The sequence below is a fragment of the Lactobacillus xylocopicola genome, assembly GCF_033096005.1.
Lineage (GTDB): Bacteria > Bacillota > Bacilli > Lactobacillales > Lactobacillaceae > Lactobacillus > Lactobacillus xylocopicola.
Genome location: NZ_AP026803.1, coordinates 1 through 57,671 on the forward strand (window position 1 = coordinate 1; position 57,671 = coordinate 57,671).

Annotated in this window: 61 protein-coding genes and 1 tRNA gene (1 of these 62 running past the window's edge); 49 read left to right on the forward strand and 13 right to left on the reverse strand. The window is 40.6% G+C overall.

Annotation, left to right across the window (positions count from 1 at the left end):
* From dnaA to R8389_RS00065, 13 genes are all read left to right on the forward strand, one after another.
* Complete coding sequence (gene dnaA / locus R8389_RS00005; protein WP_317637474.1) at window positions 1–1,365, forward strand: chromosomal replication initiator protein DnaA; 1,365 nt, start codon at window positions 1–3, stop codon at window positions 1,363–1,365.
* Between the two features lie 169 nt (window positions 1,366–1,534).
* Window positions 1,535–2,665: a DNA polymerase III subunit beta gene (dnaN, locus tag R8389_RS00010; RefSeq protein ID WP_317637475.1), complete on the forward strand. Its 1,131-nt coding sequence runs from the start codon at window positions 1,535–1,537 to the stop codon at window positions 2,663–2,665.
* 206 nt (window positions 2,666–2,871) lie between these two features.
* Window positions 2,872–3,093 carry a S4 domain-containing protein YaaA gene (gene yaaA, locus R8389_RS00015; protein ID WP_317637476.1) on the forward strand — a complete coding sequence of 74 codons (222 nt, stop codon included), beginning with the start codon at window positions 2,872–2,874 and terminating at the stop codon, window positions 3,091–3,093.
* Window positions 3,094–3,099: 6 nt separating this feature from the next.
* Complete coding sequence (gene recF, locus R8389_RS00020; RefSeq protein WP_317637477.1) at window positions 3,100–4,236, forward strand: DNA replication/repair protein RecF; 1,137 nt, start codon at window positions 3,100–3,102, stop codon at window positions 4,234–4,236.
* The gene (gyrB, locus tag R8389_RS00025) at window positions 4,229–6,193 is read left to right on the forward strand and encodes a DNA topoisomerase (ATP-hydrolyzing) subunit B (RefSeq protein ID WP_317637478.1); all 1,965 of its coding nucleotides are present in this window, start codon (window positions 4,229–4,231) and stop codon (window positions 6,191–6,193) included. The genes recF and gyrB overlap by 8 nt, the downstream gene beginning before the upstream one ends.
* A 9-nt stretch (window positions 6,194–6,202) precedes the next feature.
* Window positions 6,203–8,704 (forward strand): DNA gyrase subunit A, encoded by a 2,502-nt coding sequence (gene gyrA / locus R8389_RS00030; RefSeq protein WP_317637479.1) that lies wholly within the window; start codon window positions 6,203–6,205, stop codon window positions 8,702–8,704.
* Window positions 8,705–8,908: 204 nt separating this feature from the next.
* Entirely contained in the window at window positions 8,909–9,205 is a 297-nt protein-coding gene (gene rpsF / locus R8389_RS00035; protein ID WP_317637480.1) for a 30S ribosomal protein S6, read from the forward strand.
* Between the two features lie 49 nt (window positions 9,206–9,254).
* Complete coding sequence (gene ssb, locus R8389_RS00040; protein ID WP_317637481.1) at window positions 9,255–9,767, forward strand: single-stranded DNA-binding protein; 513 nt, start codon at window positions 9,255–9,257, stop codon at window positions 9,765–9,767.
* 23 nt (window positions 9,768–9,790) lie between these two features.
* The gene (gene rpsR, locus R8389_RS00045) at window positions 9,791–10,033 is read left to right on the forward strand and encodes a 30S ribosomal protein S18 (RefSeq protein ID WP_317637482.1); all 243 of its coding nucleotides are present in this window, start codon (window positions 9,791–9,793) and stop codon (window positions 10,031–10,033) included.
* 268 nt (window positions 10,034–10,301) lie between these two features.
* Entirely contained in the window at window positions 10,302–12,323 is a 2,022-nt protein-coding gene (locus R8389_RS00050; protein WP_317637483.1) for a DHH family phosphoesterase, read from the forward strand.
* Between the two features lie 12 nt (window positions 12,324–12,335).
* Window positions 12,336–12,791, forward strand: coding sequence for a 50S ribosomal protein L9 (rplI, locus tag R8389_RS00055; protein WP_317637484.1), 456 nt, complete (start codon window positions 12,336–12,338; stop codon window positions 12,789–12,791).
* A 35-nt stretch (window positions 12,792–12,826) separates the two neighbouring features.
* Entirely contained in the window at window positions 12,827–14,209 is a 1,383-nt protein-coding gene (gene dnaB, locus R8389_RS00060) for a replicative DNA helicase (protein ID WP_317637485.1), read from the forward strand.
* A gap of 133 nt (window positions 14,210–14,342) precedes the next feature.
* Window positions 14,343–14,501: a CsbD family protein gene (locus tag R8389_RS00065; RefSeq protein ID WP_317637486.1), complete on the forward strand. Its 159-nt coding sequence runs from the start codon at window positions 14,343–14,345 to the stop codon at window positions 14,499–14,501.
* Window positions 14,502–14,575: 74 nt separating this feature from the next.
* Here R8389_RS00065 and R8389_RS00070 read toward each other — a convergent pair whose 3' ends face one another.
* A complete protein-coding gene (locus R8389_RS00070; protein WP_317637487.1) occupies window positions 14,576–15,775 on the reverse strand; it encodes an Mbeg1-like protein in 1,200 nt (399 codons plus the stop codon).
* Between the two features lie 123 nt (window positions 15,776–15,898).
* Complete coding sequence (locus tag R8389_RS00075; RefSeq protein ID WP_317638274.1) at window positions 15,899–16,600, reverse strand: MgtC/SapB family protein; 702 nt, start codon at window positions 16,598–16,600, stop codon at window positions 15,899–15,901.
* 165 nt (window positions 16,601–16,765) lie between these two features.
* Here R8389_RS00075 and R8389_RS00080 point away from each other — a divergent pair.
* From R8389_RS00080 to R8389_RS00165, 18 genes are all read left to right on the forward strand, one after another.
* A tRNA-Thr gene (locus tag R8389_RS00080) sits at window positions 16,766–16,838 on the forward strand.
* 498 nt (window positions 16,839–17,336) lie between these two features.
* Complete coding sequence (locus R8389_RS00085; protein WP_317637488.1) at window positions 17,337–18,209, forward strand: hypothetical protein; 873 nt, start codon at window positions 17,337–17,339, stop codon at window positions 18,207–18,209.
* Between the two features lie 406 nt (window positions 18,210–18,615).
* Window positions 18,616–19,542, forward strand: coding sequence for an ABC transporter ATP-binding protein (locus R8389_RS00090; RefSeq protein WP_317637489.1), 927 nt, complete (start codon window positions 18,616–18,618; stop codon window positions 19,540–19,542).
* A gap of 1 nt (window position 19,543) precedes the next feature.
* Window positions 19,544–20,299 carry an ABC-2 family transporter protein gene (locus tag R8389_RS00095; RefSeq protein WP_317637490.1) on the forward strand — a complete coding sequence of 252 codons (756 nt, stop codon included), beginning with the start codon at window positions 19,544–19,546 and terminating at the stop codon, window positions 20,297–20,299.
* The gene (locus tag R8389_RS00100) at window positions 20,296–21,072 is read left to right on the forward strand and encodes an ABC-2 family transporter protein (RefSeq protein WP_317637491.1); all 777 of its coding nucleotides are present in this window, start codon (window positions 20,296–20,298) and stop codon (window positions 21,070–21,072) included. Before R8389_RS00095 ends, R8389_RS00100 begins: the two co-directional genes overlap by 4 nt.
* 211 nt (window positions 21,073–21,283) lie before the next feature.
* On the forward strand, window positions 21,284–22,456 hold the full coding sequence (locus tag R8389_RS00105; protein ID WP_317637492.1) for a YcaO-like family protein: 1,173 nt from the start codon (window positions 21,284–21,286) through the stop codon (window positions 22,454–22,456).
* Window positions 22,457–22,933: 477 nt separating this feature from the next.
* The gene (locus R8389_RS00110) at window positions 22,934–24,721 is read left to right on the forward strand and encodes a hypothetical protein (protein ID WP_317637493.1); all 1,788 of its coding nucleotides are present in this window, start codon (window positions 22,934–22,936) and stop codon (window positions 24,719–24,721) included.
* Between the two features lie 311 nt (window positions 24,722–25,032).
* Window positions 25,033–25,689: an ATP-binding cassette domain-containing protein gene (locus R8389_RS00115; protein WP_317637494.1), complete on the forward strand. Its 657-nt coding sequence runs from the start codon at window positions 25,033–25,035 to the stop codon at window positions 25,687–25,689.
* A 206-nt stretch (window positions 25,690–25,895) separates the two neighbouring features.
* Window positions 25,896–26,558, forward strand: coding sequence for a hypothetical protein (locus R8389_RS00120; RefSeq protein WP_317637495.1), 663 nt, complete (start codon window positions 25,896–25,898; stop codon window positions 26,556–26,558).
* Between the two features lie 511 nt (window positions 26,559–27,069).
* Entirely contained in the window at window positions 27,070–27,426 is a 357-nt protein-coding gene (locus R8389_RS00125; protein WP_317637496.1) for a hypothetical protein, read from the forward strand.
* 268 nt (window positions 27,427–27,694) lie between these two features.
* On the forward strand, window positions 27,695–28,021 hold the full coding sequence (locus tag R8389_RS00130; protein WP_317637497.1) for a hypothetical protein: 327 nt from the start codon (window positions 27,695–27,697) through the stop codon (window positions 28,019–28,021).
* 286 nt (window positions 28,022–28,307) lie between these two features.
* Complete coding sequence (locus R8389_RS00135; RefSeq protein ID WP_317637499.1) at window positions 28,308–28,961, forward strand: hypothetical protein; 654 nt, start codon at window positions 28,308–28,310, stop codon at window positions 28,959–28,961.
* Window positions 28,962–29,695: 734 nt separating this feature from the next.
* Window positions 29,696–30,469 carry an alpha/beta fold hydrolase gene (locus R8389_RS00140; protein WP_317637500.1) on the forward strand — a complete coding sequence of 258 codons (774 nt, stop codon included), beginning with the start codon at window positions 29,696–29,698 and terminating at the stop codon, window positions 30,467–30,469.
* Window positions 30,470–30,724: 255 nt separating this feature from the next.
* Entirely contained in the window at window positions 30,725–32,020 is a 1,296-nt protein-coding gene (celB, locus tag R8389_RS00145; protein ID WP_317637501.1) for a PTS cellobiose transporter subunit IIC, read from the forward strand.
* A 29-nt stretch (window positions 32,021–32,049) separates the two neighbouring features.
* Window positions 32,050–32,763: a MurR/RpiR family transcriptional regulator gene (locus R8389_RS00150; RefSeq protein ID WP_317638275.1), complete on the forward strand. Its 714-nt coding sequence runs from the start codon at window positions 32,050–32,052 to the stop codon at window positions 32,761–32,763.
* A 271-nt stretch (window positions 32,764–33,034) separates the two neighbouring features.
* Window positions 33,035–33,217, forward strand: coding sequence for a helix-turn-helix transcriptional regulator (locus R8389_RS00155; protein ID WP_317638276.1), 183 nt, complete (start codon window positions 33,035–33,037; stop codon window positions 33,215–33,217).
* Window positions 33,204–33,665: a hypothetical protein gene (locus tag R8389_RS00160; RefSeq protein ID WP_317637502.1), complete on the forward strand. Its 462-nt coding sequence runs from the start codon at window positions 33,204–33,206 to the stop codon at window positions 33,663–33,665. Before R8389_RS00155 ends, R8389_RS00160 begins: the two co-directional genes overlap by 14 nt.
* Before the next feature lie 85 nt (window positions 33,666–33,750).
* Window positions 33,751–34,599, forward strand: coding sequence for a matrixin family metalloprotease (locus tag R8389_RS00165; protein WP_317637503.1), 849 nt, complete (start codon window positions 33,751–33,753; stop codon window positions 34,597–34,599).
* 114 nt (window positions 34,600–34,713) lie between these two features.
* On the opposite strand, the gene lepB is transcribed toward R8389_RS00165, so the two are convergent.
* Window positions 34,714–35,316, reverse strand: coding sequence for a signal peptidase I (gene lepB / locus R8389_RS00170; RefSeq protein ID WP_317637504.1), 603 nt, complete (start codon window positions 35,314–35,316; stop codon window positions 34,714–34,716).
* Window positions 35,317–35,468: 152 nt separating this feature from the next.
* On the opposite strand from lepB, the gene R8389_RS00175 reads away from it, so the two are divergent.
* The 6 genes from R8389_RS00175 (at window position 35,469) to R8389_RS00200 (ending at window position 38,379) form a co-directional block, all read left to right on the forward strand.
* Window positions 35,469–36,083 carry a Type 1 glutamine amidotransferase-like domain-containing protein gene (locus R8389_RS00175; protein WP_317637505.1) on the forward strand — a complete coding sequence of 205 codons (615 nt, stop codon included), beginning with the start codon at window positions 35,469–35,471 and terminating at the stop codon, window positions 36,081–36,083.
* A gap of 39 nt (window positions 36,084–36,122) precedes the next feature.
* Window positions 36,123–36,329 carry a DUF3923 family protein gene (locus R8389_RS00180; protein ID WP_317637506.1) on the forward strand — a complete coding sequence of 69 codons (207 nt, stop codon included), beginning with the start codon at window positions 36,123–36,125 and terminating at the stop codon, window positions 36,327–36,329.
* Window positions 36,330–36,481: 152 nt separating this feature from the next.
* Window positions 36,482–36,910 carry a MerR family transcriptional regulator gene (locus tag R8389_RS00185; protein ID WP_317637507.1) on the forward strand — a complete coding sequence of 143 codons (429 nt, stop codon included), beginning with the start codon at window positions 36,482–36,484 and terminating at the stop codon, window positions 36,908–36,910.
* Window positions 36,900–37,319, forward strand: coding sequence for a cupin domain-containing protein (locus R8389_RS00190; RefSeq protein WP_317637508.1), 420 nt, complete (start codon window positions 36,900–36,902; stop codon window positions 37,317–37,319). Before R8389_RS00185 ends, R8389_RS00190 begins: the two co-directional genes overlap by 11 nt.
* Complete coding sequence (locus R8389_RS00195) at window positions 37,319–37,633, forward strand: carboxymuconolactone decarboxylase family protein (RefSeq protein WP_317637509.1); 315 nt, start codon at window positions 37,319–37,321, stop codon at window positions 37,631–37,633. Before R8389_RS00190 ends, R8389_RS00195 begins: the two co-directional genes overlap by 1 nt.
* A 62-nt stretch (window positions 37,634–37,695) precedes the next feature.
* On the forward strand, window positions 37,696–38,379 hold the full coding sequence (locus R8389_RS00200; protein ID WP_317637510.1) for a dihydrofolate reductase family protein: 684 nt from the start codon (window positions 37,696–37,698) through the stop codon (window positions 38,377–38,379).
* A gap of 115 nt (window positions 38,380–38,494) precedes the next feature.
* Here the strand turns inward: R8389_RS00200 and R8389_RS00205 are convergent, their stop codons facing one another.
* A complete protein-coding gene (locus tag R8389_RS00205; protein ID WP_317637511.1) occupies window positions 38,495–38,824 on the reverse strand; it encodes an alpha-glucosidase C-terminal domain-containing protein in 330 nt (109 codons plus the stop codon).
* A gap of 94 nt (window positions 38,825–38,918) precedes the next feature.
* On the opposite strand from R8389_RS00205, the gene R8389_RS00210 reads away from it, so the two are divergent.
* The 6 genes from R8389_RS00210 to R8389_RS00235 all read left to right on the forward strand — a co-directional run bounded on the left by R8389_RS00210 (window position 38,919) and on the right by R8389_RS00235 (window position 45,375).
* Complete coding sequence (locus R8389_RS00210) at window positions 38,919–39,611, forward strand: aspartate/glutamate racemase family protein (protein WP_317637512.1); 693 nt, start codon at window positions 38,919–38,921, stop codon at window positions 39,609–39,611.
* Between the two features lie 113 nt (window positions 39,612–39,724).
* The gene (locus R8389_RS00215) at window positions 39,725–40,621 is read left to right on the forward strand and encodes an ABC transporter ATP-binding protein (protein ID WP_317637513.1); all 897 of its coding nucleotides are present in this window, start codon (window positions 39,725–39,727) and stop codon (window positions 40,619–40,621) included.
* A complete protein-coding gene (locus tag R8389_RS00220; protein WP_317638277.1) occupies window positions 40,614–41,855 on the forward strand; it encodes an ABC transporter permease in 1,242 nt (413 codons plus the stop codon). The genes R8389_RS00215 and R8389_RS00220 overlap by 8 nt, the downstream gene beginning before the upstream one ends.
* Before the next feature lie 1,027 nt (window positions 41,856–42,882).
* The gene (locus tag R8389_RS00225) at window positions 42,883–43,827 is read left to right on the forward strand and encodes an ABC transporter ATP-binding protein (protein ID WP_317637514.1); all 945 of its coding nucleotides are present in this window, start codon (window positions 42,883–42,885) and stop codon (window positions 43,825–43,827) included.
* Window positions 43,824–44,594, forward strand: a complete 771-nt coding sequence (locus R8389_RS00230; RefSeq protein ID WP_317637515.1) for an ABC-2 family transporter protein — start codon at window positions 43,824–43,826, stop codon at window positions 44,592–44,594. Before R8389_RS00225 ends, R8389_RS00230 begins: the two co-directional genes overlap by 4 nt.
* Window positions 44,595–44,598: 4 nt before the next feature.
* Window positions 44,599–45,375: an ABC transporter permease gene (locus R8389_RS00235; protein WP_317637516.1), complete on the forward strand. Its 777-nt coding sequence runs from the start codon at window positions 44,599–44,601 to the stop codon at window positions 45,373–45,375.
* A gap of 43 nt (window positions 45,376–45,418) precedes the next feature.
* On the opposite strand, the gene R8389_RS00240 is transcribed toward R8389_RS00235, so the two are convergent.
* The 3 genes from R8389_RS00240 to R8389_RS00250 all read right to left on the reverse strand — a co-directional run bounded on the left by R8389_RS00240 (window position 45,419) and on the right by R8389_RS00250 (window position 47,954).
* Window positions 45,419–46,102, reverse strand: a complete 684-nt coding sequence (locus R8389_RS00240; RefSeq protein ID WP_317637517.1) for a carboxymuconolactone decarboxylase family protein — start codon at window positions 46,100–46,102, stop codon at window positions 45,419–45,421.
* A gap of 43 nt (window positions 46,103–46,145) precedes the next feature.
* Window positions 46,146–47,036 carry a LysR family transcriptional regulator gene (locus tag R8389_RS00245; RefSeq protein WP_317637518.1) on the reverse strand — a complete coding sequence of 297 codons (891 nt, stop codon included), beginning with the start codon at window positions 47,034–47,036 and terminating at the stop codon, window positions 46,146–46,148.
* 177 nt (window positions 47,037–47,213) lie between these two features.
* Entirely contained in the window at window positions 47,214–47,954 is a 741-nt protein-coding gene (locus R8389_RS00250; protein WP_317637519.1) for an SDR family oxidoreductase, read from the reverse strand.
* A 79-nt stretch (window positions 47,955–48,033) separates the two neighbouring features.
* On the opposite strand from R8389_RS00250, the gene R8389_RS00255 reads away from it, so the two are divergent.
* On the forward strand, window positions 48,034–48,387 hold the full coding sequence (locus R8389_RS00255) for a MerR family transcriptional regulator (protein ID WP_317637520.1): 354 nt from the start codon (window positions 48,034–48,036) through the stop codon (window positions 48,385–48,387).
* Between the two features lie 3 nt (window positions 48,388–48,390).
* Here the strand turns inward: R8389_RS00255 and R8389_RS00260 are convergent, their stop codons facing one another.
* Both R8389_RS00260 and R8389_RS00265 read right to left on the reverse strand, forming a co-directional pair.
* Complete coding sequence (locus R8389_RS00260) at window positions 48,391–49,251, reverse strand: alpha/beta hydrolase (protein ID WP_317637521.1); 861 nt, start codon at window positions 49,249–49,251, stop codon at window positions 48,391–48,393.
* 119 nt (window positions 49,252–49,370) lie between these two features.
* Entirely contained in the window at window positions 49,371–49,886 is a 516-nt protein-coding gene (locus R8389_RS00265) for a cyclophilin-like fold protein (protein ID WP_317637522.1), read from the reverse strand.
* 216 nt (window positions 49,887–50,102) lie between these two features.
* Between R8389_RS00265 and R8389_RS00270 the strand changes: the two genes are divergently transcribed.
* From R8389_RS00270 to R8389_RS00285, 4 genes are read left to right on the forward strand one after another with little or no spacing between them, the layout of a single operon-like run.
* Window positions 50,103–50,696, forward strand: a complete 594-nt coding sequence (locus tag R8389_RS00270; protein ID WP_317637523.1) for a TetR/AcrR family transcriptional regulator — start codon at window positions 50,103–50,105, stop codon at window positions 50,694–50,696.
* 6 nt (window positions 50,697–50,702) lie between these two features.
* Window positions 50,703–51,413, forward strand: coding sequence for an ABC transporter ATP-binding protein (locus R8389_RS00275; protein WP_317637524.1), 711 nt, complete (start codon window positions 50,703–50,705; stop codon window positions 51,411–51,413).
* Between the two features lie 8 nt (window positions 51,414–51,421).
* Window positions 51,422–53,719 (forward strand): ABC transporter permease, encoded by a 2,298-nt coding sequence (locus R8389_RS00280; protein ID WP_317637525.1) that lies wholly within the window; start codon window positions 51,422–51,424, stop codon window positions 53,717–53,719.
* A 47-nt stretch (window positions 53,720–53,766) separates the two neighbouring features.
* The gene (locus R8389_RS00285; RefSeq protein WP_317637526.1) at window positions 53,767–54,144 is read left to right on the forward strand and encodes a MerR family transcriptional regulator; all 378 of its coding nucleotides are present in this window, start codon (window positions 53,767–53,769) and stop codon (window positions 54,142–54,144) included.
* Between the two features lie 59 nt (window positions 54,145–54,203).
* Here R8389_RS00285 and R8389_RS00290 read toward each other — a convergent pair whose 3' ends face one another.
* Window positions 54,204–54,578 (reverse strand): carboxymuconolactone decarboxylase family protein, encoded by a 375-nt coding sequence (locus R8389_RS00290; protein ID WP_317637527.1) that lies wholly within the window; start codon window positions 54,576–54,578, stop codon window positions 54,204–54,206.
* Between the two features lie 138 nt (window positions 54,579–54,716).
* Here R8389_RS00290 and R8389_RS00295 point away from each other — a divergent pair, with 138 nt between their 5' ends.
* Entirely contained in the window at window positions 54,717–55,460 is a 744-nt protein-coding gene (locus R8389_RS00295) for an alpha/beta hydrolase (RefSeq protein WP_317637528.1), read from the forward strand.
* Between the two features lie 128 nt (window positions 55,461–55,588).
* On the opposite strand, the gene R8389_RS00300 is transcribed toward R8389_RS00295, so the two are convergent.
* The 3 genes in view from R8389_RS00300 to R8389_RS00310 are tightly spaced (at most 21 nt apart) and all read right to left on the reverse strand, a layout consistent with a single transcriptional unit that may run on beyond the window.
* On the reverse strand, window positions 55,589–56,629 hold the full coding sequence (locus tag R8389_RS00300) for a zinc-dependent alcohol dehydrogenase family protein (RefSeq protein WP_317637529.1): 1,041 nt from the start codon (window positions 56,627–56,629) through the stop codon (window positions 55,589–55,591).
* Window positions 56,630–56,650: 21 nt separating this feature from the next.
* Window positions 56,651–57,472, reverse strand: coding sequence for an SDR family oxidoreductase (locus R8389_RS00305; protein ID WP_317637530.1), 822 nt, complete (start codon window positions 57,470–57,472; stop codon window positions 56,651–56,653).
* A gap of 15 nt (window positions 57,473–57,487) precedes the next feature.
* Window positions 57,488–57,671, reverse strand: partial view of an NAD(P)H-binding protein gene (locus R8389_RS00310; protein ID WP_317637531.1) — the final stretch only. The gene runs 461 nt beyond the window's last position; 184 of the gene's 645 nt are visible here — the last part of the coding sequence; the start codon falls outside the window, past its right edge; the stop codon is at window positions 57,488–57,490.

The following is a 57,671-nucleotide window of genomic DNA, read 5'->3' on the forward strand; positions in this document are numbered from 1 at the left end:
TTGTTTGATATCAATAAATTTTGGGAACACTTCAACCAGGAAATGCGTGAGCGTTTCAACGAAGTTGCATACAATGCCTGGTTCAAGAACACAAAACCAATTTCCTATGATAAGGGCACACACGAACTAAAAATCGCAGTCCAAAACCCCGTAACCAAGGGATATTGGGAGAAGAATCTGTCTTCGCAACTGATTCAATCCGCCTATGGCTACGATAACCTTGAGGTCATGCCCGTCTTCCAAATTGAAGGCGAGCAAAGTTCGGAGCGTCTAGTGACCCCTAAGCCGCAAACTGAAAGCCAGCCACAAACGCCCGAACAAATGCCCAATGTCTTTGTCCGTAACCTCAAGCTCAACGAAAAATATACTTTTGACAACTTCGTTCAGGGTGAAGGCAACAAGCTAGCCGCTGGCGCAGCCCTGGCCGTTGCTGACAGTCCGGGGAGTTTCTATAATCCGCTCTTTATCTTTGGGGGCGTGGGACTTGGTAAGACCCACTTAATGCAAGCTGTTGGCCACCAAATGCTGGCTGAACGTCCAGGCGCCAAGGTTGTTTACATTCAAAGTGAAACCTTTGTCAACGACTTTATCAATTCCATCAAAAATAAGACCCAGGACCAATTCCGCGAGAAGTATCGAACTTGTGACCTCCTGTTGGTAGATGATATTCAATTTTTTGCCAAAAAAGAGGGTATCCAGGAAGAGTTCTTCCATACTTTTGAGACGCTATACAACGATCAAAAGCAGATCGTCATGACCAGTGACCGGCTGCCAACCGAAATCCCGGACTTATCCGAACGGTTAGTCTCCCGCTTCACCTGGGGCTTACAGGTAGAGATCACACCGCCAGACCTTGAAACGCGGATCGCCATTCTCCGCAAGAAGGCCGAAGCCGAAAAACTAACCATTGACGACAGTACCTTGGACTACATCGCCTCCCAGGTGGACACCAACATTCGCGAACTGGAGGGGGCGTTGGTTAAGGTCCAAGCCCATGCCACTATCGAGCACGAAGACATCAACGTGAACTTGGCCCGCGAAGCCTTGGCAGACTTAAAACTAGTCCAAAAAAATCGGGGTTTACAAATATCGAAAATCCAAGAAGTAGTAGCCAATTACTTTCAGACTTCTACTTATGAATTAAAGGGCAAGAAACGGGTGCGCCAAATCGTCGTCCCCCGGCAGATAGCCATGTACCTGGCCCGCGAGTTGACAGACTCGAGCCTGCCTAAGATCGGTCAAGAGTTCGGCGGCAAGGACCACACGACGGTAATGCACGCCTATGATAAAATTAGTCGTGAGCTTAAAACAGATGCTGAAGTCAAAACCGCGGTCTTTGATTTGAAGCAGATGCTCGACCATTAAAAGTGGCTAATTTGTGGACAACTAGCAGACTTGTGCACATCTTCTTAACCGTCCCAATTACGTTATTTTCGGATCAGCTTGACTTTTCAACAGAAATCACAGGACCTACTACTAATACTAACTAATATATAATTAAATAAATAAACAAACCCTAACCAGGAGGTCAAAAATGAAATTTACCGTCAATCGAAATCTTTTTCTCGATAATCTAACCAACGTCATGCATGCTATTTCTGCCCGTGCCACTATTCCCATTCTTAGTGGAATCAAGCTTAACCTATCTGAAGATGAGTTACTGCTAACGGGGAGCGATACGGACATTTCAATCGAAATTCGCATTCCCGTTAGTGAAGACTTAACCGTTGCTTCAACCGGAGCAATTGTGCTACCAGCTCGTTTCTTCAGTGAAATTATTAGACGCTTGCCAGGTAAGGAATTCTCACTTGAAGTTAAAGACAGTTTTCAAACCCAGATTATTTCTGAAAATAGTGAATTTACCATCAACGGCTTGGATGCTAATACTTATCCCCGCTTACCGGAAATTCCTGATGAGTCCGCTTTTGTTATTTCTGGCAAGACCTTCCGCGATATCATCAATGAAACGCAATTCGCCGTGGCCACTCAAGAAAGTCGCCTAGTTTTGACGGGTGTTCACTTTACCTTTAGCCCGACCAAGATTAATGCCGTGGCCACTGACTCCCACCGCTTGTCAAGTCGTGCTTTGACCCTTGATAAGGGGCCCCAAGCCAAGACCGACTTAATTATTCCGGGCAAGAGCCTGCTTGAACTGGCCCGCATTATCGGTGAGACTGACCCTGAAATCAAGGTTTGTCCGGGCGACAACCAAGTATTGTTTGAGATTGGCAACATTCTCTTCTATTCGCGTCTACTAGAGGGCAGTTATCCTGACACGGATCGCCTGATTCCAACCGAAAAAACGACGACCGCTGTCTTTGACCTGGCTGAATTGTCCAGCGCATTGGACCGAGCAAGTTTATTAACCCATGCTGGGCGTAATAACGTGGTTGACCTAACTTTGGATACAGAGCAGCAGACTGCCAACTTATCTGGTGAGTCCGCTGAAATCGGGAATGTTGAAGAAAATGTTAGCTTTAAGAAGCTGGAGGGTAAGAATCTGAAGATCTCCTTCAATCCGGACTACCTGCGTGATGCCTTGCGGGCCTCGGTAACTGATTCAGTAATCATGGACTTCACTGAGCCACTGCGGCCATTCACGGTTAATCCAGATCAGGCGGAGATCGACTTTGTTCAGTTGATTACACCAGTGCGCACTTTTTAAGAGATTTTAGTTTGACTAAGCCATCATTCGATGGCTTTTTTTCTGGTCAACTTTTCTTATTCGAGCTCAAAAGGGGCGTATTTTATTCAAAAGGTCATTTGCGGTAAAGTGTTTATTTTTCTTAACGGCGGCTAGACGGCTTTATATTGGCTTTTAGTTGTCTTTTGCTCGTGAAACGAATATAATTAATATATGTGTTTAAAGTGATGAAGGTGAATATTATCAAAGAAGTTAGCGTAAAGGGTGAGTACATTACCCTGAGTCAATTCTTGAAGGAAGAGAGCATCATCTCCTCTGGTGGTCAGGCCAAGTGGTATCTGCAAGACAACCCAGTTCTGTTGAATGGAGTTGCAGAAAATCGGCGGGGTAAGAAGCTGCGACCGGGTGACCAAGTGAAAATTGACCAAGAAGTGTACGAATTTCGGTAATTCTCGATGTATCTCAAGCAGTTTAGTGCGCAGCATTATCGCAACCTGCAGCAGCTTGACGTTGAGTTTGATCCCAATGTCAATATTTTTATTGGGCAAAATGCTCAAGGCAAGACTAACCTGTTAGAAGCAATCTATTTCTTGGCGCTGACCCGCTCGCACCGTACGAGTAACGACAAGGAACTTTTGGCTTTTGGTCAGGATTATGCCAATATTACGGGACATGTCTATAAGAGTCAGGTTGACCTTTCCCTGCGCGTATTGCTCACTAAGAAAGGCAAAAAAGTCTGGGTGAACCGGATTGAACAAGCGAAGTTGTCCAAGTATGTGGGGCAGCTTAACGCTATTTTATTTTCTCCAGAAGACTTGGAACTGATCAAGGGCGCACCTAGCTTGCGGCGGCGTTTCATGGATCAGGAATTTGGTCAAATTAACGCTGAATACCTATATTTTGCGGGTAAGTATCGGCAAGTACTACAACAAAAGAATAATTATCTCAAGCAGTTGGCTAAGGGTGCTGCACGAGACCCACTGTTTTTAGATGTGTTGTCTGACCAGTTAGCTGGTGTAGCAGCAGAAGTCGTGGTACGTCGATTTAAGTTTTTAACTTACCTGAATCAGTATGCCCAAGATGCTTATGCCCACATTAGTCCTAGCGGTGAGAAGTTAACGGTCAAGTACCGACCATCGGTCAAAGAGGTTGACAAGCAGGATAGTGTTGAGGAAGTCTACCACAAGCTGCTAGCTAACTTTCGCAAAAATAAAGACAGTGAACTCTATAAGGGGACGACCCTAAATGGTCCCCACCGCGATGATATTGAGTTCGAACTGGATGGTCAGGATGCCCACTTATACGGGTCTCAGGGACAGCAGCGGACAATCGCATTGAGTATTAAGTTAGCAGAGATCAAGTTAGTACACCACCTGACCAAGGAATATCCCTTACTCTTACTGGATGATGTGATGAGTGAGCTGGATCATGACCGGCAGAGTGCCCTGCTTAACTACATTCACGGCAAAACCCAAACCTTCATCACGACGACCGACCTTGCCGGTATTTCCTGGGAAATAATCAAAAAACCAAAAGTGTACCGGATCAATTCGGGCAAGATCTATTTAGAAGAGGAGAAACTAAATGGCTGATAACAAGAATAATAACTCCGACCAAATCAAGCAGTATGAAAAAGAGGCAGATAAGTATAATGCCAGTCAAATTCAGGTCTTAGGAGGTCTTGAAGCGGTCCGCAAACGGCCGGGGATGTATATTGGTTCTACTAGTTCGCAAGGTTTGCACCACTTAGTGTGGGAAATAATCGATAACGGAATCGATGAAAGTCTGGCCGGTTTTGCCAGCAAGATTGAAGTGACAATCAATGAAGATGGTAGTGTAACTGTTCAGGATGACGGCCGCGGGATTCCGGTCGACATTCAAAAGAAGACTGGTCGTCCAGCCTTAGAGACGGTCTTCACGGTGCTGCACGCCGGTGGTAAGTTTGGTGGTGGGGGCTACAAGGTTTCCGGTGGTCTTCACGGTGTTGGGGCGTCAGTTGTTAACGCCTTGTCAACTAAGCTTGAAGTTATAACCATGCGTGATGGCAAGAAGTACCAGATTGATTTCACCCGTGGTCGGGTCAACCATGAAATGGCGATGACTGGATCAGTACCAGCAGGTGAGCATGGTACCATCGTGCACTTTTTCCCTGATGCAGATATCTTTACTGAGACCACGTCCTTTGATGACAAGATCCTCAAAACGCGAATTCGAGAGCTAGCCTTTTTGAACAAGGGACTTAAATTGACTTTCACGGACAAGCGTAAGGAAAGCGCTGAAACGGACGTTTATCACTTCGAAGGTGGAATTAAAGAGTACGTTTCTTTCTTAAACCATGGTACCGAAGTATTATTTGATGAACCAATTTACGTTGAAGGTAATGATAATGACATCAACGTTGAAGTCTCGCTGCAATACACTCAAGGCTATAAGACTACGCTGATGACCTTCGCTAACAATATCCACACCTATGAGGGGGGGATGCACGAAGCCGGCTTTAAGACGGCTTTGACCCGGGTGGTGAATGATTACGCCCATAAAACCAAGTTATTGAAAGACAGTGATGACAACCTGTCTGGTGAGGATATTCGTGAAGGAATGACCGCGGTTGTTTCAGTTAAGCACCCTAATCCGCAATTTGAGGGCCAGACTAAGACCAAACTTGGTAACTCTGATGCTCGTACCGCTGTTGATCGGGCCTTTTCAGAAACCTTTAGCCGCTTTTTACTAGAAAATCCGCAGGAAGGTCGCAAAATTGTTGAGAAGGCTCAACTAGCTGAAAGAGCACGGACTGCTGCTAAACGGGCGCGTGAAGTTACCCGGAAGAAGTCGGGCTTAGAAATTGCCAATCTACCTGGTAAATTAGCCGATAACACAAGTAACGATCCGAGCATTTCAGAATTGTTCATCGTTGAGGGGAACTCCGCCGGTGGTTCGGCCAAGCAGGGGCGGTCACGACTAACTCAAGCTATTCTGCCAATTCGAGGCAAAATTCTCAACGTTGAGAAGGCCTCAATGGACCGTATTTTGGCCAACGAAGAAATACGGTCCCTCTTTACGGCTTTGGGAACAGGCTTTGGAGCTGACTTTGACGTTTCTAAAGCCCGTTACCACAAGTTGATTATTATGACGGATGCCGATGTCGACGGTGCCCACATTCGCACGCTACTGTTAACCCTCTTTTACAACTACATGCGTCCCATGATTGAAAAGGGCTACGTCTATATCGCTCGTCCACCTCTATACCAGGTTCGTCAGGGTAAAGTTATTCGCTACTTGGATACTGACGAGGAGCTACATGACTACCTGGGAAGTCTGCAACCGAGTCCGAAGCCAACGGTTCAGCGTTACAAGGGTCTAGGTGAAATGGATGCAGACCAGCTATGGGAAACGACGATGAATCCTGAAAACAGGCGACTTGACCGGGTTGATCCGGAATTTGCCAAGAATGTGGATGAAGTCTTCGAGTTACTCATGGGGAATGAAGTAGCACCGCGACGTAATTTCATTGAAACTAATGCCAAATACGTTGAGAACTTGGATGCTTAGGAGGTCTAAATGGATAACGACAATCAAGGTCAAGATCATAGAATAAGAAATGTCGACCTGACGAACGTAATGAATAGCTCGTTTTTGGATTATGCCATGTCGGTTATCGTTGCGCGTGCTCTACCCGATGTGCGTGACGGCTTAAAGCCAGTTCAGCGGCGTATTCTCTATGGAATGAGCGAACTGGGTGTTACGCCGGACAAGCAATACAAGAAGTCAGCCAGAATTGTCGGTGAAGTCATGGGTAAATTCCACCCCCATGGTGACTCTTCGATATACTTGGCCATGGCCCATATGGCCCAAGACTTCAGCTATCGGTACATGTTAGTTGATGGTCATGGTAACTTTGGGTCAGTCGATGGTGACGAACCAGCCGCAATGCGTTATACCGAGGCGCGAATGAGCAAAATCGCGGTCGAGATGCTGCGTGACATTAATAAAAATACGATTGACTGGCAACGTAACTACGATGACTCTGAGAATGAGCCGGTTGTCTTACCGGCTAGAATACCTAATCTGCTAGTCAACGGGACCAGCGGAATTGCGGTCGGAATGACTACTAACATTCCGCCTCACAACCTCTCTGAAGTAATTAAAGGGATTCATATGCTGATGAATAACCCGGATATTACAACCAAGGAACTAATGAAGGCCATTCCCGGTCCTGATTTTCCCACCGGTGGTACGATTATGGGTCGGGGTGGCATCTACCGGGCCTATGAAACGGGCCGGGGCAACATTGTTGTGCGAGCTAACACCACCATTGAAACCGAAAAGAGTGGCCGAGAACGGATTGTCGTCACTGAGCTGCCTTACTTGGTAAATAAGGCTGAATTGGTGAAGAAGATTGCTGATTTGGCCAGGTCTAAAACAATTGATGGCATCACCGGGGTGCGGGATGAGTCTGACCAGACGGGAATGCGGATGACCATTGATATCCGCCGGGATGCTAGTGCCAGTGTGGTGTTGAATAACTTATTCAAACTAACGCAGATGCAGGCTAACTTTGGGATGAATATGGTGGCCATTGCGGATGGCGCACCGCACTTTTTGACCCTGAAGCAAATGCTGGAATATTACTTGGAACATCAAGAAGATGTGGTAACCCGTAGAACCAAGTTCGAACTCGCTAAGGCTGAGGCCCGGGCGCACATCTTAGAGGGGCTGAAGATAGCCCTAGACCATATTGACGAGATTGTTCATATTATCCGTCAGAGTGAGTCAAGTGACATTGCTAAGGCAGCCCTGATCAGTCGCTTTGGTCTGGATGACAAGCAGTCACAGGCTATCTTAGACATGAGGCTGGTACGGCTGACTGGCTTGGAACGGGACAAGGTAGAAGCTGAATACAAGGAACTGCAGGTCAAAATTGCTGATTACAAGGATATCTTGGCGCGCCATGAACGAATCAATGAGTTGATTTATGAGGAATTACTTGATATTCAAAAGCGTTTTGGTGACGAGCGCCGAACCAAGATTGGTGATGGCGAAGTGATTTCAATTGAAGATGAAGATCTGATTGAAAAGCAGGACGTGCTGCTGACCCTGACCCACAGTGGCTACATTAAGCGCATGCTGATTAATGAATTTAAGACACAGAACCGTGGCGGTAAAGGTATCAAGGGCATGGGGATTAAAGACGGCGACTTCATTGAGAAATTGCTTTATGCAAGTACGCATGACCTAGTCCTGTTCTTTACTAACAGGGGTAAAGTCTACTCCAAAAAAGCCTATGAAGTTCCTGAATTTGGACGCACGGCCAAGGGGCTACCGGTTGTCAACTTGTTACAACTTGAAAAAGGCGAAAAAATTCAGACGATTATTACAATTCCGCCAGATGCTGCTGAACATTACCTCTTCTTCATTACGAGGTTAGGAGTAGTTAAACGAACCAAGGTCAGTGACTTTGCCAATATCCGCAACAGCGGTCTAATTGCCCTCACTCTGCGTGACGGTGACGAGCTGACCAACGTCTTAACGACTGATGGTAGGCAAGATATCTTGATTGGTACCCACTTAGGATATGCGGTGCGCTTCAATGAAGAAGCGGTGCGCTCGATGGGTAGAACGGCTGCTGGGGTACGCGGCATCAACTTGCGGACCGACGATTATGTGGTCGGGTCCGGTGTCATCAAGGATACTGATGAAGTTTTGGTGGTTTCCGAGAACGGTTACGGTAAACGGACACCTGCGAGTGAATATCCGGTTAAGGGCCGCGGCGGCAAAGGCATCCAGACTGCCAAGGTGACGACCAAGAACGGACCGCTTGCCGGGGTAACCGTAATTGACGGAACTCAGGATATCATGGTTATCACCAATGATGGCATCATGATTCGCTTCAAGATTGACAGTGTTTCGCAGACTGGGCGAAGCACGATTGGGGTTCGTCTGATTAAAGTTGGCGATGACAGCAAGGCCGCAAGTTTAGCCGTTGTTCCGGTGGAAGAAGACCAGGAAGTGGCAGACGATAGCGCGGAGGTTAGTGAAACCTTAGACGATCCACAAGAATAAGTAATAGCTAAAAATTACTAAAAAATTATCAGACTTTTAACGTATTTACTGTTAGGAAGGAGAACTTCCCTCAGGATCACGTGAAGATAGTTTGGTAATTTTTTTGTTTGTGTGCTAGAATTAGAGATTGCGAGTAATAAACTTAATTACTCCTTGTTCTTGATTTTAGCAAGAACCATTTAGTCCAGAAGGAGGTGCACTAGTATGACAACTACTAAGTACGAAATAACTTATATTATCAAGCCTGACATTGATGAGGAATCAAAGAAGGCCTTGGTTGAAAACTATGATAAGGTTATTACCGATAACGGTGGTACGATGGTTGAATCAAAAGACTGGGAAAAGCGTCATTTCGCATACGAAATCAATAAATACCGTGAAGGAACATATCACGTTATGGTTTTCGATGCTGACAATGCTGAAGCAGTCAACGAATTTGATCGTTTGTCCAAGATTGATACTGCTGTTTTGCGTTCAATGATCGTTAAGATTGACGAATAATACAAAAACTTTATCGTTTTCGTGATTTAGGAAAGGAAGGACTTGAAGTATGATTAATCGAGTTGTACTTGTAGGCCGTCTAACACGTGATCCTGAATTGCGTACTACTGGGAGTGGGATCTCGGTTGCTACGTTTACGCTTGCCGTTGACCGTCAGTTTACTAACGCTCAAGGTGAGAGAGGTGCGGATTTTATCAGCTGTGTCATTTGGCGCAAGGCGGCAGAGAACTTCTGTAACTTTACGTCCAAAGGGTCGCTAGTTGGTATTGATGGCCGGATTCAAACCAGAACTTACGATAATAAAGACGGGCAGAGGGTATATGTAACTGAAGTTGTCGTTGATAACTTCTCATTGCTCGAATCACGTAAAGATCGTGAAGCTCGTGGTCAAAACGGTGGTTTTACACCTAATAATAATGGGAATTTTGGTAATCCAAATACCAACAATTCATCAAACATGGGAAATCCTAGTCAGAATAACAGTCAAGCAAGTGCCCCGCAAGATCCGTTTGCTGGATCGGGTGACACGATTGACATTTCTGATGATGATTTGCCCTTCTAACTTTTTAAGAAAGGACCGAGGATATGGCTCAACAAAGAAGAGGTGGCGGCGGAGGTCGTCGTCGTAAGGTTGACTACATTGCAGCTAACCATATTGATCACGTTGATTACAAGGACGTTGATCTGTTGAAACATTTTATCTCTGAAAGAGGTAAAATCTTACCACGTCGTGTCACTGGCACCAGCGCTAAAAATCAGCGTAAGGTAGCTAAGGCAATCGAAAGAGCTCGCATTATGGGCTTATTGCCATTTGTTACTGAAGACTAAGTAGACAATAAGTAAAACACTAGGCGATAAGTAGTCTGGTGTTTTTTTGTGCTGTAAAGTCCCTGAATGTATATGATGCTGAATTATACAGTTGGTAATTGAATTAACGTAACTATAGCCCCTCGCAAACAAAAGCAATTTTGAATAGTGCGGGCAGGAGCCCGCATTTGTTTATCATCTTAAGCTAATTCAAGGGGAGTTTCTTATCCGGTCAATACAAGGTATAATAAGAATGATGTATTCTACATTGGATTAGGAAGGATCTTACATGAAAGATTTTTTGCGTAAGCTTGAATTCCCTGCTTTTATCAAAGATTCACGGTTGACCGCTGCCATTATCATCATTTTGGCCTTGTCGCTCCTGGGCAGCATTGTTGCGTTGGTCATGAACCCATTATTTGGTTTAGCAATGGTGCTGATTTTTATTCTGACTGTTGTTTGTGTCGCATATGGTGCCTATATCTTAGCGGGTAATGCCAATAACTTTGCGGTTAGCCTGTCTTACCGGATTAAACGCAGTGAGCAAGAAGCGATGATTAAGATGCCTTTGGGCATTTTACTTTACGATCAGGACCGGCAGATCCAGTGGGTGAACCCCTACTTGCAGCTTTACCTGAAAGATGAGGACTTGATTGGACATACAATCAAGTCAGTTGATTCAGATCTCGACCAGTTGATTGATCAGACGCTAAAAGCTAAAACCGCTGAAAATCATACTGTGAACTGGGATAACCACGAGTTTGAGATGGTCATTCAAGATAATTTGGGTGTCCTCTACCTGCTTGATATCACACGCTACGCGCAGATTGAGCATAAGTACAATAATGAATTGTTGGCGATTGGTCAGGTTTTTATTGATAATTATGACGAACTGAGTGAGACGATGCGTGACCAAGAATTGACGGCTACAAGTTCGTACGTGCAGAATACCTTGAGTAATTATGCTAAGAGCTTTAATGCCTATCTTAAGCGGATTGACGAAGATCACTTTCTGCTGCTTTTGCATATGGAAGACTTGACCAAGATGGAAAAAGACAAGTTTTCAGTTTTGGATAAGATGCGGATGGAGACCAGCCGTAACAACACTCCGCTGACTCTATCAATTGGGATTGCCTTTGGCAGTAGTCAGATTACTGAGCTAGCAGACCAGGCTCAGTCTAACCTTGACCTGGCCTTGGGGCGAGGCGGTGACCAGGTCGTCTTGAGTCAGCCAGGTGAGTCAGCCCGTTTCTACGGTGGTAAGTCTAACCCAATGGAAAAAAGGACGCGTGTTCGAGCGCGGATGGTTTCACAAGCTATCAGTGAACTCTTCAAGGAGGCTGACCGTGTCTTTGTTGTTGGTCATGCCAGTCCTGACATGGATTCAGTCGGCAGTGGTATTGGCGTTGTCAAAATCGCTCGGCTCCACGGAGTTAAGGCTAACTTTGTCCTCGATGTCAATAAGACTAACTATGATGTTAGCCGACTGCTTACTAAGATGCGGGAGGCCGAGGACGATCAGGAAGTCTTTGTTGCGCCAAATGAGGCACTGGAAAGTGTGACAGATAAGTCAGTCTTGGTAATGGTCGATCATTCCAAGTATTCTATTACCTACTCTAAGGATCTGTATGATCGCTTGAAGAATCGGATTATCGTGATTGACCACCACCGCCGCGGTGAAGAATTCCCCGAAAATCCGATGTTGACTTATGTTGAACCGTACGCATCATCTGCCTGTGAGTTAGTTACTGAGATGGTCGAGTACCAGCAGCCCAATTCTGGCAAACGCGTTTTGACAGATATTGAAGCTACAGCCATGCTGGCGGGTATCACGGTCGATTCTAAGGAGTTTTCCTTGCGTACAGGAACGAGAACTTTTGATGCAGCCAGTTACTTGCGCTCAATTGGTGCTAGTTCGGTCGGTGTGAGTGAGTTACTTAAGGAAGACATTGATAGTTTTCTGGAACGAACCAAGCTAGTTTCTAGTTTGCAGATGATTAAGCCTAAGATGGCAGTCTTATGCGGAAACGACAAGCAGGTGGTTGATCCGATTATTACGGCGCAAGCGGCTGATACTGCTCTTGACTTAGAAAATGTTGAGGCCAGCTTTGCCATTACGCGCCGTGACAAAGAGACCATCAGTATTTCAGCTCGTTCGATGGGTGACATTAATGTTCAAGTAATTATGGAAAAGCTTGGCGGCGGTGGACATCTATCTAACGCGGCAACCCAAATTAAGGGTATTACAGTTAAAGAAGCACTTGAAAAGTTGCTCGTCGCGGTTGATACTTATGAACAAGAGAATGATTAAAGGAGAAGACCAATGAAAGTTATTTTTACTGAAGACGTTAGAGGTCGCGGCAAGCGCGGCGAAGTTAAAAATGTTCCCGATGGTTATGCCCAGAACTTTTTATTTAAACGTGGTCTGGCTAAGGCGGCGACTAAGGCCAATATGCATACTTTGGAACGCTTAGCAGCAAACGAAAAGGCGGCTTATGAGACTGAAAAGGCTGAAGCAGAAAAGGTCAAAGCAGAGCTCGACCGGGATGAGACGGTTGTGAACTTCAAGTCCAAGGCGGGTGAAGATGCTCGCTTGTTTGGTTCAATTTCAGGTAAAAGAATTGTCGAGGGGCTAGAAGAGCAGTTTGGAATTAAGGTCGACAAACGCAAATTGAGCCTGCCTGAGCCGATTAAGACCCTGGGCTACACAAATGTACCGGTTAAGTTATTTAAGGGCGTAGAAGCCAAAATTCGCGTTCACGTTACCGAACAGAATTAGCCCGCCGTTAGATTCTAAAAAAGTGGTCATAATTAATGGATAATATTGTCTCGCAACAAATACCGCATGATGATGAAGCGGAAAAAGCGGTTTTAGGTGCAATTTTTATTGATCCAGAGGTAATTGCGGATGCTAGTGCGGAAGTTCAAGCCGATGATTTCTATAAAAAAGCCAATCAGTTAATCTTCCAGGCAATGCTGAATTTGTCTGATCGCGGGGATGCAATCGATCCGTTGACTCTACAAGATGAGTTAACGAAGCAGAATCAAATGGATGATATTGGTGGTATTGCCTATGTGTCTGAGCTTGCTCTGGCCACGCCAACCGCGGCTCACGTTACTTACTACGCCAAAATCGTTCACCGAAAGGCGCTTTTGCGGCGGCTTATTTCGGCTAGCCAAAAAATTATTTCTAATGCAATGCAGGATTCCGATGAAGTGACTGACATTCTTGATGACGCCGAGAGCGAAATCATGAATGTTTCTTCGGAAAACAATGTGAATGGTTTTCGCGGAATAAAGGATATTGTTAACGCAACAATTGAAGAAATCAACAATATTCCGGAAGACGGCAACATGGTCACAGGCTTGCCCACGGGCTTTGTCGAACTCGACAAGATGACGACTGGTTTCCATGATGACGAGCTGATTATTGTGGCTGCGCGGCCCGGGGTTGGTAAAACGTCCTTTGCCATGAATATTGCCCAGTTTGTCGGCTTACATACTGATCAAGCGGTGGCGGTCTTTTCGCTGGAAATGAGCGGTGAACAGCTGGTTCAACGGATGCTTGCCTCAGAAGGGCTGATTAACTCCCAACACCTCAGGACGGGGCAGCTGGATGAAGAAGAGTGGAGCAAGCTGGTGATTGCTTCGGGGTCACTGGCGAACGCTGATGTCTACATTGATGACACGCCGGGGATTAAGATGAGTGAGATCAGGGCCCAGGCCCGCCGCTTAGCCAAAGAGAAGGGGAACTTAGGGTTAATTGTAATTGATTACCTGCAGTTAATTGAAGGACCACGCAGCGAGTCGCGCCAGCAAGAAGTCTCGGCGATTTCGCGGCAATTAAAAAAGTTGGCCAAGGAAATTCACGTTCCGGTAATTGCCCTGTCCCAGTTATCGCGGTCGGTTGAACAGCGGCAAGACAAGCGCCCAGTTCTGTCTGATATTCGTGAATCCGGTTCAATTGAGCAAGATGCCGACATCGTTTCATTTTTGTATCGCGATGATTATTATCGCGACGAAGATGAAGATGGCGGTGGCGAACACCAGGAAGTTGATGCTGAAGACGATAATGGTGAAGTTGAAGTAATTATTGAAAAGAACCGGTCGGGTAGCCGCGGAACCGTCAAGTTGATGTTCTCCAAGCCCTATAACCGCTTTTCCAACCTTGATTATCGTCATAGTCAGCCGGGTTAAAGGAAGCCAAAACAGCTCTGTCCCTTTATTGCTGATCATTTTATAAAAAAACAAGCGTTTTCAATGACATTATTTGCTAGTAGTTGTACTATCAAGGTGTACATAGATATGTTTTATGAAAGGACAGATTACTATGGTTGATAAAGGATTCAAAGACAAGGTAGCTGGTAAGGCTAAAGAAGTCAAGGGTAAAGTTCAACAAGCTGCCGGCGACATGAAAGATAAGGCGCAGGAAGCGACTGATAGCGTTAAAGATAAGGTCGATGACGTTAAAGACAACATGAAGAAATAATTGTGTAAATAAAAAGAGTCAGTGGGAAATAGTTTCCGCTGGCTCTTTTGTGTTACACATGAAACAAGTTAGACCTAGTGTAGCTTCTGCTGGATGTCTGGCGGTAGTTTCAAATTAGGGTGCGCCGGATCGTAGAATTCGTAAAAAACAGGTGCCTTGTTAGAATCGTTACTCTTGGGGTAAAGCGCATAATTGCTGGCCATCAGGGGGACGGTCAGGTTGTTCTTATACGAGTCCCAAATATTGCTAAAAATCTGCGCAATTAGTTTCCGTTCTTGCGGATCCAGTGACATGAAGACCCGGCTGAGGCGATAGGTCCCAACTAGCTTGTTCCTAGTCAACTGGTGCAATTGATCAATGTCAAAGTTTTCAAAGGCCTCAAATAAGTCGGAGAAAGTTTCCTCTCGTTTGTCTTTAGGGATAGAGTGGGTGAAGCTGATGAAGGCATGGCGAATTATCCTGCTTCCCGGTGAAAGTCCAGCTGCCAGCGTGAAACTATCCCGACCAACCGACCAGCGCCTTGGATCATGCTGGTTGCGCATTGCTACCGTACTTTTAACAACCAAGGTTTGTTCGGGATGGTCTAGCATGGCCCCAAAAATTGACCCTTGGGGGATGTATGTCCGCATTTTGGGCATGGCCTGCACAAAGCCCGGACTGGTATACACCTTGTGAAAGAAACCCGGACCGTCGAAGCTAATAGCCTTGATAACGCGAGCTTGAATTGCTGGCGTGGCGACACTAAGGGCATATTGGGCGAAGTTGCCGCCCTTAGAGTGACCAAGCAGGTAGATTCGTTTGTGGGGATAGCGCTGGGCGATGGTTGCGAGGTAATCAGCGGCCACATTTTGACCGTAAATTTCGGGCATGTAGTTCATGCGCATATCTTCCTGCCAGCCCGTCATGGAACCATCTGTTCCGCGAAAGACAACTGCAAGTGTGTCCGCGTTAATAACAAAAGTAGCAGCACAGAACTGTAAGGGATGAGGAACCGTTTCCAGTCGGTCAGTCCAATCAAGAATCTTAATAGAGCCAATTCTCGGACTTTCTGAAAGCAGAATTATTTCGGCTGCTGTTTCAGAATGCATTTGATGCTGAAAAGACGGTGATTTGCGCAACTGGTCTGCAACTTCGCCTAATGTGTGGTTAGCAACTGAATCGTCGGCTGGTAGGTAGACCAGGGAAGATAGGAGAGCTGCATCGACACTGTTGAATGGTTTTTCGGCAAACAAGAGGTCGCCGCGCCAACGTAAGTAGTCAAGTGAACCAGCCATTAATTTGCTCCTTTCAAATAAAAGTACTTATATTGTATATAATTATGTTGGTAAATAGCAAAAAATAAGCAAAAAAAAGCAATAGATTTATCCATTGCTTAATGATTAGTAAATATTTGCTTGTTATTTGCTAATACTAGAATAACTAATGCGCTTAATGTCGGGGTATTTGCGCAGCGCCATAATAATTTTGTTTTCGTCAATGTTGTTGTTGATGATGCCATCTACAAAGAAGATGATTCGCTTATCAGTAACGTTGAGTATCTTGACAGATACATTTTCAACGTGATTGGCCTCTAGTTCAGCTTCGATAGTATGCAAAATCTTGTGCTTGTTAACGGCCTCAATCTGAATGTTAAAGCGAATATGCATAATAATCTTGTCGATGAGACTATCATCGTGGAACAACATCTGGATGATGAATAGCAGAATAGTTGTGGCAATACCTAGCAGGTATAGGCCTGATCCGATCGCCATGCCAATAGCGGCTGTGGCCCAGATACCTGCAGCGGTGGTTAAGCCGGAAATTTGCTGCTTCTTAACCAAAATCGCTCCGGCACCAATAAATGAAATACCGGATACAATTTGCGCAGCAATTCGTGAAGGGTCTAAGGCCATATCAGACATTTTAAGTAAGTCAGCAAAACCATACTTTGAAACAATCATAAAGAGGGCAGAAGAAAATGCTACAACTATGTGGGTTCTAACCCCCGCGCTTTTTCGTTGAATTGCCCGTTCATAGCCAATCAGGGCGCCACACAGCGAAGCTACCAGGATTCGCAATAACCAAGAAAATTGATCAGCAACCGGCATTATATCGATCATCATATCACTCCATTTGAAAAAATCAGTTTGTACTATACTTGGAGAAATTATACTCTAAATACCTTATCAAGAATTAGTTATAACAAAAATTAAGGAAATGTCAAAAAGCACTTGCAAGAACACGGCTAATATGGTTTAATTAATATCGTTGTCAAGTTTGACAATGCTGACTTAGCTCAGTTGGCAGAGCACGTCACTAGTAATGATGAGGTCGGAGGTTCGAATCCTCTAGTCAGCATAAATTTTTATAAATTAGCTCTAAGAAGTCTATTATTGAGGTGTTATAAATACCTTGATAATAGACTTCTTTCTTGTTTTTAATTTTTAGTTGATACTTATGCAAAGTTGTTAATATTTAGCTTTTGCTACAAAAGTAGAATTTGGTAATTTTTGTGGGGTGTTTTAAATATAAAATTGCTAAGATTGGAGCGAAAATTTATCGGCAATTAAAGGCAATTAGTGTTAGTTATTGGACTACCAAAATTGCTTTACAAAGAGGTAATAATGATATATTTTGAAAATGCTAATAATCAAGAGTATCTTTTTTAGATTGCTAGACCTATACCAAGGCAGTATTTAAGGACATCATTAGCAGACGCTGTTGGAAAACCTGAACTCGCAGATTATAATAAATATCCAAATTGGGAGCAGGTAAAAATGACTAGAAATAAGTTGGGACAATCATTTTCAAGCGAAAAGTTGGTGTACTAATAACATGGTGATAAGCAACTTTTTATTGATTGCCTTTGCAATAATGTCATCTTTGTCCAGGGGGATAATCTCAGTAATTGATCGTTATCAGATGGGTTACCGCCATCAAAGTTCAATTAATGTGAATTTTTTGAATAATCTTTGCAGTACGGCATTAGTAACCATATTTTTAATTGGTTTGTTGAATAAATTCCCCACGCCCAAAATAACGGGAAACTATGTTGGCAAAATTATTATTTACGGTTTGCTTGCACAGCTAGTTGCGTATGGCTACAGCTATGTTTTTAAAAAAGTAACGATAATGCAATCCATTGTTTTAAGCAAAATGACCGACTTGTTTATTCCCTTAGCCATCTGTTTAACCATGGGTTACTTTAACAAGTCGTCATATTTGATCTCAATTATATCTACGATCATTGTAGTTTGTTACATTATTTTTAAGCAGAGACACAGTCAGATGAATGTAACAACTTTGTTAAAAACATTTATGGTTATTGGTCCCCTGTTGATTGTACAAGCAGCACTATCGCCATTATTAACTAAAGAGGTTATAAGGCTGGTTGATCTGGTATACTTCACGATTGCTACAATTTATATTCGTTGTATCATCACAATTATTACTTTTTGGGTTAAGCATCATAGTTTGCGCATTAAGGGTGTAAAAATTAACAAACAGCTCTTTGGGATTTATGGTGCGCGTGCAGTTTTGACAATACTGGCACAAGCGACTTATACCTTAGCAACATCATCGCCTAATTCGGGAATTGCGTGGATTTTTCTTAATATGACCAATTTATATAGTGTTATTTTTGGTAGTTTTGCATTAAAGGAAAAAATCCATGTTTCTGATGTGCTACTGATTATTTGTATTTTTGGGTTAGCGCTAATATCCAAATAATTAAATTATGACTTAAGCTATAGTGACCACAAAGGTGGCCGCAGAGTTTTGCTGATAAGCCTTAAAAGGGTTGTGACAAAAATAAGTGAAAATATCCTTTAAGCTTCTACTCGTACTAAGAAAACAATCGAAAGATTTTTAAGTCTGTGATCCAGGTTCAGAAGAATTTAGACGACAGGCTTTTTTGTTGCAGTTGTTGGAGCAGTATACCATCGGTAGAATGAGTTCCCCCTTGGGCAGGGGAATACTATCAAGATGTTTATGAAAACATATATCCATGTAAACAAAGATCGTAATGCAAAATGCCGGAGTTGATAATGAATAGCAAATAATAGTGAAATTGCTTGTAAAACCCTCTTCTACATTATATAATGATTAAAGTATTATAAAATAAGGAATTTTAAATGTGATAAATATAAAAGTAATTAGTTATAGCTATAAAACTTTTGAAAAAAATTCTGGATTACATGGAACAATAAAAGACTTTTTTCATCGTGAGAAAGTATATGTGTCTGCGTTAAAAAAAGTTAACCTGAACATAAAAGATGGTGAAGTTGTTGGCTTAATAGGTCCAAATGGTGCTGGTAAAACAACATTAGTTAAAGTTTTAACGGGAATTCTGTCTCCGACTAATGGTCAAGTAGTGATAGATGGGATATTCCCAGACAGCCATGACAAAAAAATGTTAGCAAATATTGGTGTGCTTTTTGGTCAAAAATCACAGCTTTCTTGGGATTTGCCTCCCATTGACACTCTTAATATGTTGGGAAGTATTTATAATATTGATGTTAATGATTTCGATGCAAGATTGTCGGAACTTTCAAATATGTTGAATGCCAAAGATATCTTACGTACGCCAACTAGAAATCTTTCTTTGGGACAACGAGTAAAGTGCGATTTAATATGTTCTTTAATACATAATCCTAAATATTTGTTTCTTGATGAGCCTACTTTGGGATTAGATCTAGTAACTCAAGAAAGTATATATAATTTTTTACGTAAATTAAATCAAGTTAATGGTACAACGATTATAATAACATCGCATAATATGCGTGATATTGAGGCTGTAACAAAAAGGCTGTTAATTTTGGCAAAAGGTAAAATTATTTTTGACGGTTCAATTAAATCATTACCAGTAAATGTTAATGAATATAAAAAATTTTGCGTTAGATTATATGATGGTAAAAAAGAACAAATTGAAGAAAATATATCTGCCGATAATTTAAGTAAGACATTGAAAAGTATAGATCCAAAACAAATAATTTCTATTTCACGTGAAGGTGTGTCAGTTGAGGAATTGATTTTGAAAATTTATAAAAATCAGGAATTTTGAGATGGTAAAAAAATACTTAGCAATTTTTTATTTAGGACTAAAAGATAGTTTAATTTACAGAAGTAATTATGTTATCAAGCTAATTATCCAGTTTGTCAATTTAATAGTTTCACTTTTAATGTGGTCATGGATAAGTAGGAAAAATAGTTTAATAGATTATAGGTCTTTAGCACAGTATCTGGTGGTTACTAATATAACAGTACTACTTTTTACTACACATCCCGCATTTCAGTTATCAAACTTAATAAAATCAGGAAAGATAGTTAATTTTATAACAAAACCAGTGTCTTTATTCTGGTATCTTTACTTCCATAATGTTGGCTATTCTACCCCATTATTTATTTTCTATTTTTTAATGATTTTATTTTTTAAAGTGCAATTTAAAACAATGCTATTGTTGTTATGTTATTTTGTTCTGGCATATTTAATGTTTTTTAGCATGATGATGCTGTTAGGAAGCTTGGGATTTTGGGTAATCAACATGTGGCCGTTAAGAGCAGGAATAAATGCAATTTATTCGTTATTAGGTGGATTATATTTTCCTTTATCATTGCTGGGGCAAAAAACTTATTCATGGATACATTTTAATCCTTTTTCTTTAGTTACGGATATTCCCGCTAGATTAATATCTGGCATGTTAGATACACATGTGGTTAATAACTTTTGCATGCTTGGTATTTGGACATTTATTTTTTTAATAGGATATTGTGTACTGCTTACAAAAGGATTGCACAAATATGATGGGGCAAGCGTATGAGAAAAAAGCACATTTTGCTTTCTATTTGGCGGCAGAGTATAGAGCAATTTTTAATTTACAGAACAACTAGTGTAATTACATTTGCTTTGGCACTAATATTTCTTTTAATTCAGTTGTACGTTGGAAATTTTTATTTTGAGGATATAAACAGTGTTGCAGGTTGGACAAAAAATCAATATTTTATACTGATCACATTTACGAACTCAGCAACATACCTATATAATATTTTTTTCATTGTTGGACATGAAAATTTCAGCGAGGCAATATTACAAGGAGATTTAGATTATTCCCTAATTAGACCGGTATCATCGTATTGGTATCTTGTGGGAACAAATATAGATATTCCAAGCATTTTTAATTTCTTTTTATCAGTTATACTTTTAGCTAAATATCTGCGTATAGAGCTGGTTGGTATAAATCAGGTTGTGTTAATAAGCGTAGAGCTTATTATGTCATCAATAACAATTTTCTTAATTAATCAGATTTGTATTTCAGTTACATTTTGGATTAATGGGTTAACTGCACTTTATGGTGCCGTGGAAGATATGATTAGCTTTGCAACACATCCAAGGCAAATATTTCCTAAGCTGGTGCAATATATTTTTACATTTTTAATACCTATATTATTAGTTACTAATATCCCTGTAGAGTTGGTTTTTGGGAGAGTAAGCTGGACATATTTACTCTACTTTTGGATTATAATTACCATTTTGTATGTAATTTCTATTTTAATGTGGAAATATGGTACCAAAAAATATAGTTCAGCAAATTAAATGAGGTGTTATTATGGGGAGCAAGAGAACAGAAATAAATCTTGGTCAGGCCTTTAGTAGTTGTTTAGATGACAATGAATTTAAATTCTTTAACTCGTTGTCGAAAAATAAAATTTTGAGTGCTAATTCTTCAAATTTGAAGAATACATTAACTTAAGGTCTTATTATTTAATCTGCGATCTTGTCGCAGATTTTTGATTTGGTGAAAAAAATGCAATTTGAAAGAGAATGTGAAAGCACAACAGCACATGAAAATATTAGTAATTTCTTTCATAATAGTGGTATGAAAGCAATATTTAAAAGCTTTTTTTCAATCGACATTGGTTTACAGATAGTGGAATGTAAATTGTTTAAAAATGATGTAGAAATATCAGTAGGTATGGGCAAAGGAAGTGGAAAAGAGCCTGTATTAGGATCAGAATTTGAAAGCTTAGAGCATTATTATTATAATCATCAACGACACGAAAAAAATGTAAGAAGTGTTATAGATATAATAGGACAAAATAATGGTCTGGCAAGTGATCCAGCATTAGAATTTGTAAAAGAATACTATGTTAACGTTGATAGTTTTAAAAGTATCAATAAAAATGAAAACCTTTTTTATCCTAGTTTTTTGAATGATACGAATTATGTAGAAACAGATTTGAAAGACAATCATAGTAGTAATTATAGTTCTGATAATGGTGTTGCGAGTGGCTCAAGTGTTGCGGAAGCAACAATGCATTCTATAAATGAGCTGATAGAACGAGATACAATTTCAAAATTTTTAATTAAATATGGGTTGAATCAGAATCAGGATGTTATTGCAAATTTGATTGACATAAATAGTCTACCTTCAAGATTAAGAAGGTTAGTTTTTTCTATAGAAAAAACTGTAAATGCGGAACTTGAACTAGTTAAAATAATTAATATATATAGTATACCAACGTATATGGCAGTTATAATTAATAAGCAAATATCTCCTATTAGCTTTTATGGCTCTGGGACATCTCTTAGTGAAGAATATGCTATTGAACGTGCAATTACCGAAGCTTTTCAACTGTTTTGTGTTTCTGGAAAAGAAGATAAGAATATATATTATAGAATAGAAAAGATTTGGAATAATATACCTATTATGAAAGATATGTTAACACTTAATTTTATAAATGAATTGAATAAAATCGAATGTAGTAAAACAAAAAAAATCGAATTGAGTTTGAATGATCTACTTAACAAGGAAGTGGAGATTTTATCGTCACATAGGGTAGATATATTTAGGAGAGTAATTTTAAACAATAAAAGTTTTTCTTTGGTGCAGTGCTTAATTCCAGAATTTGAAAGATTTAATTTAGTTTTAGAAGGTCAACTGGTTCTGCCAAGAATAGCAATAGATAATTCTAAATAGTATTCAACCACAATTTTTTGTTAAAGTTTAGGTATAAGACTACATGCTTCTAGTAATTCGAAAGATTTTTAAGCCTGTCGTCCAGGTTCAGGAGAACTTGGACGACAGGCTTTTTTGTTGTTTTCTCAAATTATGAAATTAATAGGGTTAAGTCCGAATTCATCGGCAATTATAAGTGACAAGTATCAAGTCCTTAAAATAAAAGCTATATTTTTTATTAACTAAAATAATAAAAAGTTTTAATTTTATGATAAATAAAATATAATAAAATTAAAGCTAAGAAGTACTTAAAACGTCAGAACTGTGAATGCATTAAGAAATAATCATGTATGGAAAAGTTATCTACCTTACTAGTAATTGCTGCGACAACTCTATCACTGACAGAAATCCAGCATTAGCTAGCTGTTGCTAAAGGCTATATATGAATTTCAAAGTTTGTATATAGCTTTGGTTTATTAAAATGAATATGGAGAAAATATGTTTAAACAGTTTTTAAAGTGGGTTTTGGTAATTACTTCAGCTGTTACAGTTTTTTTATGGTTGTTTTTTATGATTGATCGACACAATAATGTAATGAATCAAAGCAAAAATAATCTTGATAATTTCTATATTCAGTTAGGCTTACCTATAAAAGCTACAACTAATGCAAAATATAAAAAAATAGTTGATGATATAAGTGAAACAAGTAAACAACTAAATATTCCTTTTTTAAAAAGGACAAACTATAAGGGTGGAGGTCTCAAGACTAAAAAAGTTGATTATGCAAAATATATTGATGATACAGTTTTTGAAGTAAGTGATTTGAATTCAAGTGACTTGGCTAATATTTTTAAAATCAAGCTAAAAAATGGAAATGAATATTCAACCAAAAATTTGAAGGATAGTGTACCACTTATTAAATATGGCAATGCAGATTTCACCGTCAAAAAAATAAACGCACGTAAACTTCCTGAGATTAGAGAAGGACTATTTTATCTACAAACTTTGGATATTACTGCAGTTGAAAAATTTAGAAAACTACTTAGCAAAAAATTAAACAAGGATTTAGGTACTAAGTTATCAGAAAGGGATTTTAAGGTAGTAGAGGTCCCTAATGTTGATGAATCAAGTTCAATCGATTTTCGCCAGTTAGCGATTACTATGACCTTTTTTCAATTAATTGTAATTATGATTTACTGTCTATCTATTAGTAGAGAATTGGGGATTTATCGATTACTTGGATATACAATTGCCACTACGTTAAAGCAAATAGCAATGCCGTGGCTAATATTAGGTTCAGGAATAGGATTTACGCTCACCTTAATTCCAGAATTGGTCAATCGTCACTTTGAAATGCTTTGGCCCCTGTTTTCTTTGACTTGTATGATAATGATTATTTTTAGTTTAGTTATATTTGTAGTTGCAGTTCTATTGAAAGTACTGCCTACCAGCAGGTTATTAATAAAACGTACTTATGCAAAAATAGCATTTATACTTTTATATATCATGAAAGGAATACTGTTAACTTTTGTTTTAGCATCTGCCTTACCGTTGGGTAACTTGATGTATCAATATGTAACTATGAGTGTTAGTGATAAAAAATCTTCAGTTTATGACGATTATGCTACTTTTTTCCCATCTGTAATTGGATATAATCAAGATGATTTGGTTAATCCAGATAATACGCTTAAATTGCTAAATGGTGTTATTTATTCTCAGATAAGTAAAAATGACGGTATTTTAGTTGATACTACGGGAATAACAGGCCGCAATAGCGAAGGAAAACAACAATATCAACTTGTGACAATTAATGCAAATTACTTAAATTTTAATCCTATATATAAAAGTAATGGTGCAAGAGTTGAGGAGAAAGATGTTAATAGACAACCGAGTATTTTGTTATCTAATAAATATAAATCAAATTTAAAATTGCAAGCGCAAATAAATAAATATTTATCTAAAAGTTTCAGAATTAATAAAGCTAGAATAATCTACATTAATGATAGTCAATCGATTATTGATGAATCAGGTAAAAAAATAAAAAACTACGGATATATATATGTGAGATCATCTCATGCCTTTAATGGCTACGGTAATATATTTACTGGAGATGGTAAAGATCCGTTAAAGATAGCACTACACGGTAAGACCCCGGAAGAAGTTTACAATAATAAATATAAAACTTTATTTGAAAAATATAATTTAACGGATAATTTTCCGCAGCTAATCCGTGTAAGTGATGTGCAATTAAATTTACTCCAACAAGAAGAAGGTAATGCTCTCTAACATTATTTCAACTATAATCACCTTTATCTCATTTATAACTATTTCTGTGTCATTAATTTACTTATACTTTTTTGTTTTTGGGCGCTCCTATGCGATTAAACAAACTTTAGGTGCATCTATTTATAGAAGCAGTATGGGATTATGGCTATTATGGATAGTTCAAGTTGTATTGGCCATAATATTTACTTTTAGAGACGGACAATTTAATGTTTCAGGCTCTATATTGTTGACCCTTGCGATCTGTATTGATTTCCTAGTAAGTTTAGTTGGGGTAAAAGTATTTGCCAGAAATTCAATAAGAGGATTACTAAATGAATAATATAATTGAACTAAAAAAAGTAAATAAAAGTTATAAGGGTAAAAAAGTTTTATGTGATTTAAATTTAAAAATTGAAAGTAAAAAAATTACAACTATTTATGGAAGCAGTGGGTCTGGCAAATCGACTTTACTTAATATAATTGGCTTATTAGATAAACTTGATACAGGCCAAATGATGCTCTTTAATGAGCCTGCACCAAAAATAAATAGTGCTAAAACTCGGATGCTGCTAAAAACTAAAATCAGCTATCTGTTTCAAAATTATGCATTGCTTAATGACCAAAGCATTAAAAGAAATTTGAAATTAGCAAGGATAGATACAAAAGAATCAAAAGCTTCTTTTGAAAAAAGAAAGTTACAGTTGCTAGACCAATTAAATATTAAAGCAGATGAAAATGTTAAGATAGGATTGTTATCAGGTGGAGAGCAGCAGCGTATCTCTTTTGCGAGGTGCTTGTTAAAACCATGTGAACTAATTTTGTGTGATGAGCCAACCGGATCACTTGATCCAGAAAATAGAGAGATTATCTTTGAAGCATTACAGTTTGCCAAATGTAAAGGTAAGACTGTCGTGATGGTATCGCATGATCCTTATCTGATTAAAAATAGTGACACGTCAATTGATTTGCTATCGTTGATGGATTGTTAAAGATGACGGCTATGATTGATGTCACATTATATAATTAAAGGCACTGAGTTTTGGCTGGCTCAAGATTGTGGAGGCTAATTTTTAATCTCAAAAAGTATTGTCGTATCGCTACCTTTAATATTAGTGATTGACGTAAATTTTCCTGGATGATAAGCTTATAATGTTGGTTTTAAAATACCTATTTATTATAACAATGGAGAGTAATTATGAATAAGAACAGGTTAATCAAATCCAGGTTAGGCTTAGCAGCCACCGTTTTATTCTTGGTTGGCGGAGTATCACCAGCCATGGCTACCAAAAACAGCTCAAGCAATATTGAATGGCGCTCGATTAAATGCCCCGTTAATGGCATAAGAAATTTCCGCACGAGTTATTCAGGTAAAACCCACAAAATTACCTTTAGTGGGGATGCAACAGGCTTTAAAAATTTGACAGTTAAGTATGGCGGTAAGACGGTTAAAGCGGCTAAAATCAAGAAAAACGGTCAAAAGTTTAAAGTAACGGTTCCGTTTAAAGGCTACAAGACTTTCAAATTATATGGTGACAAGCAATTGCTTAAAACCATTTCGGCAAAGAAATATGCGTCTAAGAAGCCTAATATCTATCAATACGATCAGACGTCACAATATTTAAAGATTAAGTTTTATGGTAAAAAGGGAGATATTGTGATAATTTGGAAAGATGGTAAGCCTATTCAGCGTCGTCGTTTGACTGCTGATGATACGACAATGAAAGTAGTAAATACTGAACTGGAAAATAATGCTAAAGTAATAATTACTGAGCATGCTATAGGAAAGAAGACCAGTAAAGGGATACGGTTAGAGCGTATGAAAGATGGTGTGTCAATTGATATTGATAAAATAAAATAAAAGTATTGCGACGTATAATGTCATATCAAGATATTATTAACATAAATAATATCCTTATACATATGCCACAAAAATTGCTACGATAGGTTACATGCTTCTAGTCAGCACTAAGAAAACAATCGAAAGATTTTTAAGTCTGTTATTCGAGTTTAGAAGAGCTTTGAATGACAGGCTTTTTTGGTTGCAGTTGTTTCGTCACCGGCAGAATCAGTTTTATTTAAACATGATTTGATCAATAAAAATGATTTAAATGATATATTGAAGAAAGTATGTAACATAGTTCTAATTAAATGGTGTGGGTTTAAATATTAGCATGTATACTTATAGGCACTCTGTAGCAACTAAAATGGGCAATACTCCAAGCAAGAGTTACCTAGAGCGACTAGTTGAATGGGAACATACTATAAAGCGTGTAATGGCGGGGGACATATTAACTCTATGATAATTATATTAATTAAAAATATTAATTATTTGAGCCGGAATAATTATAATCTTAAAAAAGGAGAATATATTGAATAAAAAATCATTTTTTAGATCAAATATAGTTTTTTTAATTTTTATTTTTATATTATGGTTTTTGATATCTGAATCATATGTACCACTTGAGACAAAATATCAAATTGTTCAAATTATAAAGAAACAAGATATAAAAGAGATAGATAGAATCACAACAAATAAAAAAACAAAAAATTTTTTGATAGGTCTTAAGAATAATGGAAATCATATAGAAGTTGCTGGATTTCAGGGAGGTTCAAAAGAAGTTGGATATTATCCGACGAATATAAATGGTAAAAACGTAGGTGTATATACCAAAAAAGTAAATTTTATTTGGTGGAAAATAGAATATATTAATAAAGAAGAAAAATAAATAGGTTAGTGAAAAGAGTTTATCGTTTCAAGGTAGATTAGTTTTATTTTGAAATTTAGATATTATATATGAGAGGGTATACATTATGAAGAAGAACAAGTTAATCAAATACAGCTTAGGCTTAGTGGCGACAATTTTATTCGTGGTTAGCGGAATTCCACCAGCTTAGGCTGCTAATAGCAACACAAATACTAATGCCGTCAATTACAGTTATTCAGGTAAAACGCATAAAATCAGCTTTAGCGGTAATGCATCTGGCTTTAAAAATTTGACGGTTAAGTATGACGGCAAGACGGTCAAAGCGGCAAAAATAAAGGGAAACGGCAAGTTTAAAGTAACCGTGCCTTTTAAAGGCTACAAGACCTTTAAACTTTATGGTGACAAGCAATTGCTTAAAACCATTTCAGCAAAGAAATATGCGTCTAAGAAGCCAAACATTGATTTTTACCGGCAGACTAGCCAAGAACAAAAGATTCAGTTCTATGCCAAAAAAGGGGATATTGTGACAATCTGGAAGAATGGCAAGGCGATTCAACGACGTCGCGTAGCTAAATCAAGTTATGTGGCAATGAAAGTAGCTAATACTAATTTTTAAGATAATGCCAAAGTAATGGTTACCAGGCATACCCCAGGAAAGAAAACGAGTAAAGGCGTAGAGTTACAAAAGCTTAAGGACAATAGAACAATTCATAGAAACTAGTTAATTGCACAAATTAGTCACTCAATAAATAATATTGAAGAGCGAGCCTTTGGCTCGCTTTTTGTGCAAATTGATAAGTCTGGTGGAAGCATATAACAATTGTTGACGTAAATTATGTTAGATGACAAGCTTATAATGTTATTTTTAAAGTAATAATAATTAAAAAATAATGGAGAATAGCATGAAGCAGAACAAGATGATTAAATTCAATATCGGAGCAATGGCCGCTATTTTATTGCTAGTTAGCGGAGTGTCGCCTGCCTTGGCAGCTAAACATAGGCCTAGTCTACGTAATGATTATGTTAGTATTATGATGGGTATTAAGCGGCTTAACTATAGCTACTCTAGCAAAACACATAAAATCACCTTTAGTGGAATAGCTGATGGTTATGACAAGCTAACCATTAAGTATGATGATAAAACCGTCAAAAAGATTAAACTCAAAGATAATACCAACAAGTTCAAAGTGACGATACCATTCAAGGGTTATAAGACTTTTAAATTATATGGTGACGATGAATTATTAGGCAAAACCGTTTCGGCTGGACAATATGCCTCTAAGGCGCCAGCTATAGACCTTGATAGCGATACCGAGCAATATCTATACTTTGATGTCAGGGCTAAAAAAGGTGATCTTATTACTATCTGGAGAAATGGTAAGCCAATTAAGCGCCGGCATGTAAATAAATCAGGTTATGCATCCATGAAAGTCGCCAATACTAAGTTTGCTGGCAAGGCTAAGGTAATGGTTACTAAGCACAGTCCTGGTAAGAAAACAAGCAAGGGTGTAGAACTGAGGAAGAAGCCTGCAAGTTCAGAAATCAATGATAACTAAAACTGGCAACAAGGATAAACACTAGATAAAACAGTGTAGAAATAAAAAGGCGGGCATAGGTCCGTCTTTTTGAGTGACAAAAATTAAAATTAGTTATAATGTTGACAATAAAATTTTAATATAATATCATTATATCTAAAGCTGATTATTATATAGTTAATTATTGCCTCTTCGAGAAGGGATGTGCACACGCCGATGAATTTAAATAAAGCTTTTAAAGTTGGTAGTAGTCTATATTTGCTTCTATTTTTGCTTGACTATCTTATTGAGCTATTTAGTATTAGCAGTTCTACTGTAAAGACCGCTTTATTGGGGTTAAAGATAACGATGAAGATGAGCCCAGCTACGCTAGATACGGTCTTTTCGTTAACCTGGCAAGTATTACTTACCTATTTAATTTTTATGATCATTTTCTTCACTATTACTTATCTCTTCCAAAAGACGAAAAGGAAACGTGTCATGCCGTAAGCAGCAGTGGCGTTTAAGTCTGTTATTCAAGCTCCAATCGGAGCCTGAATAACGGGCTTTTTGTTTGAGAAAAAATTTGATATTTGCTGAATGGTATAGCGCGCCGGGTGATTCGAAAATGCGGCTGGCGCTGAGCTTTTTGCGTAAGGATAGTTTAGCAGGTGAACATCTTGGGCTTGATCTTGGGCTTTCTACTCATGAACTGGTAAACTTATTGTTTGAGCAAAAAAGCTAGAATTTGTGTGCTGACAAGATGAGGAGCAATTATGGAAAAAGCTTATTTAAATACTTCAATTGGTAAAATCGAATACACGATAAGGTCAGGTAATCCGCTGATTGTTTTTTTGAATAGCTTTGGCAGTTTTGATACTGCGCAGAGTTTTTCGCGAGTGATCAAGGAATTGCCCGAGCATTTTGGTATATTTGCCCCTGATTATTTAAATACCGGCTTTAGTGGCAAGTCAACCGCACCCTACACCCTGTCTAATGAAGCGGCTGAACTTGCCAAAATAATTAATGGACTTAATGCTGAAGCGGTGATTGTGGTGGCACACAGCATTGGCGGTGTTTATGCCCTTCAGATGAGTAAACAAATTGACCGTCTGCGTGCCTTCGTTGGAATTGAGCCAACGACACGGGAAATTTTTCTGAATCCGCCACAAGAAGCGGCTTACCTTAAAAAGGAGCGGGAAGCAGAAGATAGCGAGGAAATTATTTATTGCAAAATAACGGACCTGTTTTCAGCGGAAGAAGCCGAGGAATTTTGGCAAACTACCGCTGAAAATAGTGATAAGTTTGACGAAACAGCTAACCAAAATGCCGTAAATGCGATGCAAATGGACCGATTTTGGCAGGATAGCAATCGACTGGATGATAGTATTCCAGCAATCATTGTCACAGAGAGTTACCGCCAAGAAGAGTATGAGCGGTCAGAGTATTTCAACCACAATGCTGGTTCTAAGGTAGTTGCATTGGGTTCATTTCACTATATTCAGTGGGAGTACCCCGAAGAAATCCGCAAGCTCATCGTTAGTTTATAGGTGAGGGTTGCAGGAACGGTAAGAAGCTTGTTAATATCCTAGAATTGAAGTGCCTCATCATAATTAGACCGTCTGCTAATTATGGCGGGGCATTTTTTGCTTAGGTTTCAGTACTGACGCTTACTGCCCAATAATTACCGGGTTTTCATGAAACACGTTTCAAAAAATTGTTGACTTTATGAAACAAAATGCTAATATTAAAATGCAAGCGATTGCATCTAACTGCAATTATCAAAGTATAGTAGGAGTGTTTATATGGCAAAGGAAAACAGTTTTCTTACCGAGAAGCTCGTTCCGTTTTTTAATAAGGTTTCCAGTGCTAAGCACATGGTAGCGTTACGAGACGGAATGACCGCAGCGGTTCCAATGATTATTATCGGTTCGATTTTTATGATCATTGGTCAATTCCCAGTCCAGGGGTATCTGGACTTTATGGCTCATCTTTTTGGGCCTAACTGGTCCAATGTGGTGCAGTATATCACCAATGCCTCATTCAACATCATGGGGCTGGTAGCGGTAGCTGGTATCTCTTATAGTATGGCTAAAAATTACAAGGGGATAGATCCCTTTTCAGCGATGATTGTGTCGATAGCAGCTTTCATCCTAACCATTCCAATGCAAGTAGGAAAAGATGGCGGCCTATTAATCCCCTTGAAGCAGTTTGATTCATCGGGTTTGTTTACCGCACTGTTAGTTGGGCTGTTTGTGACCGATTTGTATGTTTGGCTCATGCACAAAAACTTGGTTTTTAAGATGCCAGACACGGTGCCACCAGCTGTCAGCAACTCTTTTGCAGCGCTTTTTCCAGGGGCAATCTCACTGTTTGTGGTGTGGTTAATTAGAGTTGGGGTTGAAGCAACGCCAATGAAGAGTATCCCTAACGTCATTACCTTCTTCTTGCAAGCACCGATGAGTAAGGTAACCAATACCTTGGGTGGTGCGATTGTAATTGAGTTGGTAATATGTGTGCTTTGGTTCTTTGGGATCCATGGTGCTAACGCAATTTCGGGTATTATTGACCCGGTGTTGTACACCGCGTTGGCAGCTAATGCCACTGCTTTTAAAGCACATGAGGCGCTGCCTAATATTATTACCAAAACCTTCTTTGACAACTTTGTCCGGATTGGTGGTTGTGGTGCTACCTTGGGCTTTGTTATTCTGATGACTTTCTTTGCTAAAGATAAGGAAATGAAGGCCTTGGGAAAATTATCAATTGCTCCATCGATCTTCAATATTAACGAGCCAGTTGTGTTTGGGGTACCGATTGTTTTAAACTATCAAATCATTATTCCATTTATTTTAGCGCCCATGGCCAACATTATTGCAACGTATATTGCCATGAAGATGGGTTGGGTTGCCAAAACTATCGGAATTTACCCACCGTGGACGACTCCGCCAATCCTTTCCGGAATTATTTCTACGGGTCATATCTCAGGCGGTATAATGCAATTGTTTAACATTGTAATGGACACGTTGATTTACTTCGGCTTCTTTAAGAGCATGGATCGTGCTAAACTAAAGGCAGAACAGGAAGCAGAAAAAGCAGCGTAAAATTACCATGCTGGACCGGGGAATAAGTGATGCAAGCAAGGCAGAAATTAACGGCAACACAGTTACGGATCTATAATTACATTGTTGCTAACAAAGAACAGGTTAAGGAAATCACCTTACGCAAGTTAGCCAGTGTTTTACAGGTCTCACCAGCGTCAATTGTCCGTACTCTGCAGGCCTTGGGTTATGAGCATTACTATCATTTACAAAATCAAATTAAAGAGGAACTTAGTCGAAATAAGGTAGTTGATGATATCACTTACCAGGCCCAGTATTACTTCTCGCAGGAATTCTTGGCTGATTACGATGCCAAAATTGCTCGCTTTAAGAAAATTGCCGTAAAAACTAACGACTTCGTCTTCTTTGGCATTGGCACGTCAGGTGACTTATGTGATTATGGCGCTCGGCAGTTTGTTAATAATGGACGTAACGCATTTGCAATTGATGATCCATATTATCCGGTTGAATTAAGCCGCGATTCCTATCAGGGTAAAACGGTAATTGTTTTATCCGTTAGTGGTGAAGGGCAGCCAACCATTGATCAAGTGAAGCATTTTCGTAAGTTAGGCGCAACGATTGTCAGTATTACTAACAATGAGGACAACACAATTGCCTGCTTATCGGACTTGAACTTTGCTTATCATTTAGAATTTAAGATTATTGGTCAAACTATCAACTTAACTACGCAAGTTCCGGTTGTCTACCTGCTTGAGCGCTTATCGCGCGCGTTGCAAGCTAAGTAAAGCAGCATTAATCTAGTCCCGATTGAGCTCTAAAAAAGTAAAACTAACCAAAAATCCACTAAGTCTGTTATTCAGCTTCAAGAGAGCTTGAATAACAGACTTTTTGCTTGCGATCAAATGATTAAAGGTGGTCAAACTTGATCAATGAATATAAAAAAATCTTGCTTTTAAAATTTTTTTAAGTAAAATATGAAACAAACTACATGAAGCATACTTCAGTAAAGGCGGAGGTGGGATTATTAACAATCTGGTTAAAAAGCAGCGAACTGAGCTGGGCTGGACACAGCGCGAACTCGCTGAAAAGGCTGGCGTAACTGAGCGCACCATCATTTCGGTCGAACAAGGTAAGTATAAGCCCTCAATTCTTCTGGCCTATAAGTTGGCGCAAGTTTTTGCGACTGATATCGAAACGTTATTTTGTTTAAAGGAGTACTTCGAAAATGACGAAGAATAGAAAGAGAAAACTGAAATATTATGCCGAAACTGTATTCTTTATGATCCTTACTGCAGGTAAGGTATTTAGGATCAGTCAGCACCTGCTCAAGCACCTTGGTTGGGAATATATTGTTAAGGACCTAGTTTGGCTTGTTTTGTGTCTGGTGGTGACGGTGGGGACCTACTATAATGCCAAAGACGTGGGCACCAGTGAGGACCTTGATGCTGATGAGCGTTACAAGTACTTGAACATGAAGACAGATCAGCAAGTACTCAAAATTATCAATGTGCTGTTATTCGTTCTAGGTTACGGTTTCCTGATGTGGAGTGTCATTTTATACCAACAGGTGGGGCAGGCTGAATTGAAGTTCATCCTGCTGGTGATTGGGATAGTGCTAGTAACGCTTTGGAATTTATTAATTATTGCTGAAATAGTGCTCTTTTTCGTTAATGACTACCGCAATTAAGGGTCCAGCACCTTAAAGAGAGTGTAAGCATTTATTTTATTAGTTATTTACGTTATAGTATTTACATAGCCAAAGAGGGAGATGCATGATGAAGATTAAGTTCAAAAAAACGCTAAAAATAATTATCGCTGTTTTGTCATTAATTACGGTAACGGTAAGCACGGCGCCTACGGTAGTCAGTCCGGCCATGACTCAGGCAAAAACAAGTCATGCCAAGGTCCACAAGCACAAGAAGGCAAAAAAGAAAAAATCTAGCTACCTGGTGGTTAAAACGGTTAAAGACTTTAAGCCGGGTTACAAATACACTTATAGCTTTAAAAAGAATGCCTATATTGGGCGTAAAATTAAAAATTACCGTCCGGTTAACCAAGTACCTAAAGTTCAAAAGGCCAACTCTAATTATCCAGTTCCGACGGTCAAAAATTTTACTGCCAAGCTCTTAAATAAGTATCATGTTAAGGGCTTTCGTTGGCCGCAGACCAAGATTACTTACAATGATAGTGCATTAAGTGCTAAACAACAGCAACTAACCGCGGTAGCGATTAAACAAATCAATAAATTAAAAATTGTGAAGTTGACTAGGAGCACCGGTAAAGCCAATATTACCTTTGAACTAGGAACTACTACGGAAAATAAGTTGGGTTCCACTGAAGTTGAGTATGCCTATAAATATAAAAATATCGGCTTGATTGATCAAGCCGATATCACGATCTATAATGGCAATATTACTGCCAATAGTAACTATGATCTGTTATTCAATTATGTTGTTTTACATGAAGTGGGTCATGCATTAGGATTAGATCATAATGAATATGATAAGCATGAAATTATGGCGCCAAGTGTAAATGACAGTGAGATTACTACCAATGACAACCTTCACCCCGTTGTTGATCAAGATTATATCAATGCCTTGGCCGTCCTCTACCAAAATTAAAGCGCTAAGCAAGCTACTTTGCTAGCGGGTAAAAACTAACTAAAACAAAACCACTATGCTATTTTTAGAATAGTGGTTTTTACTAACCAACTTTTTGATGATAACTTCAGCAACCTAAAAGCCCTGGATTTGGTTAAACGGCCAGTAACGTAACTTAACTTGGCCAATTATTTCACTGCGTTTGACGAAGCCGAAGCGCCTTGAGTCACTTGATACATCACGGTGGTCACCCATGACAAAGTAGTGGCCCTGGGGAACATGCTTGCGTTTGGTAGAAATCCATGATCCAATATTAAAGTTATTAGTATAAGGGTTGCGGGGATCGGTATGCTTCTTCTTGTAGGAATTGTTCAGAAACGGCTGGGCCATCTTCTTGCCGTTAATGTACATTTGATCGTTTTTAGATTCAACCGTGTCACCGGGTAGGCCGATAATTCGTTTAATATATAAAGCACCAGGATCATTGGCCTTTTTGGGTGCCTTCAAGATAACGATGTCGTCGCGTCGGGGTTCGAAGTTTCGGACAGAAATTAAGCGGTCGCCATCTTCGAAGGTGGGCTGCATGGACGGACCGGAAACTCTATCATTGGAAAGAACGAAATTGAATAAGAGGTAGTAACCCCCCAAAATCACGACCATCATGACCACAATATCGAGGATAAATTTGCCTAAGCTTTCCTCTTGTTGGCTGTTTTGCTTGTTTTTTGAATTGGACATCTTGTTTCCCCTTTAACTGAGTTACCTACATTATAAATATTTTTTGCACTTTTTGCACAATTTGTGACAAAAATTCTCTTTAAGGACATCAATCAACTTGGTAGATTTACAGGTCACGACGTGTTGGATATAATTTGGAGTGGAGGACAATAATGAAAAAACTATTTTTAACGTCTTATTTTGCCGGAACGGTAGACCAATTTAAGCAGTTTATTAAGACGAACCAGATCAGTGCAAAAGAGGTAACTTTCATTACCACTGCTGGCAACGTTGAAGATTATACTGGTTATATCGATGAGGGACGCCAAGCTCTCCAAGACCTGGGTTTTCAAGTAAATGATCTAGATATTGCTAGCACCGCAACCGCAAGTGTAACCCAAGCAATTGCGGCAGCTGAAATACTGTTTATCACAGGAGGTAATACTTTCTATCTTTTGCAAGAATTAAAGCGCCAAGACTTACTAGGACTGATTAGTGCAAGAATTAAGGCCGGTATCCCTTATGTGGGTGAATCTGCTGGTGCAATCGTGCTGGCGCCGACTATTACCTATAACAAAATGATGGATGATGCCACGGTTGCGCCGGCTTTAACTGATGATCGTGGCTTTGCGTTAACCGATTTTTATCCTTTGCCGCACCAGGGCGAGGAGCCCTTTAAGGAAGCAGTCGAAGAAATCATTGCGACTTATCAAGATCAGTTGAAGCTATTGCCCATCAATAATAGCCAAGCGATTATGGTTAATGGTGACAGTTATCAAATTATTTAGGCAGCCATAACCATTAGATAATTATAGGGGGATAATACGGTGAAGCAGAATAGGTGGCAGATTGTAAATGCTGTAATGGTGATTATTTTTGCAATTTTGGCCCTAGTAATTTGGTTTAGGAAATATGACGGAAGTGGAGCTGTTAATACCATAGGAGTCAAACTAAGCTCGTTGGCGGTACTGGGTATATTCTTGCTTTTGGTTCTAGTAGTGGAGTTGGTGGTCTATTGGCTGACGAAGAAATAAGCTAAGCGGACTCGAAGTTAATTTAAAAATGACTAATAAAATAGCGCGCCGCAGGGTGCGTTTTTTAGATGATTTTTTTGCAAAAAACTCTTGACTTAGAGTTAACTATAAAGAATATGCTTAGTAATAATCTTGAAAGGAGCTAAAGCAGGATGGTGCAGGAATATAAAATTAGTGAATTCTCTCATTTAGTCGGGCTTTCTCCATATACGCTGCGGTACTACGAGCGTGAAAACTTAATCATTCCCCACCGTTATGACAATGGTCAGCGCTATTACACTGATCATGACATCCGGTGGGTGGGTTTCTTGTTGCACCTGAAGGGATGCGGCATGAGTATGAATGAGATTAAGGAATACGTCACCTTGCGTAGCCAGGGTGATGAGACGATCCCCCAACGGCAGGCGCTGTTGCAAAAGGTTAAGGCGAACAGCCTGTCTAAGATAGCAGAAATGCAGTTTCACCTGAAAATTTTATCTCACAAGATTGATTGGTATGATGGTAAGTTAAACAATCACGATGAGGGCGACTTTGCCGCATATCTGAGTAGATTTGAGGAGGAAGACAAAAATGAAAAATGAAGAAGTTAAGCAGGGGATTATTTTCCCATTTGGTCAGGAAAATGTGGCCTATGCAGAGGATTTTATTGGTAAAAGCTATCTGGCAAGCCTGGTAAATGATCCCGAACTTAATGTGGGCGTTAGCAACGTGACCTTTGAACCAGGTTGCCGCAATAATTGGCATCAGCACCACGAGGGCTTTCAAATTTTGTTAATTACCGGTGGTGAGGGCTGGTATCAAGAATTTGGCCAGCCAGCGCGTTTGTTGCATCCAGGGGATGTGGTGGTTGTGCACAATGATGTGAAACACTGGCACGGAGCAACCAAGGATAGTTGGTTCTCCCACCTGGCTATTACAGCTGGCACACCAGTGTGGCTTGAACCGGTGGCAGATGAAGAATACGAAAAAGTTGAACAAGGAGCAGAATAATGAAAAAACAAACAGCCGGTCGCGATAATTTGGGTGATTTTGCTCCAAAATTTGCGGAATTAAATGATGATGTGCTATTTGGGGAAGTTTGGGCGCGTGAAGATAAGCTATCTGCTCGCGACCGTAGTCTAATTACGGTTGCAAGCTTGATGACGCAAGGTGTGCCCCAACTTGAGGCCCATCTGAAGATTGCCAAGACCAACGGTGTCACCAAGGAAGAAATAGTGGAGTTGATTACTCACCTAGCTTTTTATACTGGCTGGCCCAAAGCCTGGTCAGCGATGAATTATGCTAAGGAAATTTTTGGAGATTAGCAAGTTCTGGGTTAGGTAGTGGTACTAGCTCGGGTAAATATTATTAGAAAGGGCGGGGCAAGATGGAGCGCAGTAAAGTCATCGTGCATATGTATGTTTCAATTGACGGCAAGATAGATGGACCGCATAGTAGTAACTTGTCGGGGGCATATTATGCGGATGAGTTGTTTAACTTAAGCAATGCCGATGGAAATGGGCGCAAGACAATTCAAATGTATGCGGCTAGCGGTCATGCAGACCTAAGTAAATATGCTACCGCCAGAATTGAATATGAGGATTGGATTCCTGAAATTGAATCTGCAACTTGGTCCGTTGCCTTTGATCGCAAGGGTAAATGCCTCTGGACAAACAATTACTTTGAATATAACCAGCATAAAATGCATGCTATCGAAGTGGTGACTAAGCAGGCATCTAAAGCATATCTGGCCTTTTTGCAAGCCATGAATATCCCATACATCATTGGCGGTGAAGAAGACTTTGATTTAAATGAAGTACTAGTTAAATTAAAAAAATACTTTGCTATTAATACTTTAGCAGTCTGTGGCGGCGCCATTATTGACGGCCTCTTTTTGAAACAACAGTTAGTCGATGAAATTTCACTAGTTATAGCGCCACATGTTAATGGTAATCCCAATGAAAAGTCAGCTTTTGATACTTTAGGCGAATATGTTTCTGACACTTTTGCAATTAAAGCGGTTAAGAAACTGACAGACGGCGGAGTTCATTTAATATTTAAACGACAATAAAGCCCCAATAGCGCTCAGCTGATTACGAAAGTCTGTTATTCCCAATAAGGAAGGACAGGCTTTTTAACTGCTCAATGAAAAACCCGTTTCCAGTTTTAGGGAAACAGGTTTTTGATTATCTAAGTAATAGCGCGATGGCTTCATAGGCTTGCAAGTTGATGGCTGCTGGCACCTGGCGGAGCTCCTGCTTGTAGTTGCTAATTAAGACTTCGGCTGCTTGGCCCTGATATTGCTGAGGTAACTGGTAGGCAACGGGATTAGCATAAAAGTTATTAATTACCAAGAGCGTTTGTCCGCTGTATTGCCGGCAATAGGCAAAGACCTGAGGATGGTCCAGATCAAGCGGAGAGTAGCTGCCGTAAGCGATAATCGGATAGTGCTTGCGCAAATGAATCAACTTTTGATAATACGGAAAGATCTCGCCATGATCCAGCTCGGCTGCCACATTAATTTGTGCCTGATTTTTGGAGTTTTTCTTTGTTGTAATTGTGTGTTATGATTTCATGAAAATCACCAATAGGATTGAAAAGGAGTCTTAAATGAAAACAATTGGATTGCTCGGTGGAATGAGTTGGGAGAGCACAACAGATTATTACCGACTCATTAATGAAACAGTGAAGCAGGAATTAGGCGGTCTTCACTCAGCTAAATGTCTTTTATACAGTGTTGATTTCGCAGAGATTGAGAAGTACCAATTTGCCAATCAGTGGGATGAAAGCGCCCGTGTTCTAGGCGAAGCAGGTCGTTCGTTAGAGCGAGCTGGAGCTGATTATATTGTAATCTGTACGAATACCATGCATAAAATTGTTGATCAAATTCAAGCCCAAGTCAAAATCCCCATTCTCCACATTGCTGACGTAACTGCTCAAGCATTAAAGCAGCAAAAGATTGATCGAGTCGGTCTGCTGGGAACTAAATTTACGATGGAAGAAGATTTTTACAAAAAGCGGCTGATCGAGCAAGGGATTAAGGTCGTCATCCCTGATCATGGTGAATGCGAAAAAATTAGTGCAATAATTTATGATGAATTGTGTCTCGGTCAAATTAAGGAAGATTCTAAGCAGTTTTATCTTAAAGTCGTTGATGAATTGCACCAACAAGGAGCCCAAGGCGTAATTCTGGGTTGTACCGAAATTGGTGAATTAATCCAGCAAAAAGATACTACAGTACATTTGTTTGATACCACGCGTCTTCATGCCGTTAAAGCAGCAGAGCTGGCAATTGATAAATAGAAGTTAAAAAACCAGCTGTAATGGCTGGTTTTTTGCTGTTAAGAAAAGATTAGCCTTGCATTAAACAGTAAGGTATAATTGGTCTATCTTGTATATTATTTAGGAGGACGGCAATGCTGCAAGTAGAACATTTAAGCAAGAACTTTGGGGCCGTGCATGCACTTCAAGATGTCAACTTTACCATTCAACCCGGACAGATTATGGGCCTAATTGGCCAAAATGGTGCGGGTAAAACGACGACCTTTCACAGTATCTTAAACTTTCTTCATTATGCTGGGCAAATAACTTGGGAGGATGCTCCCATCACCGAGTCCACTTTCAATTCGATTGGCTACCTACCGGAAGAGCGGAGCCTGATGCCAAAGATGACCATCGAGGAGCAAATCGTCTACTTGGCCCAACTGAAAGGCTGTAGGGGGAAGGAGATTCGGGGACAGATTGATTCCTGGCTTGAGCGCTTCGAAGTTAAGGGCAAGAAGAGTGACAAGATTAAAACCCTGTCCAAGGGTAACCAACAAAAAGTCCAGCTGATCTGTACCTTAATCCACCAGCCCAAGCTGATTATTTTGGACGAGCCCTTTAGCGGCCTTGACCCAGTCAACACCGACGTGCTCAAGCGCACAATTGCCGAGGTCAAGGACCAGCAGGCGGCCATTATCTTTTCTAGTCATGATATGACTAATGTTGAAGAGATTTGTGATACCTTGACCATGCTCAAAGATGGCCAAGTAGTCTTGAACGGTGACTTGGAAACGGTTCGTGATTCCTTTGGTAAAACCGAGATCTATGTTAAGACAGCTAAGACCCGGGCAGAGCTGGCCGAGCTCCCACATGTGCAAGCGGTCGAGCAGCAACAAGCTAACCGCTACCTGCTGCGCCTTGACGATGAAGCTAAGGGCGCTGAAGTCTTCCAGGCGGTCACTGAGGGTCAGTATATCGAGGAATTTAGGCAGCAACCGCCAACCTTAGACGAGATTTTTAGGATGAAAGCTGGTGAAAAAAATGAATAAGCTGTGGATTGTTACTTTTCAAACATATTGGCGCCAGGTCAAGTCCTGGTCCTTTGTAACGCTAGTCTTTATGCCCTTTATTTTCATTGGTGTGTCGATTCTCTTTGGGTTGGTCGGTGGTAACTCAGCCGATTCTACTAATTCGGACCAACAAATTGCCGTAATTAGTCAGAACGCCCAATTACGGCAAAGTTTCATCAAGTCGAATAAGAACTTGGTTGACGCTGATATTAAGACCGCAACAGCTGCCCATAAAAAGCTGGCTAGCCAAGACATTGACGGTTATCTGGTGCTCAAGCTTGAGCACCACCAGCTACAAGCCACCTACCACGGAGCTGGGAGTGTTGATGATGAGCTCAAGGCTAAGGTAATGAACTATGCGCAAAAGTTGCAGGGACAAATCAACCTGCAACGGGCCAGCCTAACTCCGCAGCAAGCGCAGGCGTTAGCCCAAAAGCCGCGCTACCAAGAAATTCTGCAGCGGGCTCACAGCAAAGGTGATAACAAGCTAGCACAATACATTTCACTTGTTGTGCTAATATTCATGAGTTACATGATTCTGATCTTGTATAGCAGTGTGACTGCCCAGGAGATTGCTGCCGAAAAGGGTAGCAAGATCATGGAAATCATCTTTTCCAGTACAACGGCTGCCAAGTATTTCTTCGGTAAGATTCTGGGCATCTTCGGCGTTATCCTGACGCAAGTGGCCATCTACATTCTGGGCGGCGCGGCCATCTATCAGTGGGCGTTGCACGCCAGCCAGACCGCACCCTTCATGCATGATAACCAGCATCTTATTAATGAAGTATTGGGCAATCTGCTTAATGTCAATCTGCTGTTTGTCATCTTGGGCGTGGTTATCTACATCATCCTGGCAGCCTTTTCCGGCGCCTTGGTTGCTAAAGTGGAAGACTCTTCCAAGGCAGCCTCCTGGATTAGCTTCCTCGTGATGCTGGCCTTCATTGTCACCTTCATGTTCATCAATCAGCCGGATCAGCTTTTAGCCCAAATCATGTCCTATGTACCGCTCTTTTCATCCTTTGTGATGCCGCTCCGGATTATTAGTGGTCATGTTGGTACACTGGAAATTAGTATCTCGCTAGCTATCTTGGTAATCAGCGAACTGGCCCTAATGGTCTACATTAGTAAGATTTACCAAGGCCTGATTCTGCAAACCGAAGACACTAGTTTTTGGAAGCGGCTAAAGCGTGGGCTGTCATATAGTAAGGCATAATAAAAGTGCTGAAACACTAACCGTTTCAGCACTTTTTGTTTAGAGTGTTTAATGCGCTTAATAGCAAAATCGCTTGGTAAAAAATTCAAGTAGTGATAAACAATCATGAAGTGGGTGCCTTTGGCGCTAGCTTCGTCTAACAAAAAAGTCGCTGATGCAAGTGGTAATCTTGAGCAAGGCTACAGCTCTCTCTATTCCGCTGGCGTTAATTTCTAAATTAGGGCAGAAGTGGCCATCAAACTGCCGTTTGCTCACTTGATAAAGTTAGATTAACAGCTGTAAAAATACTATTAGTATTTATTTGTAAAAGGATATAATTAGATAGATAAATAAAAAGGCGTTAGATACTAAAACCTAACGCCTTTCTTATAACATATCAACTACATTTTTATTCTGCAGTAGTGTTTCCGTGTGTGAAATGGAAATATAAAGCTATTAATTGGTGTAATAAAGCAAAAATCATAGTTACGCAACCTCCTGTCTGTAGAATAAAGTAATTACCTCAAATAATAGTATAACTAAAAAACAGAAAAATATCCAACATTTATTTACATTTTTTGTAAATAAACGTTAGAAATACAAGTAATTATCAGTGTAAAAATACTATATTCTAAAACATAAAAATGTTTATATTGTTACTTTATAAAGAAGGTAAAATATTAGCTTTAAATCACTTGCAAAAAAGTAAAAATTCATAAATAAGATTTTTTGTTTTGACAGCATGCCATGTCTGACAAGGATTTATTGCTTTTGATAAATTTTTATAGCGGGGTTTGCAGGCTTTTGTGCTTAAATGTTAATATATGACTTATTGATGAACGTTTTAACTTGCTGTCTTTTGCAATATTGAAAATCAAAAAATGCGATTGTCTGCTTGACGTTGCCGTAATAAGTGCTGGCTGCCAGAATTATGTTATAAAATTAGATTAAAGTGTATAATTGATTAAATAATGAAGTAATTGTTTAAAGCAAACTTAGCTGTAATAGCTAAAATAATGATACTTTTAGGTGCTGAGGAGGAATAGCTGTGCTAATTGAAATCGAAAACCTTTCCAAGCAATATCAAAAAGTAATCTCGGCCAGGTTATTCCACAAGCAGTACCAAGAATTTGATGCGGTCAAGGGAGTTTCACTGAATATTAACCCCGGTGAGCGGGTTGGACTTGTTGGGCTGAATGGCTCTGGCAAGTCAACCCTGATTAAGCTGATCTTGGGGATTTTGCAGCCTAGCCAGGGACAAGTCAAGACTTTTGGCAGTGATCCGATTGCCAACCGGCAAAAAAATGCCAGAAAAATCGGGGTTGTATTTGGGCAAAGGAGCCAGCTCCGCTGGGACTTACCGGCAATGGATACTTTCAAGTTAAACCGCGAGCTTTACCAAGTTTCTGAAAAGGACTTTACCCAAAGGGTAGCCCAGCTCAGCCGGTTGCTTGATGCTGGTGATTTTTTGCTACAGCCAGTCCGTAACCTCAGCTTGGGTCAGCGGATGAAGGCTGAATTCATTGCAGCCCTGATTCACGATCCCGAGCTAATTATTTTAGATGAACCAACGATTGGTCTAGATGTGCTCAGTAAGAATAGCATTGTTAACTTTTTACAAACACTAACCGATAAGACTATTCTGTTTACCTCGCATGACCTGGATGAGGTGGAAAAAGTCTGTTCCAGAATCGTTATCCTTAATCAAGGCCGCCTGGTACTGAATAAGGACAGTCAGGAATTAGCGGACTTGGCAGTCCCGGCTACCATTACCTTTGCCAGTAAGACCAGCTCTTATGATGATTTGACTGCGCGCTGGCCGCTTGAGCGCCTTGATAATGGTGACTATCAATTGGCTAATGTTAGTCAAAAGGACATCAAGCGAATTTTGAGCGAACTGACCGCTGCGATTCCCATCGACCATATCGAAGTGAAGAGTGGTAAGTTGGAATATTTGCTTGCACACACTGCGACAGCGGGGGTCAATCAATGAAATACCGCTTGATTTTGTTCAAGATCGGACTTAAAAAAGGTCTCGCCTCGAAGTATGCTCTCTTGTTTTACCTCGTTTCTGCCTTAATTTCACTTACTGTGCAGTACTTCTTGTGGAAAGCCGTCTTAGCGGGTAAACCCGTGAGTGAATTTAAGCAAACATTTAGCTATCTGATTTTGATGCAGTTATTAGCGATTTTGTTTCCTAAGACAAGTTATGATGTCGATGACAAGGTGCGCTCCGGTGATATTGCGCTTGATCTGCTCAAGCCGGTTACCCTGGCAACACAATTGTTTTGGGAAGGTGCCGGTTATTCGGTTGCCAAGTTGTTGATTGTGGGACTTGTGGACGTGCTTATCTACTTATGGGTTTTGGACTTTCAGGTAACGCTGATTATGGTCGTAATGGTAGCAGTAGCAGCGGCTTTAGCTTATCTTTTGTACTTTGAGTTGGAGTTGCTCCTTGGTCTATGGTCATTTTATGCTTATAGCATCTGGGGGATTTCAGCCTTTAAGGAGGCTATTCTGCTAATTTTGGCCGGTAATGTCTTTCCCGCCTACTTCTATCCGCAGGCGTTAAAAACCTTGGCGGCTTACCTGCCTTTTCAATATTCGTTTGGAGCAGTTGGCCTGCTGGCGCAGCATCCGACGGTGCCCTTATTTGGCCAGATTATTGTAATCCAGTTGCTCTACATCGCACTTTTTGCACTTTTGTTCAAGCTACTCTATCAGCATGCTGTCAGTGTAACGGTCATTCAGGGAGGTTAAGTTAATGCGCTATTTAAAACTACAATTGACCTATATGAAGGTCAACCTCAAATCTCTGGCGATCTATGACCTTGATTTTTACTTTGCAATTGTGGGGATGATTATTCAGAATGTGCTAAATATTGTAGCGCTTCGCTTTATTTTTAATATTGTTCCGCGCATTAAGGGGTATAGCTTTGACCAGCTTCTGCTGACCTATGCACTAGCGACGCTGGCTTGGTCAATTTTTCGCTGCTTCTTTATTAATGCGTTGAATATTTCTGATTACATTCACAAGGGTTCGCTTGATACCATTTTGATCAAGCCTGTCAACCCGCTTTTTCAGCTGATTAACGAGCGGGTTGATGAGGATTCCTGGGGAGACTTGTTGGTGTCGTTACTATTATTAGTGCTTGTCGACAGCCGGCTGCATAATCCCTGGTATATTACCGTAATGTTTATTTTTATAGCCATCTTCACCTCGCTGATCTTTTTAAGTTTGGCTGTTTTGGGTAATTTGGTGTCACTATTTTCAAACGGTCTTTCCGATTTAGCTGAAACTACTTTTGACTTCTTTGAAATGAGCAAGTATCCGTTAGCAATTTATTCGGGTGGGTTAAAATTCATTTTGACCTTTATCCTACCGCTCGGTTGGGTAGCATCAATCCCCCAGGAGCGTATCGCCCAACGTCATGAATGGGGCTGGTTGGCCATTATTCCGGTCGTCTGCCTGGTCTTTTTTGTACTCATCTACCAATTATGGCGCCTGTTTCTAAAAAAATACCAAAGTACTGGAAGCTAAAAATGCAGTAGTCATTTGACTACTGCATTTTTATCAACCAAAGTTATTTGCTTTGGCTGACTGCTTGATGGATAACCTGCACACTGTTGATGACCAGGGGAAAGCCAATGTAAGGTAGCAACTGGATAGTTGCCCAAACCAGCTCGCTTTCACTGTTACCAGCCCTCAGACTGCCTCGCGCGTGGGCCTTGATTTGAAAGTCAACGTTTAGGGTGATGAGGGCGAGCAATTCATAGCGTTCGCGGTCACGCACGTCTAAGCGGCTACGGTTATAAAAGTCATTGAAGAAATGGTTGGTCAGTGCCTGGGGAACAAAGTCGCCTGCTTCGTCAGGCAAGTCTTTTAATAAGTTCTTGATTTCAGTACCATATAAGTCTGCTTGAATACTAGCACCATAATTCTCATCTGCATTAGTAGCGCTCGGGCTGGGTCTGAATTGATGCTTAGTCAAGACCGCTTGAATTGCCGGTAGTGCCTGTTGCACCTTAAGGGTTCCGGCAACTGGAGTTAGCTGGTAGACCACCTCCAGTAAGATCTCCGGCTCAATGCCAGCAGCCAAGCAGGTTTCAACTTGGTCAGCGAGTGCTGTAGTTATTCCCTGGGTAATACTTGCAATTATCGGAATCAGTACCCGATCTTTGTGCAAGTGGCTAGCACAATTAGTGTTCACATCAGCCAAAAATGATTTGATTAAGTCATGATATTGCATTTCAATTTCTGTAGTCAAAATAAAACCTACTTTCATAATAAGATAGTCAGTATAATCGATGCTAAGCCGATCTGCTAGTAAAGAGGGTGTCCTTAAGTCGTTTAATGAATAGTTCAGCAACCGGTGAGAGGCTGACTTCTTGCTTCCAAGCCACCTTGACGGACTGGCCCAATGCAGGGGTCAAGTGCTTAAAAACTAGCCCGGATTCCTGCGACGTATCAGCCAGATTGTCCAAGGCGAACATTAGCGCAGCATGATTTTTGACCATCATTGTACCATTGAAGTAGAGGTTATAGGTACCAATGAAGTTGACGCAGGAAGAATAATTACCGAGCCAATTCTGGAAAATTTGTAAGGTTTGGGCTTGTTGGGAGTTGAGGACTGACCGACAAACTAGGTCTTGTGGCCTAATTGTACTCTTCTGGGCTAATGGATCATCAGGGCGCATTAAGACACCCCAATCGTCTTTTTGAGGCAGGGTAAGAGAGGCGTAGTTATTGAGGGGCACATCACCAATGATAATAGCGAAGTCGGCGTCACCGCTATTTAATTTCTGTGTCGTGTAGTGGTAATCGCCACTGAGCAAGTGGATTTTTACGGTAGGATGGTCTTTGATAATACTGCTGATGACATTCATAACGGGCTGCATGCCGCTGCTTTCGCCTGCGGCAATGGTCAAATCGCCGCTGACAAAGGAAGTTGATTGCAGGTCATTCTTGGTTTTAGCGGTTAGTCCGAGGATTTTCTGGGCTTGTCCTAACAAATATTGGCCATCGGGGGTTAGGGTTAAATGCCGCGTCTTGCGGTTGAATAATTTGACCCCTAGTTCAGTCTCAAGGTCAGAGATTTGCCTTGATAGAGCAGGCTGGGAAATCAACAATTTAGTGGCAGCGCGGGTCATGGTTTCCTCTTGGGCAACCGCTACAAAATAATTTAAAACTCTTAGTTCCATAATATTTTTCCAATTCCTTGTCTGCATTTTAGTTGATAGATGGATATGACTAGTATATGTGAGCTTGCAACGCCGCTTGATTCCACGTGAAACAATTATTGGGTGACCATACCGGAAAAGCACCTGGCTCTTTTTAAGGGTAACAGGTGCTTTTTTTAGCGGAGAGGTGCTAGATAACTAAATTCCTTGGCCAGTTGGTCTGACGAGAATTTCGTTGATGTCAACGCCTTCTGGTTGGTCCATCATAAAGATGGCAGCGCGGGCAACGTCTTCAGCGGCCAAAGAACCGTTTGGTGCCTGGTTGGAACGCTCATAGAGATCTCTAATTTGATCGTCCTCGGTCGTTGACAGCAGGTTAGTGCGAACCGCGCCAGGCGAAATAGTCCCAGTCTTAATCCCGTTATTGTGTTCTTCCTGACGTAAGCCCTCCATGATGGCCCGGACGGCAAACTTGCTGCCATTATAGACAGCAGATCCAGGATAGAGGACGTGTCCCGCCACCGAATCCGTTGCCATAATAAGCCCGTGTCCCTGTTCTTTCATGAGCGGCAAAGCTGCTGCAATCCCGTTTAGGACCCCCATCACGTTAATATTCAACATCTTTTGCCAGCTGGCAGTTTTAGCCTCGATGAGGTTGCCCTGAGGCATAATTCCCGCATTGTTGTATAACACGTCAAGGCGGCCAAAATTATTGATTGCCAGGTTGATGAGGGCCTTGACTTGGTCCGGTTGGGTTACATCGGTTACCTGATACAAGATATTTTCACTTTGAGTCGCTGCTACGACCTTTTGCAGGTCAGCTTCTTTGCGAGCACCAATGACTACCTTGGCACCAGCTTCAACTGCCAGTTTAGCAGTAGCTGCACCTATCCCGGAAGAGCCACCAGTAATCACAATTACCTTGTTTGTTAAACTCATTTAAAAGTTCCTCCTTTTTTGCTATAGTTAAACTGTAAAACTTAAAGTTAAGGTTAAGTCAAGAAAAATGGAGGAAAAAATGAAAATTTCTGAAGTGGCAGAAAAAGTTGAGTTGACACCGGTAACCCTGCGATACTATGAAAAAGTTGGCTTGTTGCCAAATGTCAAAAGAAAAAATGGTGTACGCCACTTTGCTGAAAGTGACTTGGAGTGGATTAATTTCATCAAATGTATGCGCCAAGTAAAGATTCCGGTTAAGGACTTGGTTGTTTACACCGAGCTCTTGCAGCAGGGTACTGATACCAAGCCGCTTAGACGACAAATTCTGGTTGACGAATTACACCGTCTGGAAGAAGATAAACGGACTATCCAACAATCCATCGAGCGTTTGAAAGCTAAAATCGATCTGTACGATCAGGGCAAGATTAAGTAAGTTCTACTTGGACCAAAGGAACTTAATCAGTACGCGATCAACTTGTTCATTTTCATGTAGCTTACTGTGTTGAGCATTAGGACCATGAAATTCTTTTTCTTGGTAAGAGCGAGCCCGTGAACCAACTAGGTAGCGCAGCGTCCGGGATGAGTTAATAGGTACAGTGCCGTCACTGCCCCTACCCGTATCGCCGTAAATATTTAATACGCGAGCATTGCGGGGAAAGTTCTGCCGCAAGCTTAGCAGTCGCCGGTAACTGGCGCTCATTTTTTGCGGTGAACCATTCTGATTAACTTTTAATGATGAGTTCGGCTCGCGAACAAGGCCATTATAGTGGCCAGCGATGGCTACTAGCTTGTTGAGCTTAGGCATCTTGCTGGTACCAAGGTTGTTGCGCAAGTAATAGATAATTTGCAAGTTACCCATCGAGTGTCCAACCAAGTTTATTTTTTTGAAGCGATACTTTTTTTGTAGCGCTGTTACGATTGCTTTAACGTAGCGGCTACTCTTGCTATAAGCTTTTCCCGGATCACTTTCGCTGCCAGTAACACTTTTGTTGTTTTCCAGGTTAGCCTCAACGATGGGATTAACAGCGCCTTTTTTAATGGTGCCAATCAACTTTACTTTTCCTGCGGGGCTAACATCGGCCCGAATAACGCTGTTGCTAGCGCCGTGGTTGCGCGCATAACGCACCATACTTTCCTCGGCATGGTAACTGCTGCCCCAACCGTGAACAAAAATAGTTGGTGTATCAATCTGCTTGGCTGAGTCTTGGTGAGAGTTATTGATTAGCAGGTAGGATAAGATTACAAGTAGAATTACGGCCGCGAGGCTGGTAATGGTGATTTTGCTTTTTTTGGTCATTTTATTTCTCCGATAATTGTTTTTAAGATTGCAAGGTCATTATAGGGCTAATCCCGTTAACGACAAAATACTTGCTCTCAGTTGCTGTTAATAAGTTGGGGTCATAATTAAAGCCAGGGTTATAAAGCCAGTTTGACCGTCACATCTTTTTTACCCAGGATATTTTTCAAGTCGCTTTGACTGCTATTTATAATTCTGGCAATCTTGGTCAAACTCCAAGAATTGTGATCGTAATAAAGAGATAATTGGTTGCCCTGGTAAAGCGTAATGTCTCCTGGTTTGGTAGTCATTTGCTCGTTATTTTGTGGTAAAGACCAGGGTAAATCGCCGACTTTTTCGAAATTGCCAAAATCGTGAAATCTCAGCGTTAGGCTTTTCTTTTGCAATTTTTGGCTTAGTGCCTTGGCAGAGGAATTATCTGCCAACTTAGCAGTTAGAACTGTTTTACCAACTTTGATTTTTAAATACTGATTCATTTTTTTGGAGGACCTCTTGTTCTTTTTCACCTTTTTGGCGAGTGAAATGTCGCTGAACGGTGAATTTTTATTATTTTGAGGTAAGGTGCCAAAGACCCTCACCCCGATAACTATTACCATAAATGTAGCGATGAAAAGCGCTACTTTTTTCTTTGTCATGAAGTATACCTCCTCGTTAGGTGATTAATTTTGGGGTTGAATAAAAATATAGACCTTATAGTTAAGGTTAAGTCAACTATAAAGTGAAAAATATTACTCAAAATAGATTGACATACTAAGTTATTAAAAGTACACTATTTGTGACCGTATGACTAAAATATAATTTTTGGTCATGAAAGAAAAATCGAATAAAAGTTAATTTATAAGGAGATAGTAATGAGTAGAGGTTTTACTGAAGAAGAGAAAAAAGAACTAAAAGAACGATTAATTCAAGTATTTATTGAGGAATTAAATCATCAAAAAATAAGTTCAATTAACATAGATGACTTAGTTAAAAAAGTTGGTATTGCCAAGGGCTCCTTTTATCATTTTTTCAAGTCAAAGGACGATCTTTTTGCAGAAGTGATTAATAAAATTCAAGACAATATTATTAATAAGTCAACTTATCTTGCTGAGGAGGATAAACTTCCGGCCAAAGACAGACTAAAAAAGATCCTGCTTTACTTGGTTGCCACTATTGGTCAATACCCCTGGATTAAACAATTATCTAATGTTGAATACGCCAAGCTAATTCGCCGCTTACCTGATGATGCAAAGGAAAAGCTACGGCAAAAAGACATTACGGATTTAACCAGAATTTTGGAGATTCTTAACTTAAAAACGGTTTATCCTTATGAAAACATTACCGTTATGGTTCAGATTATCTTTTCCTCAGCATTAAATAAAGACGATTATGGCGATAAATACGATGAATCAATCAAAATATTGGTTGACATATTAATTGATCATATTTTTACAGAAAGAAGATGACAAATTATGACAAACAAGTCAATTATTGAAATGAGAGAAGTTTGTAAGATCTATCAAAGCGGTAATGAGCAAGTGTATGCGGCCAATAATCTTAATTTAAAGATTACCGATGGGGAATTAGTAGTTATTGTTGGTGCCAGTGGTGCAGGTAAAACAACGCTATTAAACCTATTAGGAGGAATGGATACGGTTTCATCTGGTGAGATTAACGTTAACGGTGTCATGATTAGTAATTATTCGGAAAAGAAGTTGTCGTTATACCGGCGTAATGATGTCGGTTTTGTCTTTCAATTTTACAACTTGATTTCTAATCTGACGACGCTAGAAAACGTTGAATTTTCTAGTAGTTTTGCTAAGAATCCGCTCGATCCCCAAAAAATATTGCAAGAAATTGGGTTAGGTAAAAAGTTCGCTTCCTTTCCAACGGAACTTTCTGGTGGCCAACAGCAACGCGTTGCCATTGCCAGAGCAATTGCTAAAAATCCCCTTTTATTACTATGTGATGAACCAACTGGTGCACTTGACTTTAAAACCAGTAAGGAAGTTTTAAGCCTACTGGCTAATTTTAATAAGACCTATCAAAAGACTGTCATTATTATTACGCACAATTCGGTGCTTGCCCAAATGGCGGATAAGGTAGTTAAAATCAAAGACGGTAAAATTGCCAATATTGCTATCAATAAAAATAAAATGCCAGTCGAAAAATTGGAATGGTAGGTGAGAGTATGGGAATAATATATTTACTCAAAAAATTTCGTAGGGAAATATTTAAGGAAAATGGTTCGCAGCTTCTATCATTAATTATTATTGTTGCAATTGGTATTACCTGTTTTATTGGGTTTTCCAAATCATCCAGTGACTTAGAAAAAACTGTTTCTGACTACTATCGTCATTCAAATTTGGAAGATCTGGAAGTTTCGGGAAATTTCTCTGCTAAGAAAGTACGTCAAATACAAAATATTGCGGGCATCAAGAAAATCGCTAAAAATTATGATTATCAGGCAAGCGTTAAAAAAAACAATTTGTTGATTAATGGCTACAGTAAAAGTAACAAAATTAACCAGTTAACCCTCTTGGCAGGAAATTATCCGCGCCAAAATGAAATTGCCGTTGATCACTTGTACTTTGAAAAAAACCAGCTCAAAATTGGCGATCAAGTTAAACTACTTATTAATGGGCTAAGAGTTAAAGCTAAAATTTCTGGAACGATTCGCAGTCCGAAGTATTTATATTTAACAGAGAATGCTGCTGAACCCTTCCCTAACCACCAAAAGTATGGCTACGGGGTTATACCCAATAAAAGACTGAAAAAACTAGGGTTGCCGGTTAACTCGTTAGTAATCAAGGTGGGAAAATCATCGTCAAGCAACCAGGTAATTGATCGTCTTCACGCTGTTGATCGGAATGCTTTTGTAGTTAAGCGGCAGGATCTTATGAGCTATAACATGATTCATAGCAAATTAACAACAATCAAAAATATTGCTATTGTGATCTCAGCTGTCTTTATTCTCCTAACTATTGCAGTGACGCTAATTAGTTACTCTAAGCAGGTCAGCAACAAAAGAGGAGAAATAGCTATTTTTAAAGCTTTAGGAGTTTCGCGGAAGAATATTTTAATATATTTATTCTTTCCGGGTATTGTTACTGCCATTGTGGGTACAGCTATCGGGTCACTAATCGGTATTCTGATCTTTCCGCAAATAATCAATCAAACTTTGGGAAACTTATTTGATTTCCCTAAAATCATGCAGGGTAACTATTTATCGTTGGTAGCCGGATCATTTATTGCAGTACTGGTGGTCGAATTAATTGCGTTGGTTATTAATGCAGCTAAATTATTAAACGAATCAGCTGCCAATACGATGCGTCCAACCATCAGTAAGGCAAAAGCTGGGACTTTTTTGGCCAAAATACCGGGTATTTGGCGTCATCTTTCTTTTAAGAGCAAGCTGTTAGTGCGTAATATTGCCAGTGGTAAGATTAAGTTTCTGTTTAGTGCGTTAGCAATTGCTTTCTGTGTGACGATCCTAATTTCTTCTTTTGGATTAAAGTTTGCCTTTGGTAACATTGAACAGACAGAGTTTCAGGATGTTCGAAAATATGATCTTAGTGCTAATTTGACTAGTAACAAACAAGGCAAAATTAGCCAAGATCCATCCGTAGTTTACGTTGATAACTATGCTATTGTTCCAGCCAAGGTAGGAAATACTGAGACACACCTAAATGTTATCAATGCCAAAGCTAAAGCAATCAACTTAAGTTCTACTAGTAATGAAAAATTGAGTTTTGCTCATCTTCAGGGAACTTACATTTCTGCTAAATTGGCGCAAAGATTAGCTTTAAAAAAGGGCAGTACAGTAAAGCTCAAGGTATTCCATGATAATGAATACGATAATTTTAAAACGGTCATCAAAGGAATTTATACTAGTTATATGAGCCAGGGCTTTTACACAACTGATGATTATTTAAAAAGTAAAGGGTTGAATATACCTGTCCAAACTAAATTCATCAAGGCTAAGAACATTAAAGGTGAAAAGCAGCGGTTAGATAAAAATCCGTTAGTGAAAAACGTCTTGCTAAAAAGCAAGCAAGCTCAAGGCTATCAGAAGGCGTCGACAGCAGTTAATTCAATTCTGATAATGATTGTACTTATTGCAGCGCTGCTTCTATTTGCAGTAATCTATAACCTCAGTACGATCAACATTGCAGAAAGAAAAAGAGACATTGCAACTGAAAAAGTTTTGGGATTGAGTAGTGGGAATATTAATAGACTGATTCTAGGCGAAAATACTATTTTGGTTACAGCAGCAACCGTCATCGGTATAATTATTAGTCCATGGATGTACAATTTGCTGGGAAATTCGATCGCTTCAGATGATATGTCCTTCCCGACACAACTAAACCTTAATAGTATCCCAATTTCAATCGGTTTAATTATTTTGTTCTTATTGTTGACTAGTCTCTTTCTAATTCAAAAAATTAAGAAAATTAATCAACTAGAAGCCTTGAATGGTTTTGAATAGGAGGTACACTTGTAACTAAACTATAATTATTTAAACAGGTGAGTTGAGTGGAAGACAAGGCATACAAGATTGGGCAATTTTCGAACCAAGTGAAGCTGTCGATTGACACCTTGCGTTATTATGAAAAGGAAAAGCTGATTGTTCCGAAGCGGGATCAGAATAATCGCCGGATATATGATGAAAGTGATTTGCGCTGGATTGAATTCATCAAGCGTTTAAAGCAGACAGGCATGCCCATCAAGGAAATTCAGCAATACTCCCAGTTGCGCTACCAGGGAGATAGCACTATCAATGAACGCTTAGAGCTGTTATACCAACAAAAGGAACGTTTGGCCGCTGAATCTGCGGAGCTTGCACAACATATTGCTTTTTTAAACCATAAGATTGGGGTTTATCAAGCTAAGCTGAAGCGTTATGACCACTAACTAAAAGGGGTACTAGGATAATTACTATCCTAGTACCCCTTATTATCTAAACTACTAAGTTAATTCTTAGCAAAGACTTGCTTGGCAGTGTTCACAGCATTCAGGACCTTAGGAAAGCCGACATAGGGCAGACACTGAATAAAAGTTTCAATAATTTCATTCTTTGTCCAGCCCACATTCAAGGCCGCCTGAATATGAACTTTAAGCTGCGCTGCTGTATCGCCCTGGGTCAATAGACTGGTAATGGTGATCATTTCGCGTTGTTTAAAGTCCAGCCCGGTCCGGTTATAAATATCGCCAAAGGCAAATTCAAAAATATATTTGCCCACGTCAGGAGCGATTCCTTGAAGAGCCGCCATCACGCTGTCGGCCGCCGTGCCATCAACCTGCGCTAATGTTTTTTTGCCTAATTCTAATCTTTTATCTGTTGACATAGATTTATCCTCCTAATAGTTAATATTACAGAAATTATCATAATTGCTGGAGTTAACTCCATGTCAAGGGGACAGCAAATTTATTTACTGGTTGGGCTTTTAGCAAAAACGATTGTATAATTACGTTGAGGTAAGACAATGAAAATAATTGAATTCGGGCAAGACCACACGGAAGTAATTATCTTGCTGCATGGCGGTGGCCTTAACTGGTGGAATTACCAGACGGAGGCGAAATTACTAGCCTCAAAGTACCACGTGGTTTTGCCCATCTTGCCGGGGCACGCGGGCAGCGACCAGGACTTTTATAGCATTAGGCAGTGCGCCCAAGCAATTATTGCGGTAATTGAGCAGAGATACGGGGGCTCTGTGCTGCTAATTGGTGGCCTGTCGCTAGGCGCTCAGGTTGCCGTTGAAATCTTGGCCTTGCGTAAAGATATTTGCCGATATGCCATTATTGAGAGTGCACAGGTAATTCCGGCGCCGCTAACTAAGGCGCTACTGCCCGTGACACTTGCTGCCAGTTACGGCCTAATCAAGCAAAAATGGTTTGCACGCTGGCAGTTTAGGGCACTGAAGATGGCACCAGCTTACTTTGAAGATTACTACCGTGACACGTGTCGTATCAGCCGGCAGAATCTAACGGCAATTTTAGTCGCCAATACCAGTTTCACAATTCCTGTCAGTTTTGCGCAGACGAGCGCGCGGGTAATACTCGTTGTAGGTGGCAAAGAAGGCAGGAAGATGCGACGCTCGGCCGCACTTTTACATAAAGCGCAGCCGGCTAGTCTGCTGCAGATAAAAGCCGGCTTGTACCACGGCCAGTTTGTTCTCAACCATCCCCGTGAATATGCAGCTGACCTAGCTAGAATAGTGGCAAGTTAGTTTGCGTTGCTGTCAATCTTGGCGCGGCTAAATAATTATATTAAATTGAGGATTTTTACCAAAAGAGTAAGAGAAAAGCCTGAATCTGCTAGAGCTAATCTAAGAAGGTTCAGGCTTTGTTTAGTTAATTATTCACTCACAATGATTAGGGATTTGATGGCTTCACGGCGATCCATTGCCTCATAAGCAGCTTGGATTTGGTCTAGTGTGAAACGCTTGGTGAAGACCTTGCCGGGATGGATTTTACCTTGCAGGACTGCATCTAGTAAAACCTTACGGTCAATGCTGGTTACAGGTGCAATGCCGCCCCGCAAACCACTGTTTTTCCAGAACAGGTTATTGGTATTCATTTCAGCTTTTTGCGGTACCCCAACGCGGCCAATTATTGCCCCTGGCCGGCCAACTTGTACCGCGGTTGCAACCGATTGCTCCGTGCCAACGCACTCTAAGACAGCATCGGCACCGTTCCCATCAGTTAGCGCCAGGACCCGTTCGACCGCGTCCTGCCCTCTTTCAGGCACAATGTCAGTTGCACCAAATTCTCGTGATAACTGCTGCCGGTCTTCATGGCGACTCATTGCAATAATCCGCTTGGCGCCGAGCAGTTTGGCGGCAATAACGCCGCACAGACCTACCGCACCGTCGCCGAAAACTACAACCGTGTCACCGGTCTTGACCTCGGCACTGGCTGCTGCATGGTAACCGGTAGCCATGACGTCAGATAAAGTTAAGAGGTCGTTTAACTGGTCGTCGGTATAGTCGTTAGGTTGGCCCGGAATTTTGATCAGTGCCCAAGCAGCGTTTTGAAACCTAAGGTATTCGCCCTGGTAGCCACCATTAGTCCCGCCGGTCTGATTGAGACAGCTGCCGTCAAAACCGGCACGGCAAGCGCTGCAGTAGCCGCAGCCGTGGGTAAAAGGCGCGATGACGAAGTCGCCTGGTTGAACTGCTGTAACTTTGGTGCCGACCGCTTCCACAATGCCAATGGCTTCGTGTCCCACGGGGCTATTATGGGGCCGCTGGGAGATGCCGCGGTACCACCACAGATCAGAACCGCAGACGCAGGTGCGGATAACTTTGATAATTGCATCTGTGTCGGCCTCAATTTGCGGATGGGGGTATTCCTGCAGGGTCATTTTCCCTGGCTCACTAAAAGTTGCCGTTTTCATGATTTTTGCTCCTTATGCTATTTACTTATCACCGTAATAAAATGCGGCAGTGGCACCACCATCGATTAAGAAGGTTGAACCGGTAATGAAGGCACCCTGCGGGCTCATCAATAGTTGGGCGACGTTGGCAACTTCATCGGCCGTTCCGGGCCGGCCAGCCGGCGACTTGGCAAACATTTCTTTGTAAAAGTCGCCTCGGATGCCATTGAATTCGTCTAGCGCTAGGGGAGTGACAATAATTCCGGGAGCAATAGCGTTGAGTCTCGCCCCACGTTTAGCCCAGTTCAAGGCTTCGGCCATTACCCGCTTTTCATTGCAGCGCTTGGCCAGTTGGTAGGCCTGCAGTGTATCTTTGATGTTCTCTTCTTGTAAAAGGTCGAGCTTTAATAATTCTGCGGTTGGGGTTAGTGCCAATTGCTGGTCTTGCTCTGGGGTTAACGCGGGCATGCGGTGACCGGATTGACTGGTAATGGTCACGCCCACACCACCAGCAGCGATGACCTGACCTACTTCTTCCAGCAATACGGCTGTCCCATAGAGATCAACGTTTAAAATGGCTGCGATTGAAGCTTGACTAGGTGACAGGCCGGCGCCGTTAATCAGAGTTGTAATTGGGCCATACTTTTGCCCGGTGGCAATCATCTTTTTAATAGACTCGCGGGAAGATAGGTCCATCTCTATCGGTTCAACGTCAAAGCCGGCTTCCTGCATAACGCGTCCAATTGTTTGCGCGTTATGCAAGCTTTTGTCGCCCAAAATAATTTTCTGGTCAGCGCCCATTCGCCGGGCAATTGCCATACTGATCTGGCCGGCACCAACAACTAACATAACTGGTTTATTCATTATTATTTCTCCTTTTTAATAAACGGGCCTTTTTTCGCCCTCAGTATCTGGATCGGCGATACCAATACTTTCATTAACAAACAAGCTGGGGTTGGCAATGATCTGCAAAACCACATCGGCCATGCTTTGGCGTGATCCGGAAACACCATAATATGGTTGGTCGCGTGTGGTAATAGTGTACTTAACTTCTGCCCGGTCA

Excerpts from the sequence above, each read along its gene's own strand:
- rpsF (WP_317637480.1), top strand. The coding sequence starts at position 8,909 with ATGACAACTACTAAGTACGAAATAACTTATATTATCAAGCCTGACATT.
- recF (WP_317637477.1), top strand. The coding sequence starts at position 3,100 with ATGTATCTCAAGCAGTTTAGTGCGCAGCATTATCGCAACCTGCAGCAG.
- R8389_RS00295 (WP_317637528.1), top strand. The coding sequence starts at position 54,717 with ATGAAAATAATTGAATTCGGGCAAGACCACACGGAAGTAATTATCTTG.
- rplI (WP_317637484.1), top strand. The coding sequence starts at position 12,336 with ATGAAAGTTATTTTTACTGAAGACGTTAGAGGTCGCGGCAAGCGCGGC.
- R8389_RS00195 (WP_317637509.1), top strand. The coding sequence starts at position 37,319 with ATGAAAAAACAAACAGCCGGTCGCGATAATTTGGGTGATTTTGCTCCA.
- R8389_RS00305 (WP_317637530.1), bottom strand. The coding sequence starts at position 57,472 with ATGAATAAACCAGTTATGTTAGTTGTTGGTGCCGGCCAGATCAGTATG.
- R8389_RS00160 (WP_317637502.1), top strand. The coding sequence starts at position 33,204 with ATGACGAAGAATAGAAAGAGAAAACTGAAATATTATGCCGAAACTGTA.
- R8389_RS00280 (WP_317637525.1), top strand. The coding sequence starts at position 51,422 with ATGGGAATAATATATTTACTCAAAAAATTTCGTAGGGAAATATTTAAG.
- dnaB (WP_317637485.1), top strand. The coding sequence starts at position 12,827 with ATGGATAATATTGTCTCGCAACAAATACCGCATGATGATGAAGCGGAA.
- R8389_RS00105 (WP_317637492.1), top strand. The coding sequence starts at position 21,284 with ATGCAATTTGAAAGAGAATGTGAAAGCACAACAGCACATGAAAATATT.
- R8389_RS00110 (WP_317637493.1), top strand. The coding sequence starts at position 22,934 with ATGTTTAAACAGTTTTTAAAGTGGGTTTTGGTAATTACTTCAGCTGTT.
- dnaN (WP_317637475.1), top strand. The coding sequence starts at position 1,535 with ATGAAATTTACCGTCAATCGAAATCTTTTTCTCGATAATCTAACCAAC.
- R8389_RS00300 (WP_317637529.1), bottom strand. The coding sequence starts at position 56,629 with ATGAAAACGGCAACTTTTAGTGAGCCAGGGAAAATGACCCTGCAGGAA.
- R8389_RS00200 (WP_317637510.1), top strand. The coding sequence starts at position 37,696 with ATGGAGCGCAGTAAAGTCATCGTGCATATGTATGTTTCAATTGACGGC.
- R8389_RS00290 (WP_317637527.1), bottom strand. The coding sequence starts at position 54,578 with ATGTCAACAGATAAAAGATTAGAATTAGGCAAAAAAACATTAGCGCAG.
- R8389_RS00115 (WP_317637494.1), top strand. The coding sequence starts at position 25,033 with ATGAATAATATAATTGAACTAAAAAAAGTAAATAAAAGTTATAAGGGT.
- R8389_RS00245 (WP_317637518.1), bottom strand. The coding sequence starts at position 47,036 with ATGGAACTAAGAGTTTTAAATTATTTTGTAGCGGTTGCCCAAGAGGAA.
- lepB (WP_317637504.1), bottom strand. The coding sequence starts at position 35,316 with ATGTCCAATTCAAAAAACAAGCAAAACAGCCAACAAGAGGAAAGCTTA.
- R8389_RS00140 (WP_317637500.1), top strand. The coding sequence starts at position 29,696 with ATGGAAAAAGCTTATTTAAATACTTCAATTGGTAAAATCGAATACACG.
- R8389_RS00095 (WP_317637490.1), top strand. The coding sequence starts at position 19,544 with ATGGTAAAAAAATACTTAGCAATTTTTTATTTAGGACTAAAAGATAGT.
- R8389_RS00220 (WP_317638277.1), top strand. The coding sequence starts at position 40,614 with ATGAATAAGCTGTGGATTGTTACTTTTCAAACATATTGGCGCCAGGTC.
- ssb (WP_317637481.1), top strand. The coding sequence starts at position 9,255 with ATGATTAATCGAGTTGTACTTGTAGGCCGTCTAACACGTGATCCTGAA.
- R8389_RS00255 (WP_317637520.1), top strand. The coding sequence starts at position 48,034 with ATGAAAATTTCTGAAGTGGCAGAAAAAGTTGAGTTGACACCGGTAACC.
- R8389_RS00120 (WP_317637495.1), top strand. The coding sequence starts at position 25,896 with ATGAATAAGAACAGGTTAATCAAATCCAGGTTAGGCTTAGCAGCCACC.
- celB (WP_317637501.1), top strand. The coding sequence starts at position 30,725 with ATGGCAAAGGAAAACAGTTTTCTTACCGAGAAGCTCGTTCCGTTTTTT.
- R8389_RS00135 (WP_317637499.1), top strand. The coding sequence starts at position 28,308 with ATGAAGCAGAACAAGATGATTAAATTCAATATCGGAGCAATGGCCGCT.
- R8389_RS00050 (WP_317637483.1), top strand. The coding sequence starts at position 10,302 with ATGAAAGATTTTTTGCGTAAGCTTGAATTCCCTGCTTTTATCAAAGAT.
- R8389_RS00100 (WP_317637491.1), top strand. The coding sequence starts at position 20,296 with ATGAGAAAAAAGCACATTTTGCTTTCTATTTGGCGGCAGAGTATAGAG.
- rpsR (WP_317637482.1), top strand. The coding sequence starts at position 9,791 with ATGGCTCAACAAAGAAGAGGTGGCGGCGGAGGTCGTCGTCGTAAGGTT.
- R8389_RS00270 (WP_317637523.1), top strand. The coding sequence starts at position 50,103 with ATGAGTAGAGGTTTTACTGAAGAAGAGAAAAAAGAACTAAAAGAACGA.
- R8389_RS00275 (WP_317637524.1), top strand. The coding sequence starts at position 50,703 with ATGACAAACAAGTCAATTATTGAAATGAGAGAAGTTTGTAAGATCTAT.
- R8389_RS00265 (WP_317637522.1), bottom strand. The coding sequence starts at position 49,886 with ATGACAAAGAAAAAAGTAGCGCTTTTCATCGCTACATTTATGGTAATA.
- R8389_RS00185 (WP_317637507.1), top strand. The coding sequence starts at position 36,482 with ATGGTGCAGGAATATAAAATTAGTGAATTCTCTCATTTAGTCGGGCTT.
- gyrA (WP_317637479.1), top strand. The coding sequence starts at position 6,203 with ATGGATAACGACAATCAAGGTCAAGATCATAGAATAAGAAATGTCGAC.
- R8389_RS00070 (WP_317637487.1), bottom strand. The coding sequence starts at position 15,775 with ATGGCTGGTTCACTTGACTACTTACGTTGGCGCGGCGACCTCTTGTTT.
- R8389_RS00260 (WP_317637521.1), bottom strand. The coding sequence starts at position 49,251 with ATGACCAAAAAAAGCAAAATCACCATTACCAGCCTCGCGGCCGTAATT.
- R8389_RS00250 (WP_317637519.1), bottom strand. The coding sequence starts at position 47,954 with ATGAGTTTAACAAACAAGGTAATTGTGATTACTGGTGGCTCTTCCGGG.
- R8389_RS00215 (WP_317637513.1), top strand. The coding sequence starts at position 39,725 with ATGCTGCAAGTAGAACATTTAAGCAAGAACTTTGGGGCCGTGCATGCA.
- R8389_RS00165 (WP_317637503.1), top strand. The coding sequence starts at position 33,751 with ATGATGAAGATTAAGTTCAAAAAAACGCTAAAAATAATTATCGCTGTT.
- R8389_RS00175 (WP_317637505.1), top strand. The coding sequence starts at position 35,469 with ATGAAAAAACTATTTTTAACGTCTTATTTTGCCGGAACGGTAGACCAA.
- R8389_RS00190 (WP_317637508.1), top strand. The coding sequence starts at position 36,900 with ATGAAAAATGAAGAAGTTAAGCAGGGGATTATTTTCCCATTTGGTCAG.
- R8389_RS00230 (WP_317637515.1), top strand. The coding sequence starts at position 43,824 with ATGAAATACCGCTTGATTTTGTTCAAGATCGGACTTAAAAAAGGTCTC.
- R8389_RS00075 (WP_317638274.1), bottom strand. The coding sequence starts at position 16,600 with ATGATCGATATAATGCCGGTTGCTGATCAATTTTCTTGGTTATTGCGA.
- R8389_RS00210 (WP_317637512.1), top strand. The coding sequence starts at position 38,919 with ATGAAAACAATTGGATTGCTCGGTGGAATGAGTTGGGAGAGCACAACA.
- R8389_RS00235 (WP_317637516.1), top strand. The coding sequence starts at position 44,599 with ATGCGCTATTTAAAACTACAATTGACCTATATGAAGGTCAACCTCAAA.
- yaaA (WP_317637476.1), top strand. The coding sequence starts at position 2,872 with ATGAAGGTGAATATTATCAAAGAAGTTAGCGTAAAGGGTGAGTACATT.
- gyrB (WP_317637478.1), top strand. The coding sequence starts at position 4,229 with ATGGCTGATAACAAGAATAATAACTCCGACCAAATCAAGCAGTATGAA.
- R8389_RS00065 (WP_317637486.1), top strand. The coding sequence starts at position 14,343 with ATGGTTGATAAAGGATTCAAAGACAAGGTAGCTGGTAAGGCTAAAGAA.
- R8389_RS00150 (WP_317638275.1), top strand. The coding sequence starts at position 32,050 with ATGCAAGCAAGGCAGAAATTAACGGCAACACAGTTACGGATCTATAAT.